Below are 57,671 nucleotides of genomic sequence, written 5' to 3'. Positions count from 1 at the left end.
CAGCCCGACGCCAGCAGGCCCGCCACGGCCACGAGGTCGCCGAGATCTCCTCCCAGTCCGCCGTACTCCTCGGGTACGAGAAGTCCCATCAGGCCGTTCGCCCGCAAGAGCCCGACAGCCTCCTCCGGGAACCGGGCGGAGTCGTCCGTCCCGGCAGCTTGAGCCCGGATATCCGGAAGTACAGCGCGGGCCTTCCGGCAGGCAGCCGCTGATGTTCTGCTTCTCATCTCATCCACCCCGTTCATTCACATCGCCGGACGCCGGTGCACTGGGTGCACCGGCGAGTCCGCGGACGGTATGGCATCGATCCAGGCCTGATATCGCACGGCCTCGGCTCGCCTTCCCGCCGACCGCGGAGAAGGCATGTCATCGATTCGAAACGACCGAATGCTCGACGCAGCCCCCCCCTGGAGCTATCTGCGTCGGCCCGCCCATGCGGCTCCGGCGGATCCCTCGTGGATGCCGGAGCTCCTGCGTCATCGGTCTGTGCCCGCCCCATACAAGGACAGTGGTCGAGGATATGTCAACCACCTTTTCAACCAGGGCTACGAGCTTCACACACCTTCCCCGAAGTGCCGGTCCGAGGCCCGGATCCGCCTTCCTCCTCCGGAATCGCCCAGGCCGAAACCCGTGGCAAGCCGCCCCACCGTCCGCCGGCCCGGATCTCGGTCCACCGAAGATCAGCAGCTCAGACGGTGGTCGCCGGGATGCCGGCAGGCCCCTCGCCGAGGTGCCCGCAGCCGCCCGCACCCCCTGGACGCCGGACGCGCCGCGAAGACACCGCCAACCTCCCGTTGCGCGAATGAACTTGTGATGGCCAGCCTGCTAAAGCGTTTAAGTTCCCATTGGTATGGACCATTTTGGTATGGACCATTTATCTCGCTCTTCCGAGCGCGTCCAGCAGGAGCTGCCCCCTGACCGACTGAACCGCCAGCTCAGGCATCCCGGCAACGGCCGTCCCCCACCGGCCGAAGCTGCTACCCGGCTGGCGGACGCCACCGCGACGGCCCGGGCCGGGGCATGACGGCCCCAGGGCCGAGCGGACGAACGGCGAGGGGTCCGTCGCCATGCCCGTGCGCCGTCCACCGCCCGACCCGGAACGGCGCACGGGCAGGCACGCCCCAGCAGCAGGTACCGAGTGGTTCTTCGTCCCGGATCCGGTGGTGACAACGACAGTGCCAGGAAAGAACGAACTCCCGACCGTCCTCCAAAGTGATCACAACACCTATCTGGCCGGCGCGTTACCGCTCTGCGTGATCCTCGCGGACGAGGCCATGAGGCCATGGTTCTACTCGCAGTACATCCAGCTCTATGCCATGGGTTCCGACTCCCAACAGAAGGCGCCACACCTGGACTTCCACAGCTCACTGACCTGTCGGGAAGTCCTGCACACCCGGACACTGGACCGCGCGGCCGCCGGGCGCATCGGCCGCATCGTTGCGTTCCTCCGAAGCTGTATCGACTCCGGCCGGCACGTCATCGTCTTCGTGGACGACTCCTTCCTGCGGGGGGAGCCGCGTCCCTTCGTCCATGAGCTTCTCGTCCACGGCTACGACGACCGGTCGGAGCAGCTCCGCGTCGTCGGCTTCGGCGGTGCGATCGGACGGCCCGGAAGCCAGCGGTTCCAGACCCTGGAGTTCGGCTACCGGGCTTTCGAGGAAGCCTTCGAACGAGCGCTGTCCCTGAGAGGGTGTTCGATACCGATTTAGGCTGCCGCGAGGGGTTTCGGGCGGAGGTATTGCCCGGTTCTGTCCGGGCTGGCTGTCAGACGGTTGGTCATGGAGTTCACCATGGCCCACTGGATCATCGAGCGTGACCGGTCCGGCAGTTCCTCATAGTCGCGGTGAAGCCGTCGATACCGGGACATGATCCCGAAGGTCTGCTCCACGCGCCAGCGGATCGGCTGCACGACGAAGCCCTTCTGCTCCTTGTCCCGAGCGACGACCTCGACATCTATGTCGAGGTCGTCGCCGTGCCTGACGACGGCGTTGTTGTAGCCGGCGTCCACCCACACCTTGGTCACGGTGGGCCACTGGGCGGCGAGGGCGTCCAGGACCTGCTTACCGCCCGCGGAGTCCTGTACGCCCGCGGCGGTGACGATAAGGACCAGGATCAGGCCAAGGGTGTCGGTGGCGATATGGCGCTTGCGGCCCTTGACCCGCTTCCCGCCGTCCCAGCCCTGGCTGTCGGCCGGGGCGTTCGGCGATGCCTTCACCGACTGGGCGTCGACGATCGCGGCGCTCGGCAGGATCCGGCGGCCCTTCTTCGCCCGCAGCTGGTCACGGAGCGTGTCGTGGATCCGCTCGGTGGTGCCGTCGCGTTCCCACTCCTTGAAGTAGCCGTAGACGGTGGTGTGGGGCGGGAAGTCGTGCGGCAAGTAGCGCCAGGCGATGCCGGTGCGTGCGACGTAGAGGATCGCGTTCACCACCTCACGCAGCGCTGTCGTGGGCTCACGCCCTTCGGCGCGGGTTCGTCGCCACTCCACCAGCACAGGCTCGATGAGCTCCCACTGATCGTCCTTCAGGTCCGAGGGATACCTGCGTCGTTCCGTCACGTTTGATGAATATCGCGGACACGGGCCCTGCCGCTACGAGATCCTGGAACCGAGTCCATGCCGCAAGAGCCAAAGCCGGACAGTTGGGGGGAATCCCCTATCGAACACCCTCTGACGGCACCGAACTCCGACTTCGCCGCGATCCGCTACCCCGTCCAGCTCCTCCAGCGTGTGCGGACGCGCCCGGCGTTCGATCCCGGGCGGCTGTGGACCGAGCTGTCGAGCTACCTGGAGGCACCCGAGCTGGACATCTTCCGCGCCGGTACCGAGTACTGGTGGTGGTCCCCACCGAAGCCCGAGGCCCAACCGCCCGACTTCACCGTCTCGTCGGGGTTCGAGGTCCATGGCAGGTTCCTACGCCATCTGAAGGCCGTCGAGGCGGGAGACCACCTCATCGACTACCGGCAGTTCCACCTCCTCTGGGAACACAAGACGGCCGTCCTGCGCCGACTGGAACACCTCGCCCGGGAGTTCGACCTCCAGGGCGGCCTGGACGACGTGATCTCCGGTTGCCGCCGCCGCGCACAGGAGTTCCTCGACCTCAGGCTCAAGGTCCTGATGGCCCTCAACGGCAGGAGCACACCCCAGGCAATGGCCCAAGGGGTATCCCTCGTCACACGTACTCTCCACGAGGAGCCGGAAGCACTGTCCCGTGCCAGGGACGTCGTGGCCGGCCTGCGCTGAGCGGCTCACGTCACCGAGTCGCGAAGCGGGCGTGCCGGGGCGCCGGTCGCGGTCCGTCAGTTGGGCATCGGGCGCGGGCGGCTGGCGGGGGGATCCGAGGGGATGTCATCCACGCTGGGCAGGTTCTTCAGGAGCCAGTGGACGCTGTTGTCACCGCCGAGTTCGGGGAAGTCGACGACGGCGGTCTCGCAGAGCCAGAGCAGGTGCTCCTTCATGGTCCGGTGCCCCTTCGCCTTCTGCTCGGCGGCGAAGTCGTAGTACTCGAAGGTGGGAGCGGCACAGGTCCCGTCCCAGGCGGGGTCGTCGCTGCCCGGGGTCGTCATGAGGAGTTCCGCGATGGGGTAGAGCACACCACTCATCGAGGCGATGAAGGTGCGCTCCAGGTGGTAGCGGGTGTTCCGCTGGTTCGGGTTGAAGTTCGACTGGACGTCGTAGAGCTTGTCGAGCATGGCCAGGGTGTAGCAGTAGGCGGCGTTGAAGAGGACGGCCAGGCCTGCGGCCGGTCCGGAGAAGCCCTTCGCCCGGGGATCGCTGGGGACGTTGCGGACCTGCCCGGTGACCTCGATGCCCTGTTCGATCCTCTTGAACTTCGCGTAGTGCGAGAGCTCGTCGAGGCCGGGGCGCGGGTTGACCGGGTCGATCGGGACGGTGGCCTTCTTCGGGTCCACGCCCTCGCCCTGCTCGACCACCATCTTCAGAGCGGTCTCGGCGGTGTGGAGGTCGGTGATGACCACGGGTTCGCCGCCGCCGTCGTGGTTCCAGTACGCGCTCTCGTACTGCCAGGGGGCGTTCGCCTTCGCGTACTTCCACACGTCGTCCGGGTCGGCCTCGGTCAGGTGCTTGAGGCCGACTTCGATCGCCTTGTAGAACTGGCCGAGCGTGTTGTACGCGTCCGGTTGCGGCTTGGCGCCCTTCTCGGCGGGCAGTTCCAGCGGCAGGAACACCCGGTTCATCAGATCCTTGCTGCACGGCTCCAGGTGGAGGGTCAGCGGCGGAGTCCGATGGAGCATCAGGCTCGGGTACCTGGTGATGAAGTCCGGGTCGTAGAAGACGATCCGGTCCGCTCCGCCGAGCGCGATGATCAGGTTGCGCACCAGGCACAGGTGCAGCATCTCCTCGATCGCGATGCTGATGATCGTGCGCTGGGCGGAGATTCCCGGGTCCCACTGGCTGTGGCCCTTGGTCCCGATGGAGTAGGCCGCGTACAGGTACATCGGGACGGTTGACAGCTCGACCTGGGCCGCCTGGTACAGGTGGTCGAGCAAGGTGTCGATGTCCTCGATCGGTCGATCGGCCTTGATCGTGCCGATCGGGGTGACCGCGAAGGGGATGTCGGGAAGGCGGCGGGTGGCGGGCTTGGTGGCGTCGGTCGTCATACCTCGGCTCCGTTCGGTTCCGGGCGCTCTGGGCGCGGTGTGGGCGGTGCGGGCGGTGTGGGCAGTGCGGGCAGTGCGGGCGGTGCGGATGGCGGACCGGCCCGGTCGGGGCGGCCTGAGTACGCGGTGTTCGAGGAGGCTAGGAGCGTGCGCCGGACGTCCTCGGTCAGCTCCGTGACGTGGACGCCGTGGTCCCGGCGGCGCAGCGCCAGGAGTACGGGGCGTGCGGCCGGCGGCTGCGGGTCCTCGCCGCGGGCCACCGCGGCCGCGTAGCGGTGCACGGGGTGCCGACAGGCCAGCACGCGGCACGCGCGGGCCGGATCGGCGTCGTACACCTCGACGAAAGCCCGTTCGTATCCTGCGAGTTCGACGATCAGCTGGACCCAGGGGTCGACGTCGCGGCCCGGTGGGTCGAGGTCGGGCCTGGTGGTCGCGAGGTGTGACGCGAAGCCGTCGGCGAAGTGCTCCAGGGTCCAGCTGCGGGGCGGGCAGGTGCTCAGGTACTCGGTGGCGAGCGCGTCGAAGGCCTCCGGCCCCAGGAGTCGGCGCAACGCGGGGAAGCAGGAGCGCAGGCAGGCCAGCAGGCGCAGCCGGTAACCGCGGCGGTAGATGTCCAGCCGCTCGCCGGCGGTGAGCCGGCCGGACGGTGTGAGCACCTGGTCGGCGGCCGCGCCGCCCTCCTGGTCCGGGCCGGTGGCGTGGAGGACGGCGGCCTGCAGCCAGTGCTGGAGTTCGGCCAGGTGCGCCGGCGCCCCTTCGACCGTCGACATGTCAGACTCCCGTCGCGACGGGGACGTTGGTCGGATCGAGGGCCCGCCGGCGCGCCTTGTCGAGTTCCGCGACCAGCTCGGGGAAGGGCGGCAGGCGGTCGTCCCACTCCAGCAGGGTGGACACGGGCCCGGTCAGCGCGATCGCCGCGTCGTACAGCTCCCACACGGCCGGTGCGACCGGTCCGTCATGGGTGTCGATCAGATGTGTGCCCGCGTCGGTGTGACCGGCCAGATGGATCTGCACGACCCGGTCGTGCGGGAGTGCTCCGAGGTATGCGCGCGGATCGGTGTCGTGGTTGACGGCCGACACGTAGACGTTGTTGACGTCGAGCAGGAGCCCGCAGTCGGCCTCGGTCGCCAGCCGTGCGACGAACTCCTCCTCCGGCATGGTCGATGCGGTGAAGCCCACGTAGGTGCTGGGGTTCTCCAGCACCAGCGGGCGCTCCAGGAAGTCCTGCACGGTCCTGACCCGTCGCACCAGATGGGTCAGCGCGGCCTCGGTGAAGGGGACCGGCAGCAGGTCGTGGGTGTTGAGCCCGGCGACCCCGGTGAAGCACACGTGGTCCGACACCCAGGCGGCGCCCACCGCGTCGGCCAGCTGCCGGAGCCTCCTCAGGTAGTCGAAGTCCAGGGGCTCCACGCTGCCGATCGACAGCGACACCCCGTGCATGACCAGGGAGTGCCGCTCGGCGACCCGGTCCAGTACGTGACGCGGGTGGCCGTGGGAGTCGAGGTGGTTCTCGGAGATGATCTCCAGCCACTCGGCGCCCAGCTCATCGCCGAGGTGGTCCAGTACGTACCGGTGGTGCGGGCTGCGCAGGCCGACACCGAACCCCAGGTTCGGCAGGTCGAAGCGGGACACCCGGTCGGCCCGCTCGCCATGGTGACGCTGCGTCACGCGTTCGCCTCGTCCGACGGCAGCGGGAGCACCTGCGGCTTGCTCCGGTCGAGCCTCTTCTTCCTCCGCTCGGCCTCGTTCACTTCGTACGGCGGGACCAGGTCGTCCGGGTAGCCCTCGCCCGGGGACGGGCCGAACGGGAGGCCGGCGGCGTACATCCGGGCCTCGAACAGCTGGCGGGCGAGCTTCCAGACGCTCTTGCCCTTCAGCGGGCCGCCCGCGAACACCCGGCTGACGTTGATCGGGCTCGCGCAGCTGCCGTTCTGCCGACAGGCCTGGTCGCCCGGCTTGGCGAGTTCCGCGTCGGGGCCGGTGTAGCCGCACCCGCCCTGCCCGCGGCACTCGTTGGCGCCGTGGCACACGTGCAGGACGGTGGCACAGGCTCCCATGCCCGCCATCGGCGCCTTCTCGTCGATGTCGTGGTTCCGGCAGGCGTTCAGGCCCATGCACACGTGGAGCTCAAGGGCCTTCTGCAGGTCGGCCGCGGACACGCGCGGCCCGCCGGCCTCGTGCGCGGCGTGCCGCAGCGCGATCCCGTCGTCGCCGCCGAGGATCACGCGCTCGATCTCCGCCAGCTCCTCGGGTCCCAGATCCGGGAAGCCGTCACCGTCGGCCCTCCTGCCACCGTTCTCCCTGCCACTCACGAGTACCTCCTCGATCGCCTTGGGTCGGGCACCCACGGCGGTGCGATTCCGCCGCGATGTGACGCGATGTGATGTGGCGCGATGTCACACGATGTGACGCGCGCCACAGTCGCCAAGGTCATCACAGTCGGAGGAGGGCTGGATAGCGCCATATGAGTAGTGTGCGAATTATTCCTTCGAAGCGAGCCCCGGGCGCTGCTCGGGGCAGGCGGTTCGGACGCGGCTCTGGTCCGGGGTGCTGCGCGGGCGGCTACGCATCGAGCGGGATGGTGCCGAGGGCGACGGTGAAGCAGGCGCCGCCCTCGGGGCCGTGGCCGTGGACGGTGATGGTGGCGCCGAGCCGGTCGGTGAGGCGACGGGTGATGGCCAGGCCGAGGCCGGTGCCGCCGGGGCGGGTGCCCGCATAGCGGGAGTGCAGGGCGCCGGGTTCGAAGGCAACCCGGATGTCTTCGTCGGTCAGGCCGGGGCCGCCGTCGCGGACCTGTAGCTCGGTGTCGCCGCTGTCCGTTCGGCGCAGGGCCAGCACCACGGGGGCGCCGGGCGGCGAGATCCGCACGGCGTTGCCGATCAGGCCGTCGAGCAGCTGGCGGACCCGGAATCCGTCGGTGACCGTGATCACGGGTTCCCCGGCCGTTTCCACCCGCAGGTGGAGTTCGCTCTGTCGGACCCTCTGGTCCCAGGCTTGCGCGGTCTCACGGACGAGGGCGGTGAGGTCGGTGGGTTCGCGGGTGATGGGGAAGTCGTCGGCGTCCAGGCGTGCGAGTTCGAGCAGGTCGGAGACGAAGCGGTCCAGGCGTTTGGTCTCGGTCAGGAGGATCTGGCCGACCTGGGCCTGCTGCCCGGGTTCGACGACCCTGTCGGTGAGGGCCTCGGCGTAGCCCTGGAGTGCGGTGAGGGGGGTACGGATCTCGTGGGAGATCGAGGTCAGGAAGTCGCGCTGGCGCTGTTCGCTGCGTTCGAGGGCGGCGCCCAGTGCGTTCAGGGCCTGGGCGACGTCACGGGCCTCGGTGGGGCCGTCGGCCTCGCAGCGCAGGCCGCGTTCACCTGCGGCGAGTCGGTGGGCGACACCGGCCGCCGCGACCAGGGGGCGGGCGATGCGGCGGGCCAGCAGGGCTCCGGCGAGGGCGGCTCCGACCAGGCCCGCGACCAGGGGGAGCGTCAGGCTGCCGCGCATCCGGCTGGCCGCCGCATCGACCTCGGTGAACGGCTGGGTCAGCACGACAGCGCCGCCGTTGCTTGCCGGGTGTCCCTGGACGAGTACGCGCTGGTCGCCGAGCGAGGCCGTGGCGGAGAGCGTCCGTCCGGCGAGCAGCGCGTCCCGGTCGGCCGGGGCGACGGCCTTCGCCGCGGGGCCGTCCACGTGTCCGTCGGGAGCGACGACGGCGACCAGGACGCCGGTGGCCCCGGTCAGCCGCTGGGTCTGGTCGAGGAGCAGCACGGACAGGTTGGGAGCGAGGCTGAGCACGGTGGCCTGCCGGGACAGGCGCTCCCGGTACTGGGACTCGGCGTTGGAGAAGGCGGTCTGCCAGGCCGCGACCCCCGCCAGTAGCACGGCGGTGGCTGCCACCACGGTGGCGAGCAGGACCAGGCTGCCGGTGAGTGAGCCCGCGCGCAGGCGCCTCACCGGTCCGGCTCCTGGGCGCTGTAGCCGATCCCCCGCACGGTGCGGATCGGGCTGGCGTCGCCGAGCTTGGCGCGCAGCTGCGAGACGTAGACGTCGACGACCCGGCTGTCGCCGTAGTCGGCCTGCCCCCAGACCTGGGCGCGGAGCTGCTCGCGGCTGAAGACCTGACCGGGCCGGGCCAGCAGGTGGGCGAGCAGGTTGAACTCGGTGGTGGTCAGCTCCAGCGGTTCACCGTCGCAGAGCACCGTGCGGCGGCCGGGGTCCAGGCGCAGTCGGCTGGTGCCCAGGACGGCCGAGACCGGTGGGCCGGCGGTGCGGCGCAGCACAGCCTTGACGCGGGCGACCAGCTCGCGGGGCGAGAACGGTTTGGTGAGGTAGTCGTCGGCGCCGATCTCCAGGCCGAGGATCCGGTCGGCCTCCTCGTCCCGGGCGGTGACCAGGATGACGGGCGTCCAGTCGTCGGCGGCGCGCAGCCGGCGGCAGAAGTCCGTGCCGTCCAGCCCGGGCAGCCCGATGTCGAGAACGATCGCCACCGGCCGCAGCCGTGCCACGGCAGCCAACCCGGCGGTGCCGTCGGCCTCGGTGTGGACGCCGAAGCCCTCGCGGGTGAGGTACAGGCGCTGGAGGTCGGCGATGTGGCGCTCGTCCTCCACCACCAGTACAAGGCCCTTGCTCTGTGTCATCTGTCCGGTGTCACCGCAGTCTCCCTGCGCCGCGGCACCCATCTCGCGGCTGCTTGGCCAGTCGCGCGTGCCACGGCTTCGAACTGCACCGATGCTAACCCGCGGACCGTCACCGTCCGGCGGACCGACGGCGATCCTTACACGGCCCGAACACAGGCCGAACCTTCGCCTTGCACAACGGCGACAGGATGCTTCCGACCTCGCCGACCCGCGGGGTCAGGACAAGGGAGAGCAGTCGTGCTCACGGGCTCCAGATCCCTCGCGCTGCTCGGCGTCTGTGTTGCGGCCCTCCTGATCGTCGCGGTCGTCGTGCTGCTCACGCACACCGGTCGCGCCCCGTCCCCAGGACAACGGCCGACCACAGGACGCCGCCGGGACCGCACCGGGCCGCCCGCCCCCCTCCGACGCCCCGACGACGACAGCAGGACAATGATGACCACCCGTCCCGAGCCGGCCCGAACCGCCACCACGCGGCTGGGCCGCCTCCGCCGCCCGACCACCCGGCGAGGCCGGATCACCCGCGCCGTCGTCCTGCCCGTGGCCGTCGTGCTGGCCCTCGCCGGGGGCGGCGAGGCCGTCACCCGGCACGTCCTGGAGAGCCGGATCGCCGACCGCATGGGAAAGGCGCTCGCCACCCGCGTGACGGTCGACACCGGCGCCGGCCCGGCGCTGCTCACGGTCCTCGACCGGCACCTGGATCACGTCACGCTCGGCGCGGACAACGCCCACCTCGGCCCACTCACGGGCGCCTCGGTCCGCATCACGCTCGACGACCTCCACTTGGCCGAGCCCGCGACGGCGTCCGACGTCCGAGCCACCGTCACGATCCCCGCCGACTCCCTGGCGGAAACGATCCGCGACTCGGGCCAGGGCGTTCCCGTCAGCAGCACCCGGACCGACCCCGCCACCGGCACCCTCCTGCTCGCCCTGGGCCCGGGTGGCATGGGCCAGTTGACGCTGAAGCCCGCCCTGGCCGGCGACCGGGTCACCATCACCGCCACCAGCCTGCAGTTCCTCGGCCGAACGATCACCGGTCCCCAGCTCGACCAGATCAACACCAAGCTCACCGCGCGGAAACAACAAGCCGACTACCCCCTGTCCCTCAAGCCCGTCTCACTCACCGTCACACCGACCGGACTCGCCCTCACCCTGGCCTCCGGCCCCACCACGCTGAAGCAGCCATGAACCAGGAACCGACCCCGGCGATGACCGACCCCACGACACCACCGTCCAGCCGCCGTACCCGCCTGCGCCGACGCATCGTCGTCGCCGTCACGGGCCTGCTCGTCCTCACTCTCACGGCGGCGTCCGGCGCGCTGTGGCTACTGACCGGCAAGTTGCTGCACCCCACCGACGACACCCCGCTGAACACCCGCGTCATCGCCGTGGGGACCGCGACGGTGACCCTTCCCGCCACCGACGAGAGCCGCTACGCCGGCACCTACGGCCTGGTCTGGCAGGACAGCGGATCCGCGCAGCGGCGCTCGGGAGAACTCGGCCGCATCCTCGCCTCGGACAGCAAGACCGTCACCCGCGAACTCCAGGCCACCACCCCACCCGCCGTCGGCGCCAAGGCGAAGATCATCGTCACCGTGTGGAACTCGGACCCGCGCCGAGCGGTGGGGCTGGACCACCAGGACGTCAGCTACCCCGGCGACCTGGGCCCGATGCCCGCCTGGTACCTCCCGGGCTCGCGCAGCACCTGGGTCATCCAGGTCCACGGGCTCGGCGCCGGCCGCAGCGCGGGCCTGCGGACGATGCCCGAACTGCACGACCTCGGCTACCCGATCCTCGACATCACCTACCGCAACGACCCCGGAGCACCCCGCGACTCCAACGGCAACCGACAACTCGGCAACACGGAATGGCGCGACCTCGACGCCGCCGTCCGCTACGCCCGCGCCCACGGAGCCTCCGGTGTGGTGCTCTACGGGTTCTCCATGGGCGGCGCAATCGTCGAGAACTACCTGCAGCGCGCCCAGGACACCAGCGCGGTCCGCTCAGTCGTCCTCGACTCACCCGCACTCGACTACCGGGCGGCCATCGACACGATCGCCACCGGCCTCGGATTCCCGTTCCCCATCGCCGACCTCACGGCCCCCTTCATCCAGATCCAAGCCGGAGTGGACCTCGACCAGGTCGACACCCTGGCGGCGAACCGGCGCAACGGCGGCCCCGGACAGCCCGTGCTGCTCTTCCACGGCACCGCCGACACACTCGTCCCGTACGCCAGCAGCGCCCGATTCGCCCGCGACTGGCCGGACAAGGTCCGACTCGTCACCGTCCCCGGGGCCGGCCACACCGGCTCCTGGAACGCCGACCCCGCCCAGTACGACAAGGAGCTCGCCGACTTCCTCGGTCAGCACTCCTGACCGCGTCCCGGGCACCGCGCCGCAACGCCGAACAGCCCCACTGACACACCAGCCGTCCCACCAAGGAGGCAACCGATGAGCCGAACCCGCCCCGCAACCCTCGCGGCCGCGCTCCTCACCCTGACGACCACCGCACTCGCCGCCACCACCGGCACCGCCCACGCCGCCACCGTCAACTACGTGGCCCTCGGCGACTCCTACTCCGCGGGCGGCGGATCATCCAGCACGTACCTCAACAGCTGCAACCAGAGCACCAACGCGTACCCGTACCTCTACGCCCAGTCCACCTCACCGGCCACCTTCGACTTCCAGGCCTGCGGCGGCGCCACCACCACCGACGTCGTGAACAACCAACTCGCCCCGCTCACTTCCGGCACCACCTTGGTCAGCATGACCATCGGCGGCAACGACGTCGGCCTGCGCGACGTACTGGCCTCCTGCTTGCTCGGCAGCGACGCCGCCTGCCTCAGCGCCGTCTCCTCCGCAGAGAACACCGCCCGCACCCAACTCCCCGACGAACTCGACACCGTCTACGGCGCCATCCGCTCCCGCGCCGCCAACGCCCACGTGGTGATCCTCGGCTACCCCCGCTTCTACGACTCCGGCGCCCCCCTCTGCCCGGGGATCAGCCCGGCCAGGCGTTCTGCCCTCAACGACGGCGCCGACGTCCTGAACAGCGTCATCCAGAGCGAGGCCGCCAAGTACCCGAACTTCGCCTACGCGGATGTGACCAGCCGGTTCGCCGGCCACCAGCTCTGCGACCCCGCTCCCTGGCTGCACGCCCTGAACTGGCCGATCGGACAGTCCTTCCACCCGACCGCCGCCGGCCAGGCCGGCGCCTACCTCCCGGCTCTGGAAGCAAACGACTGACGCAGCCCCGCCGCCGCGGCCATCGGACGGCGGCGGGCGGCGGGCGCCTGCGCCGACGGCAGGTGTCAGGACGGGAGGGTCCAGCGCTGGTTGGGGCCGCCGTGGCAGTCCCAGATCTGCAGCCTGGTCCAGTCGGCGCCGCTGCCGTCGCGGGCGTCGAGGCAGCGGCCGGAGGCCGGGTTGAGGAGGGTGCCGTCCGGGCGTGGCTGCCAGCGCTGGGCGCCGGTGCCGTTGCAGTCGTAGAGCTGGGCGGGTGTCCCGGCGGCGGTCCAGCCGTTGGTGACGTCCAGGCACTTGCCGAGGGCCCGCAGGGAGCCGTCCTGCCCGACGGTCCAGTCCTGGGCGCCGGTGGAGTTGCAGCGGTAGAGCTGGACGGCGGTGCCGTTGGCCGTGTCGGCGCGGATGAGGTCCACGCACTGCCCGGCGATGCCGGTCACCCGGCCGCTCGGGCGGGGGGTGGCCCAGCTCTGCTCGGCGCCCCCCGAGCAGGTCCGCAGCAGCAGCCGGCCGCCGGCGGCCGCGAGGCAGCGGCCGGATTCCGGGTGGAGGAGCGAGGAGTCCGGGCCCGGGCGCCACACCTGGTCGGCGCCTGCGGTGCAGTCCCGCAGCCGGACGGCGGCGCCGTCGTCCGGGCCCGCCGGGGTCAGGCAGCCGTCGAGGGCACGGACGGTGCCGTCCGAGCCGACCGCGGCGTCCTGGGCCGCCGTGCCCGCGCAGCCGGCCAGCCGTACCGCCTCGTTGCCGTCCGCGGCGGCGGCGGCCGCGTCCAGACAGGACCCGTCGGCGCCGGTGATCCGCCCGGACCAGGTGGAGACGGCCGGCGAGGCAGGGACGTCCACCGTGCCCTGCAGCTTCGGCGCGCGCGAGGAGGAGCCGACCATCAGGCCGTACCGCCCGCCGGGCACCTGCCAGCCGTGCACGCCGGGATCCCAGAGCGCGAAGGAGGAGCGGTCCAGCGGCAGTTCCACGTGCGTCGAACGGCCGGGCGCCAACGTGACCTTGTCGAAGGCCTTGAGCTGCTGCGGCGGCTCGCCGGCCGCGGACGGGAAGGAGACATACAGCTGCGGCACCTCGGTGCCGGTCCGGGCCCCCTGGTTGGCGAGGTCGAAGCCGACCCGCACCCGGCCGGCGGCGTCCGGGCCGGTCACGGTGAGGTTGCTGTAGCCGAAGGTGGTGTACGAGAGGCCGTGGCCGAAGGGGAACAGCGGGGCGGTGGCGGTCGCGTCGTACCAGCGGTACCCGACCGCGAGCTGCTCGGTGTAGTGGTAGGCACCGTCCGTGCCGGGGTACTGGGAGGCGTCCCGGATCGGCGTGGCCGCCGCCGAGGTCGGGAAGGTGACGGGCAGCCGCCCCGCCGGATCGACGTCGCCGAACAGCACGTCGGCGAGCGCGGCGCCGCTCTGCTCGCCCGGGTACCAGGCCTCGACCACCGCCGGCACCGCGTCCAGCCACGGCATGGTGACCGGCCCGCCGGTGTTGAGCACCACCACCGTCCGCGGGTTGGCCCGGGCGACGGCGCGGATCAGCGCGTCGTCCGCCGGGGCGAGGTCGAGCGAGCCCCGGTCCGCGCCCTCGGTCTCCTCGTCGCCGACCACCACCACCGCGACGTCCGCCCCGGCGGCCACCGAGGCGGCCGCGGCCGCGTCGTCGCCCGGGTGGTAGCGCACCGAGACGCCCGCACCGGCCCGGGCGGCGATGCCCTGGCGCGGCGTCACGACCTGGTCGGGGTAGGGGGCGACGTGCGAGGAGCCGTAGCCGCCGGTGTAGGCGTGGTCGGCCCACGGGCCGATCACCGCGACGGACGACAGGTGGGCGGCGTCCAGCGGCAGCACCGCCCCCTGGTTGCGCAGCAGCACCGTCCCGGCGGCAGCCGCCGCCCGGGCGTCGCGCGCGCCGGCGGCGGGGTCGGCGGCGGGCGGCTGGCCGCCGTCCAGCGCCCCGGTCCGGACCATCAGCCGGAGCACCCGCCGCACCTGGTCGTCCAGGACGGCCGGGGCGAGCCGCCCGTCGGCCACGGCGGCGGTCAGGTCGGCGAAGTACGTCGTACCGCCGAACTCCTGGTCCAGCCCGCCCGCCGCGGCGTTCACCGAGGAGTGGGTGGCCGGGTAGTCGGAGCCGACCACCCCGTCGAACCCCCAGCGGCCCTTCAGCACGTCCCGCAGCAGCGGGAAGTTCTCGCACGCCCAGATGCTGTTGACCGGGTTGTAGCCGCACATCGCCGACCAGGCCCGGCCGTCCCGGACGGCCGCCCGGAAGGCGGGCAGCTCGATCTCGGCCAGCGTCCGCTCGTCCACCTCGGAGCTGTACGACTGCCGGTTGTTCTCCTGGTTGTTCGCCGCGAAGTGCTTCACCTGCGCCGCGACCCCCTGCGCCTGTATGCCGCGGACCTCCGCCGCCGCGACCCGCCCGGCGAGGAACGGGTCCTCGCCCAGCGTCTCGAAGTTCCGCCCGCCCTGCGGCACGCGCACGAGGTTCACCATCGGCGCGTACAGCACCTGGTAGCCGCGCGCCCGGGCCTCGCGGCCCAGCACCGCGCCGTAGGTGGCGGCGAGCCCCGGGTCGAAGGCGGCGGCCAGCGACACCGGTGCCGGCATCGCCGTCGCCGGTTGCCCGTCCCGTACGCCGGCCGGGCCGTCGGACAGCAGCAGCGGCGGGATGCCCAGCCGCGGCACGCCCCGGACGTAGCCGACCGCGTACACCCCGTTCGGTGCGGCGACCCCCTGCAGCAGCGTCGCCTTCTCGTCGGTGGTCAGCTGGCCGAGGAGCGCTTCGACCCTCTGCTCCGGCGACGGCCCGCCTTGCGACGGCCCGCCTTGCGACCACCCGTCCTGAGACCGCCCGCCGTGCGGCTGCGGACCGCCCGGTCCGGCGACCGCTGGGCACATGCCGGAGCCGGAGGCGGCCGCCAGGAGGCAGCCGCTGAGCCCGAAACGGAGTATTCGCGTCCACGAGGAGATACGCCGCATGGCAGCACCTTTCGACGAAGGCGGGCCGAGCCGGGAGGGCCGGGAAATGTGACGGCCAGTCAAATTTACGGCGCATTAACACTTACCGGCAGGTAGCGCGCAAGGGCGCGTCGGAGGCACCGAGGGGCGCAGACAGTCACCGAGGGGCGCAGGTAGGGCGCGGGCGGCGTCGGCCCGGTCGTCGTTGACGCGTCGTCTATCCGCTGTCAACACGTCGCCCCCAGCTTGTCCGCGGCCTGTGATGCGGAAGAAAGTCGAGGTGCGATCAGTGAAAATACCGTTGGTGCGCCCCCAGGCGCTGGCCAGTACGGATTGCCATAGGCATGGCCGCGTTCCTGGCGTTCACATCGATGTCCGCGCTGGGCGCTCCGACCGCGTCCGCGTCGACGGAGAGCACCCTGCACGCGGCCCGGTACCTGCAGTTCATCGACCAGATGCGGCCAGAAGCGGTGTTCATCGGTTGTCTACCAGCTGCGGCCAGCCTGGTGGTCGCGGATCCCGTTGGTGGAGTCGGCCTTTTCTGTTCCCGGGTCCGGTTGTCGCCTCGGCGAGTCATGCTCCGGCTTCACGGTCATGGGACTGGGCGCTTCGCACTGTTCTGTGTCGCTGAGCAGTCGTGGAGCCTTCGTCAAGGGAAACGCATCTTATTGTGCGTTGACGAATCATCATGAATAGTTCAGGCCGATCGGCCGCTGTTTTGAGGCCGGTGCGCGTCGTGAGCAAGTAAGGATTCTCATGGGCATATCGCCCTCACTCTCCCCATTCGCCGGTCCGCCGGGGCGTTGGAGACGGTCCGTGGTGGCGGCCACACTGGCCGGCCTGCTGGGATCGCTGATCACGCTATTGACCCCTGCACCCGCCATGGCGCTGACCGACCCGCAGCTGCGCGCCGTCACCTTCAACATGCAGGGCGGCAACAAATGGGGCGAGGTCAAAGCCCTGATGCCCAACGCCGACGTCATCGTGATGCAGGAGGCGACCACCGCGCCGGACGGCGCGCAGCTACTGGGAAGCACCCGGTGAGTCGTTGACAGTCTGTTCATCGCTTGTCTACGGCCATGCAGTGGGATCGGCCGGTCAAGCAGTGGCCAGTCCGCAGGGGCGGAGGCGCGGAGGCCCAGGGAGCGGCAAGGAGCAGTGGATTGTTGATTGTTCATGGTGTGCGCGAGGTGTCCTCGCGGCGAGGTGTAGCTGCTGGACAGGGAAGGGGACGAATAGTTGCCTTTGCCGTGCTAGTGGCCTTGCTTTCCGGCCTTCTTTCGGTGGTTTCCTTCTCGCAATCGGCCGTGGCGGCGGCGAGCGACCATTCGATGGCGACGTTCAATATGAATAATTCGACGGATCGGTGGAGTCACGGGATCTATCCGATCGCGAGGAAGGTCGAGTTTCTTGCCCTGCAGGAGGTGAGGGACGAAGATCTCGCCGAGGCGGAACCTGCGGCCGGTGCAGCTGTGGGTGCTGTGACTCAGAGCAACGGGTACGCCGTGAGGCGACTCAACTGGACCAACTGTACGGACCAGGTGGGTGGGCGCCCCTGTGTCATCTACAAGGTGGAAGCGGACAACAATAACCGGGCGCTCGCTTTCGTCGTAAACCAGGCCCAGGACGAGGTTACGGAGGTGCGTGTGATCGCGCCGGTGGGGCCGGGCGACAACCCGAAGCCGACTCTGGGCCTCAAGCTCCGGGACGGCACCTGGATTTACAGCATGCACGCGACAAATCGCACGGGCAGGGGACAGGTGAACAATGTTCCCGATGTACTCGCCGAGGTTGATCGCGTGTCGGGAGGCCACTGGGCGGTGATGGGGGATTTCAACCGCACTCCCGAATCGCTTCCCGCCCTGCCTGCGGGCAGCGAGCTGGTCCGCTCCGATCTGCCGACCTATCCTGTCAAAGCGCCGGTTTCCGAGCTCGACTACATGGTGGCCAAGGGGATGCCACAGGGCCATCAGTACACCGGTTTCCGCATCACGTTCGAGAACACCTCCGACCACTACCCGGTGCAGTTCCGGAACAACGTCAACAATCAGCCTGCCCCGCGCCAGGTCTGTGATCCCGGCAACCTGCTGCGGGTGGCCCTGGCAGCCCTGACCGAGCAGTGTGGACAGACAAAGCTGCCCGCCGTCGTCTCGATGGGCGACAGCTACATCTCCGGTGAGGGCGGCCGGTGGGCGGGCAACGCCAACACCTCTTCCGGCGGCGACTCGTGGGGCACCGACCGCAAGACGGACTGCCCGGACGGCAAGGACTGCGTCTACGGCGACACGTCCTACGACGGCGGCAACCGCTGCGACCGTTCGGACATCTCACCCCTCACGAGCGCCGTGTTCGCCGGCATCCCCGGGGAACGCCATTTCAACATCGCCTGCTCAGGGGCCAGGACCGAGCACATCATCTCGGAGAAGTACCAGGGCGAGGCGCCGCAGGCCGAGCAGCTCGCACGGCTGGCGAAGGACAACGACATCAGGATGATCGTGGTGTCCATCGGCGGGAACGACCTGGGCTTCTCCGACATCGTCCAAGACTGCGTCAAGCGCTACTGGGTGGGGGTGGTCGGCAGCACCTGCAACCCCGGTTCCCCGAACTCGGCGCTGGACCAGAAACTGGAGCAGACCAGGGAGAACGTCAGCAACGCCCTGCGGAAGATCCGCTCCGTCATGACGGACGCCGGGTACACGAGCGAGGACTACGAACTCGTGCTGAGCACGTATCCGAATCCGCTGCCCCGCAGCTCGCAGATGCGGTACGACGACTCCATCCGCTACACGGCCGGGGGATGCCCCTTCCGCAACGCCGATGCGGACTGGGCCCGCGACGTACTCATACCGGGCCTCGCCACCGTACTGAGCACCGCGTCGTTCGAAACCGGGGCGTCCCTGCTGAACGTGGAGGACGCGTTCGCCGGGCACGAACTGTGCAACCAGAACGCCAAACAGGCCACGAGCAGCAACTCGCGTGCCAAGCCGCTGCCGGAGTCGGACGCCGAGTGGGTCCGCTGGGTCCCCTACCAGTTCGACGCGTCCAAGGGCTGGCTGTGGGGCTCCCAGGGGGACAAGCAGGAAGCCATTCACCCCAACGCGTACGGGCAGCGGGCCCTCGCGGTCTGCCTGACGGCCTTCGCCGCCGCGGACGTCGAGAAGCCGGGGCGTCGTAGGACGTTCACCTGTGCCGGGACTCCCGGCCGGGGGGTCGACGGCGTCGGGAAGCGGCAGACGGTCAGGATCGACCAGGTTCCGCTGAGCCCGATCGCGGGCAACACGGGCGTGCTCCAGCGGGACGGATCCGATTCCAAGTGGGTCTCCACCGGTCCGGACGACAGTCAGCTCGGCCGGTGGTACATCAACGGTGAACTGCCTGCGCCCGGTGGGAAGCTGGAGACCACCATCCAGAACGGCAGCGGGCAGTACCTGCAAGGGGACGGTGGCAGCTCGTGGCAGTGGGCCTCGGTCTCCGACACACCCCGACTGTGGACGCTCGAACGCCAGAAGAGGGACGAACTGGCCTTCCGGATCACGACCGAGGGCGGAAAGTGGTGCCTGACCCGCAAGGGGACCTGGGGTACGCTCTGGCCGTGCGTCACCGAGGGACCTGTGGCCGCCACCCAGCTGTGGCGGGTCGACACCTCGACCGTCAAGATCACCCCGCGCCCGCTGCCCATCGACCGGGCCGGCCCTCTCAGGACCGCCAAGGACGACCTAGTCGCCGACGTGGACAACGCGAACCCGGCGCCGGGAACCCGTGTGAAGGCACTCGCCGCCAAGGGCAACGCCGCGCAAAAGTGGTGGACCCGGGCCACGCCTGAGGGGTGGCAGGTCGTCAGCGCCCTGGACGGCGGGCCGGTACTGGCCCATGACACCGGTCGGCACGAGGCACGCCTGGCCAAGGACGACGGCGGCGGTGCGGACCAGGTCTGGCAGACCGAGGACGCGGGGGGCGGATGGACGCGCCTGCGCAACGGCGGCCTGTGTCTGACGGCCGGTGGCCCGGACGAGACGCTGACCCTCAAGGACTGCGCGTCCGACAATCCCGGACAGCGGTGGCGGTCCACCGGATTCACCCCGGACAAGCCGCAGGAGATCGGTGACGCCGGCTCGCCCTTCGACGACGCCGCGGACGACCGCGGCACCAAGCCCGCCACCTCCGGCGACTGCCGCCCCGAGGGCATGACGCCCACCGCGGGCGTCGCCGCCCGCTACTGCGACGTCTACGACAACGCCGGCCGGGAGTGGGTCGGCAACAACCGCACCCGTCGTACGGTCGGGTACTTCACCGGATGGCGTTCAGGAACGAAGGGAGACCCCACGTACCTGGCGTCCAACATCCCGTGGTCGAAGGTGACGCACGTCAACTACGCCTTCGCCCGCGTCGAGGACAACCGCATCAGCATCGGCGACGTGAACGACCCGAAGAACCCGGCCACCGGCATGACCTGGGACGGCGACCGGAACGCCATGGACCCGTCGCTGCCGTACAAGGGGCACTTCAACCTGCTGAACACCTACAAGAAGAAGCACCCGGCCGTGAAGACGCTGATCTCGGTCGGCGGCTGGGCGGACACCCGGAACTTCTACGCGATGGCCACCAACGCCGACGGCTCGGTGAACCAGGCGGGCATCGACGCGTTCGCCGACTCCGTGACGGACTTCCTCGACCGGTACGGGTTCAACGGCGTCGACATCGACTACGAGTACCCCACCGCCCTGCCCAGCGCGGGCAATCCGAACGACTGGGACGTCTCCAACCCGCGCCGCAAGGGCCTCCAGCAGGGCTACACCGCGCTGATGAAGACCCTGCGGACCAAGCTGGACCAGTCCGGCACGGCCAAGGGCCGCTACTACCTGCTGACCTCGGCCGGGTCCGCCTCCGGCTACCTGGTGCGCGGACTGGACGCCGGGCAGGCGCTCCAGTACCAGGACTTCGTCAACGTCATGAGCTACGACCTGCACGGCTCCTGGAACAAGTACGTCGGCCCGCAGGCCCCGCTCTACGACACCGGGCAGGACAACGAGCTGGCCGCCGCCGGGATCTACAACGACCAGGCCGCCGACACCAAGGACTACCAGAAGAACGGCTACTTCAACATCGACTGGGCCTACCACTACTACCGCGGCGCCCTCCCGCCCGGCCGCATCAACCTCGGCATCCCCTACTACTCCCGCGGCTGGCAGAACGTGCAGGGCGGCACCGACGGCCTGTGGGGCACCTCCGCCATGGCGGACCAGTCCAAGTGCCCGAAGGGCGTCGGCGGCCGGGGCCCGGCCAACGGCCAGGACTGCGGTCTCGGCGCGACCGGCATCGACAACGTGTGGCACGACACCGAGGACGGCCGCGAGGTCGGCGCCGGGTCCAACCCGCTGTGGCACACCAAGAACCTCCAGGACGGCCGCACCCCCGGCTACCTGAAGTCCTACGGAGTCGACCCGGCCACCGACGCGGGCAAGCTGACCGGCAGCTACGCCGAGAAGTACTCCGACCCGCTCCAGTCGTCGTGGCTGTGGAACGACGCCAAGAAGGTGTTCCTCTCCACGGAGAACGACAGGTCGATCGACGCCAAGGCGAAGTACATCGCGGACAAGGGCGTCGGCGGCGCCATGATCTGGGAGCTCGCCGGCGACTACACCAAGCGCTCCAACGGCGAGTGGGGCATGGGCTACGACCTGACCACCCGCCTCGACAACGCCCTCAAGGGCGCGGGGGCGTACGGCAACACCACCGGCGGCGGCAAGCCGCTGCCCTCCCAGGTGATCGACGTCAAGGCCGAGCTGGTGGACTTCCCGACCGGCGTCGGGGACATGTGGCCGATGCAGCCGAAGCTGCGGATCACCAACAACTCCAAGGTCGCCCTCGGCCAGGGGACGGAAATCTCCTTCGACCTTCCCACCTCCGCCCCGCCGGTGGTGAAGGACGGCGCCTGGAAGGAAATGAGCGGCATCGTCCCCGGCCACACCGGGCCGAACGCGGGCGGGCTGAAGGGCGACTTCCACCGGGTGACCATCAAGCTCGGCTACTGCGAGGACGTGCCCGCGGGCAGGTCGAAGGACATCGACGTCAAGTACTACCTGCCCGTCACCGGTCCGGCGAACGTCACCTTCAGGATCGGCGGCAAGGACTACGGGTCCACCGGTGACCGGCGCCGTGCGGTGACGACGGTCGATCCTCCGGCGGTGTCCGGCGCCGCCCAGTGCCAGGCCGCGCCGTGGCAGGCGCACGCCTACAACCCCAACCCCTCGTTCGCGTTCTGGCAGACCGGCGACAAGTGGATCATCGAGGACCGCAACAGCGGCAACGTCCTCGACCACCCCGGCAGCTGGACCGACGCCCACCTGTCGATGAAGCAGACCGGCAACGCCAACCAGCTGTGGACGGTGAGCGAGGACGACCAGGGCTGGTACCACATCAAGTCCGCCACCAGCGGCCACGACCAGTGCCTCGGCGCCACCACGGCCAGGGGCACGCTCACGGTGCGGGACTGCGACGGGAAGGTCGACCAGTGGTGGCGGCTGGTGCCGCTCAGCACGGACCAGGCCACCGCGGGCAAGCCGATGCTGGACCGGTGGGTCACCGGTGGCGCCAAGCACGGCAGCTCCTACGCGCTGGGCAGCTTCGCCGACGGGACCGACTGGTGGAGGACCCCGGCCTACCTCGCCGCCCCCGCCAACAGCGCCACCGCCTCCAGTACGAAGGTCATCGCCGGGGACCCCGACGGCGCCTGGGCCTCGACGGTGTCGTGGAACGGCTTCTACTGGCGCGCCAAGTGGTGGAACAAGGCGACGGACGAGCCCGGCAGGAGCGACGCCTGGCAGAAGCTCGGCCCCACGCCGTAACCAGCCCGCACCCTGACGGGAGTTGACCGCAGCGGGCCCGGCAGAGCATCGCCGCTCTGCCGGGCCCGTTGCGCATCGACGCTGCTGGCCGGCTCGTCCGAGGTGCAGGTGTCAGGGGGCGCCGGACCGGGTGGGCGTCAGGTCCGCGACCAGGAGCGCCAGGAGGTCCGTCGGCGCCTCGATGAAGCGGTAGTGGCCTCCCTCCAGGAGTTCGAAGGTCGTTTCGCCGCAGGCCGACCAGCCGGTCATCAGTGACGGCTCGATGCCCGTGTCCTCCGTCCAGCCGATGGCGGTGATCGGGGACGGCAGCCGGACCGGCTCGGCCACGTGGTAGCGCTTGTTCATGTCGACGTCCTTCCGCAGGACGCCGAGGTAGAGCGCGAGCAGGCTCGGTTCCAGGGTGCCGCCCAGTTCCGCGACGAGCTGGCGCAGTTCGCCGGCCAGCTCGTCGTCGTCCATGCCGAGGAAGCGGCCGTAAGGGCCGTCCTGCGGCGCGACCTCGGCGGAGACGAACACCCGGGTCGGGGCGGGGCAGCCCCTTTCGACCAGCCGTACGGCGGTCTCGTACGCCGCCAACGCGGAGCCGCAGTGCCCGAACAGCGCGTAGGGACGGTCCAGGTAGGGGCGCAGCGCCTCGCAGAGGTCGTCGGCCAGCGCCTCGTAGGTGGTGTGGGCGGGCTCGCGCATCCGGTTCTCCCGGCCGGGCAGTTGCACGGGGCAGACCTCGACGCCGTTGACCGATGACGGCCACTGGCGGTACATGCTCGCTCCGCAGCCGGAGTAGGGCAGGCAGAACAGCCGTGCCGGTGCCACCGGCGACGGCTCGCGCAGGAACCACTTGTTGCGGGTACGGGCCGGCGGAGCGTTCACTGATGACCTTCCGGGTGGGTTTCTTCTCGGGTGCGGCTGCGGGGGTTTGAAGACACGCCCTAGCGGGTCCGCGCGGTGATCGGCAGGTGGGTGAAGCCCGCGATGATGTTCGAGCGCATGCGGCGAGGTGCCCCGGCGAGTTCGAAGCCGGTGAACCGGCCGAGCAGTTCGGCGAACAGGATCCGCAGGGCCACCCGGGCGACGGTGTGTCCGATGCAGTAGTGCGCGCCGACGCCGAACGCGATGTGCTTGTTGGGTCGCCGCCGGATGTCGAAGGTGTCCGGGTCGGCGAACACGGTCTCGTCGCGGTTGGCCGACCCCAGCCACACGACGACCGCGTCCCCCGCGGGGATCGGCACGCCCCGGACCTCGACGTCGCGGGTGGCGTGGCGCATGAAGTGCTGGGTGGGCGAGGCCCATCGCAGTGCCTCCTCCACGCCGCTGCCGAGCAGCTCCGGGTGTGCCGCCCAGTCGTCCAGGACCGGCGTCCCGGCCAGTTCGACCATCGCCGCGACCGGTGGCTGGGCGGTGGTGACGGTCGCACCGAGCAGCAGGCTGTAGCAGTTGGACACGATCTCGCCCGGCGACAGCCGGCGTCCGTCCAGTTCCATCGTGAGCAGCACGCTGATCAGGTCGTCACCCGGTGCGCGCCGACGCGCGGTGACGATGTCCTGGAAGTAGGCGAACAGTTCGCGGTGGGCGGTCACGAGGGTGGCCTGCGGTCCGGCGGCGAGCTGGAACTCGGGGTCGTCCGCGGCGATGCAGGCGTGGGCGAGCCGGACCAGCCGCGGCCAGTCCTGTTCCGGCAGCGCCATCATGGTGCCGATCACCGCCATCGGCAGGGTCGCCATGGCGGCGGCGAAGTCGAACGGGCCGCCGTCGGCCAACGGCCGGAGCAGCTCGACGATGACCCGGCGGATGGCCTCCCGGTCGTTCTCCACCGTCTTGATCGACAGCGCCTGCTGCAGCGGGCCGCGCAGGTGCGCGTGCCGGGGCGGGTCGGTGACGGCCATCTGCCGGCCGCCGGCGGGGTCGCCCTGGCCGAGGAGGTTGAGCAGGGTGCCCTGTTCGGAGGTGAACGTGTCGTGGTCGCGGAGCACCCGGTTGGCCTCGGCGTAGCCGACGACCGACCAGTAGCCGATGTCGCCGACCGGCTGCCAGCTCACCGGGGTGTGGCGGCGCAGCCGTCGCCACACCTCGTGCGCCCCGCCCGAGTGGTAGAGGTCGGGGTCGATCAGGTCGACCGGCTGCGGGGCGAGGACCGGGCATCGCGGGGTCGGGGGAACCGCCGTCATCGGGCCTGCTCCTGCCGTGCACCGTCGGCCGGGACCGCCGTCGGGCTGTCCGGGCTCTCCGCAAGGCCGTCCGGGCCCGCCGTCCGCATCCGGGCGGTGAGGGCCGTCGCCAGCTCGGCGACGGTCGGCGACAGGTACAGGATCTGCGCGGGGAGGTCCACGTCGAACTCGCGCTGGGTGGCGACCAGGAGGTCGGTGGCCAGCAGGGAGTGCCCGCCGAGGTCGAAGAAGTCGTCGTCGACGCCGACCGGTTCGATGCCGAGGATGTCGCCCCACAACTCGGTCAGCCGTATCTGCACCTCGGTGACCGGCGGGACGAACTCGTTGGCCACGTTGCGCGGTACCCGGGTGGCGGTGGGCAGGGCGCGGCGGTCGATCTTGCCGTTGCGGTTCACCGGCAGTTCGGGACGGACGAGGATCGCCCAGGGGATCAGGTAGCCCGGCAGCCTGTCCCGCAGTTCGTGGCGCAGCCGCCGACCGAGGTCGGCGTTGCCCGCCGGATCGGGCTGCGCGGGCACGACGTAGGCCAGGAGCCGGGTGCCGCCCGCCGGATCGGCCTGCGGCAGCACGACCGCGTGCCGCACCTCGGCGAGCCGTTCCAACTCGACCTCGACGGCGCGCGGTTCGGCGCGGTAGCCCTGGACCTTGACCTGGTCGTCCGCGCGACCGACGAACTCCAGCGTGCCGTCGGGCAGCCATCGCACGAGGTCGCCGGTCCGGTACATCCGGGCCCCCGGCTCGGTCCCGAACGGGTCGGGCAGGAACCGTTCGGCCGTTGCGGCCGGGCGGCCCAGGTAGCCGCGGGCCAGGCCCGCCCCGGCCACGTACAGTTCGCCGCACTCGCCGGCGGGCACCGGCCTGAGGTCGTCGTCGAGCACGGCGACCCTGGTGCCGCTGATCGGGCGGCCGATCGGCACGCTGCGCAGCTCCGGGAGGGTGCTGCTGGTCCAGCAGGTCGTGTACGTGGTGTTCTCGGTCGGCCCGTAGCCGTTGGTGAAGAGCAGCTCCGGGTAGCGGGCCAGCAGGTGCTGGACGTGGCCCGGCGAGGCCACGTCGCCCCCGGTGAGGACGTGCCGCACGTCGGCGAACGCCTCCAGGTGGGAGCTCACCATCTGGTGGAAGAGCCCGGTGGTCAGCAGCAGGACCGTCACACGCTCGGCGCGGACGACGCGCGCCACGTGCTCCAGCGTGAGGGCGACCGGGGGGAAGAGGACCAGTCGGCAGCCGTTGACGAGGGGGGCCCAGATCTCGAACGTGGACGCGTCGAACGCGACCGGCGCGAGGTGGAAGAAGACGTCCTCGGCGCGGACGTCCACCCAGTCCGCGCCCCGGACGAGCCGGTCGATCGCCCGGTGGGGCACGCCGACACCCTTGGGCTCGCCGGTGGAGCCCGAGGTGTAGCTGACGTAGGCGAGCCGGTCCGGGTCGCCGGGGCGGGCCGCAGCCGCCGGCCCGGTGGCCGGCTCCTGCGCTGGGCCGCCTTCCGTCACCGTGACCGTCACCGTGACGACGGTGTCGGGCAGCTGCTCCCCCAGGGCCTCTCCGACGATCACCATGCCCGCGCCGGCGTCCTTGAGCAGCAGCGCGTGGCGGCCGGCCGGGTCGTCCGGTTCGAGTCCGAGGTACGCCCCGCCCGAGATGAGGACGGCGAGCAGGGCCACGATCAGCTCAGGCGATCGCGGCACCAGCACGCCCACGACGTCCTCCTGCCCCAGTCCGGCCGCTCGCAGCCGCCCGGCGAGCCGGTTGGCGCGGTCGTTGAGCTGCCGGTAGGTCAGGGTCCTTCCGTCGCAGGTGACGGCGGGCGCGTGCGGGGCCCGCTCCGCCTGTTCGGCGACCAGCTCGTGGATGGCCCGTGTGTCGAACGGTGGCCGTCCGCTGCCGACGAACGCCGGGATGTCGGAGGTGAGGACCGTCTTGGTCAACTGCTTCCCGCTTTCCTGTACTGAAGTGTCCCCGTCGGGGTTGAACGCGCGACCGCGTGGGCCGTCGCCGTCGCTGTGCCCGTCGCCGTGGCCATCGCCGTCGCGGTGGCCGACGCGCAGCACGTGGTGCGCGGTGTCACCGGGTGCGTCCACCGCCTCAGACCGCCGGCACGTGGAAGAAGGTGTCGCGCGCAGCGATGCGGCCCTGCGGCGTCATCCGGAAGAAGTCCGCGAACCGCAGCTCGACCTCACCGCCGTCGTGCAGCACGCCGCGGAACAGGCCGTGCACCGCCACCTCGTCGTCGGTCGTGACCACGGTGGCCAGGGTGTGCACGCCGGCGCGGATCACCCGCTGGTCGCGGTAGAAGCGTTCCAGTTCGGCGTGCCCGACCATGGGTTGGTAGCCGGGGCGGTGGTAGCGGGCGTCCGGGGTGAACAGGGCGACCAGCGCGGGCACGTCCCCGGCGTCGACGAGCTGGTAGTACCGGCGGACCTGGGACACTCCCAGCGCCGGGGCCGTCAGGGTTTCCGGGGCCATCGGGGTCTCCGGTGTCGCGGGTGTTGCCGGTGGTGCCGGCGTTTCGTCGGGATGGGAGAGGGTGTGGACCATGCCGAGGTGCTTCCTGTGATCGCTTGACCGCTTGATCGCGGTCAGAGTCGTGTACGTGGTGAGAGAGCCGGTACGGCCGCGGCGTCCGGGGCGTCCTTGAGCGCCTCGACCAGGCGCGCCGGCGTGGGTGCCTGGAACAGGGCGCCGAGGGTGAGTTCACGGCCGAACCTCACCCGCACCCGGTTGACCAGCCGGGTCGCGAGCAGGGAGTTGCCGCCCAGCGCGAAGAAACCGTCGTCGACGCCCACCGCGGGCCGGCCGAGCACCTCGGCGAACAGCGCGCACATCGTCTGCTCCGCCGGGGTTCGCGGCCCGGGCCCGGACGGTGCCGGTGCGAGCTCCGGGACGGGCAGCGCGGCCCGGTCGATCTTGCCCCTGGGCGTCAGGGGGAAGGCGTCGAGCGTGACGATCGCCGAGGGCACCATGTAGTCCGGCAGCGCCGCGCAGGCGTGCTCCCGCACTGCCGCCGGGTCGAGCCCCGAGTCCCCGGCCGGGACGACGTAGCCGATCAGACGCCTGCCGGGCGAGGTACCCGGGCCGGCGACCACGGTCGCCTGGGCGACGTCGGGGTGCCCGGCCAGCACCGCCTCGATCTCGCCCAGCTCGATGCGGAAGCCGTGGAGCTTGACCTGCTCGTCCGCGCGGCCGAGGAACTCGAGTTCCCCCTCGGCGTTCCAGCGGACCACGTCGCCCGTGCGGTACATCCGCTCGCCCGGGTCGCCGAACGGGCACGGCAGGAACTGGCCGGCCGTGCGGCGGGGGTCGTTCAGGTATCCGCGCGCCACGCCCGCACCGGCGACGTACAGCACGCCGGCCACCCCGGGCGGCACCGGCGACAGCGCCTCGTCCAGGACGTACACCCGCCTGTTGTCCACCGGTCGGCCGAGCGGGACGACGTCGGGCACGGGCTCGCCGGGGCGCAGCACCCTGCGCGTGGTGAACGTGGTGGCCTCGGTCGGGCCGTACCCGGCGACCACCACGGAGTCCGGACACCGTGCCAGGACGCGCCGGACGGCATCGGCCGGCACGATGTCACCGCCGGTCCACACCTGGCCGACCCCGGCCAGCGTGCTGGGGGACTCCTCGGCGAACACCCGGAACAGCCCGGCCGTCAGCCACAGCGCACCGACCCGGTGATCGACGATGAGCCGGTGGAGGTCCGAGAGCGCCAGCTCGCCGGGCGGGGCCACGACGACCCGGCCCCCGTTGAGCAGCGGCACCCACCACTCGTAGGTCGAGGCGTCGAAGGCGTGCGGGGAGTGTGCGAGGACCCGCGGGCCGCCCTCTTCGCGCCAATAGCGTTGCGCGGTCAGGCTGATGACGTTGCGGTGGGTCAGGGCCACGCCCTTCGGCGTGCCCGTGGACCCCGAGGTGTACAGGACGCACGCCAGGTGGTCCGGGCGCAGCGGCACGACGGGGTCGGTGGCCGGCTCGTCGGCGAGGCCGGGGTCGGCGTCGACGACCACGACCGCTGTGCCGTGGGACGGTGCGTCGTCCCGGGTGGCCCGGTGGGTGAGCAGCACCGCCGCCCCGGTGTCGTCCAGGACGCGGCGCAGGCGGGCCGTCGGGGCCCGGGTGTCCAGCGGCACGTAGGCGCCGCCGGCCTTGCTGACCGCCAGGACCGACACCACCACGTCGACGGAGCGTTCCATGAGCACCGCCACCGTGCTGTCGCAGCGGACGCCCAGGGCGATGAGCCGATGGGCCAGCCGGTTGGCCCGGTCGTTCAACTCCGCGTAGGACAGGGTGGTTTCCCCGCACACCACGGCGGGCGCATCGGGCGTGCGCGCGGCCTCGGCCGCGAAGGCCAGCGGCACGGTCGGGTGCGGCAGCGGCTGCGTGGTGCGGTTGACGGCCACGACGGTCCGCTGCCGTTCCTCGGGGGTGAGGAGGTCGGGCCGGCCGATCGGCCGGTCCGGGTCGGCGGCCACCGCGTCCAGGAACCGGAGGAAGCGCTGCTGGTGGGCGGCGAGTTCGGCCTCGGAGTAGAGCGCGGGATTCGCGTCGACGTCGAGCCGGGGCTCGGCGCCGTCGGAGCGGTCGTAGACGGAGAACGAGAGGTCCTCGACCGGCCCGTTGGACAGGTTGTGCACGGTGGCCCGGACGCCCGCGAAGTCCAGGTGGTAGTAGAAGGACATGATGTTGACGAGGGGCCCGAACAGGACCCGCTCCGACCTGGCCGGATCCAGCTCCCTGCGCAGGTCCTCGCTGCGGTGGCGCTGGTGCCCGCGCAGGGCGGCGACCTCCTCGGCCACCTGTCGCGCGAGCGCGGACAGGCCCTGTTCCGGGTGCACGCGCAACCGCAGCGGCACCACGTTCGCCACCATGCCGGGGACGGCCGGCCCGGAGGAGCCGGTGCGCCCGGTCACCGGCATGCTGAGCACGATGTCCCGTTCGCCGCTGAGGCGGTGGAGGTACGCGGCGACCGTTGCGGTGAAGGCGCTGGGCCAGCTCGCCCCGGCGGGTCGTGCGGCCCGCCGCAGCGCGGCCACGGTGGGCGCGTCGAGGGCGCTGGTACGGCGCAGGAAGCCGTCCGAGGCGGCCGCCGAGCGGCTGGCGAGGCTGACGGGATCAGGCCGGCCGGCCAACCGGGCCGCCCAGAACTTCCGGTCCTGTTCGGGCTGTTCCGACGCGTGGTAGGCGGCGTCGTGCGCCAGCAGGAGGCTCAACGGCCCGAAGGCCGGTCCTGCCCCCTCCCTGCCCTCGACCAGTCCGGTGTAGGTCTTGGCGACGCGGCGCGCGATGAGCGACATGCTGAAGCCGTCGACCACGATGTGGTGGACGCGCTGGTACCAGAGGAAGCGGTCCGGCCCGACGGCGAACAGGGCCTGGCGGAACAGCCGGTCCCTGGTGAGCCCGAGCGGTGTGGACAGGTCGGCGCGCATCCAGCGCTCGGCCGCCCGCAGCGGATCCGGTGCCGAGGTGAGGTCGACGTGGTCCATCGACCAGTCGGGCGCCGGGGTGACGACCTGCCGGGGGCCCTCGGCACCGTCGGTGAGGCGAACACGCAGGGACTCGGTCTCGTCCACCACGCGCCGCACGGCCGTCTCGAACAGCTCCGGGTCGATCGGCCCGGGGATGTCCACGTACTCGCCGGTGTTGTAGACGGGGCTGCCGGGGCGCAGGTGGTGGGCGAACCAGATGCCGGACTGCGCCGACGACAACGGCAGCTCGTGTCCGTCGCTCATCCGAGCTCCTCCAGGACGGCCGACAGGGCGTCGGCGAAGGGTGCGACGTGCGGCGGCGACAGCATGTCGTGGTGGTTGCCGGGCACCTCGACCACGCTCAACGCCCCCAGGGTGCGGTCGCGCCACCGGGCGGGGACCACGACCGGGGCGGCGAGCACGGGGTGCTCCTCGGCGCTCGTGAACAGGTGGATCGGTGTCCGCAGCCGTGCGGTTGAGCGGTAGCGTCGGGCGGCGTCGCCGTTGGTGGTGAAGACCCTTACCATGCGCCGCAGTTGGTCGGTGCGCACGCGCAGGGGGAGGCGCTCGCCGGCGTGCGCGTCGTGGAGCAGCAGGGACAGGGCGTCCTGCTCGTCGAGCTCGTCGAGGTCTCCGACGGCTCCGGTGGGCAGCCCGGCGGCGAGCGCGAACCGGGCCGTCCCGTGCGCGTCATGGCCGTCGGGCCCGTCGGTGGGCCCGTGGTCGGACTCGGTGGCTCCGCTGGTGGACGCGTCGGTGAGCGCGGGCGCTCCGACGTCGATGATCCCGAGGAATCCCGGGGGGTTCCCCTCCTCCTCCAGCAGGCGGGCCATCTCGAAGGCGACCAGCCCGCCGAAGGACCAGCCGGCCAGCAGGTACGGGCCGTCGGGCAGGACGGACCGCAGCTCCCGCAGGTAGCGCTGCGCCTGCTCCTCGACGGTGGCCAGTGGCGGCTCGTCGGTGTTGTAGCCGACGGCCTCCAGGCCGTAGACGGGCCGGCCGCCGGCGAGCGGTTCGGCGAGGCCCTCGGCCAGGTTCTCGGCGAGGTGCTCGGCCAGGTGGAGGAAGGAGCACACGTCGCCGCTCTGCGGGTGCACCAGGATCAGCGGCGCCCTGCGGTGGTCTCCTTCGGCCAGCGGGACCACGAGCCGGCGCAGGGCCTGCGAGGCGTTGGGCAGTTCCGCGCACAGACCCTCGACGGTGGGATGGCGGAACACCGTGTTCAGCGGCACGGTGACCCCCCACTCCCGCCGGATCGCCTCCACGAGCTCGACCGCCCTGAGCGAATGCCCGCCCAGCGCGAAGAAGTCGTCCCGGACGCCGACCCGCGGGGTGCCCAGCACGCGCTCCCAGATCCTGGTCATCAGGAGTTCCAGCAGGTCCCGCGGCGGTAGCGCACCCGCGTCGTGGCCGTGGCGGGCGGGCTCGGGCAGGGCCCCGCGGTCCACCTTGCCGTTCGTGGTCAACGGGATCCGGTCGAGTGCGGTCAGCGTCGTGGGCACCATGAACTCGGGCAGGGTCTCGCGCAGGGAGCGCCGCAGGACCGCCAGGTCACCGGGCCCGTCCTGCCACACCAGGTAGCCGGCCAGTTCGGCGTCCGTCCCGGTGCCCCGCACCGTCACCGTGGCCCTGGCGACACCGGGCTGCGCGCACAGCGCGGCCTCGATCTCACCCAGCTCGATGCGGTATCCCCGGATCTTCACCTGCTCGTCGGTGCGGCCGAGGAAGACCAGGCTGCCGTCCGGCAGGTACCGCGCCAGGTCGCCGGTCCGGTACAGCCGGCCGCCGTCGGCACCGAACGGATCGGGCACGAAGCGCTCGGCGGTCAGCCCCGGCCGGTTGGCGTACCCGCGGGTGACGCCGGCCCCGCCGATGTGGATCTCACCCGGTACGCCGACGGGCACCGGGGCGCCCGCCGGGTCCAGCAGGTAGATCCGGAGGTTGCCGAGCGGCCGGCCGATCGGCACGGACCCTCCCGGCCGGGCCAGATCCCGGTCGGCGTCCACGCGCCGGGTGACACAGCCGACGGACGCCTCGGTGGGACCGTAGCCGTTCCACAGCGTGGAGACCCGGTCGAGGAGCCGCCGGGCCAGGGCGGGCTGGAGCGGTTCGCCCACGCAGATCGCCTGGAACCGGCCGCCCTGCCAGCCGCCGTCCAGCAGCAGGAGCCAGGTGGCCGGTGTGGCCATGAGCGTGGTGACGCCGAACTCGCGCATCATCTCCGTCAGGCGCGGGCCGTCCACCGCGACCTCCGACGGGGCGATCACCACGCTCGCGCCCCAGGCCAGGGGCATGAGCACCTGGGGGACGATGACGTCGAAGGAGATCGAGGCCACCGAGGCGACGACGTCGTCCCCGCCGAGGTCCAGCTGTCGGCCGCGGACCACCAGGTAGTTGACCACGCCCTCGTGCGGGACCAGCACGGCCTTGGGGCGGCCGGTCGAACCGGAGGTGTAGATCGAGTACGCCAGGTTGGCGGGCGTCGCGAGCGGCGGCAGCCGGTCCTCGGGCAGGGCCGCGATGAGCCCGGCCTCGTCGTCCGTCCACACCGTCGCGGCGCCGTGTTGCGGCAGCCGGTCGGTCAGGGAGCGCTGGGTGAGCAGCAGCGGCACTTCGGCGTCGGCGAGCATGAACGACATGCGCTGTGCCGGGAGGTCCGGGTCCAGTGGCAGGTAGGCGGCGCCCGACTTGAGGACTGCCAGCAGGGCCACGACCAGGTCCGCCGAGCGCGGCAGGCAGACGCCGACCAGGCGTTCCGGCCGTGCTCCCCGGGCTCGCAGGTGCCGCGCCAACTGGTTGGCCCGGCGGTCGAGTTCCCGGTAGGTCAGTCGCTGGGCGCCGCAGCGGACCGCCACCGCGTCGGGGGTCCGCCGGGCCTGCTCCTCGACCAGTTCGTGAACGCAGAGGTCCGCGGGGAAGGGTTCGTCGGTGGCGTTGGCGGCCACCAGCAGCGCTTCGCGCTCGGCCTCGGTGAGCAGGTCCAGGCGCGAGACGGGACGGTCGGGGTCGCCGGCCGCGGCGTCCAGCAGCCGCAGGTAGTGGCCGACCAAGCGTTCCACGCTCGCGCGGTCGAACAGGTCGGTGTCGAAGGCCACGGTCCCGGTGGTCCCGGCTGTCCCGGTCGCGCCGGTCGTGCCCGTCGTGGTCGTCGTGCCCGTCGTGCCCGTCGGCCGGTCGGCTATCACCAGGCTGAGGTCGACCTTGGCCGTGCCGTTGTCGACCTCGATCTGTTCGACATCCGTCCCCATCAGCCGGAGGGCGGCGGCCGGGTCGGACAGGCCGGCGAACATCACCTGGAACAGCGGGTTGCGGTCGAGACCGCGGGCCGGCCGCAGCTCCTGCACCAGCCGTTCGAACGGCAGGTCCTGGTGCGCGTAGGCGTCCACGGCGGTCCGGCGGACCCGGTCGAGCAGCTCGGCGAAGCTCGGGTCGTCCGCGAGGTCGGTGCGGACGACCACGGTGTTGATGAACGAGCCCACCAGCGGGTCGAGTTCCGGACGCGTCCGGCCCGCGACGGGTGTGCCGACCGCCACGTCGGACTGCCCGCTGTAGCGGGCGAGCAGGGCCTGGAACGCGGCGAGCAGCGTCATGAACATCGTCGCGCCGTGCCGCCGGCCCAGCAGCCGCAACCGGCCCGCCAGTTCCTCGGGCACCGTGAAGGTGATCCGCTCGCCCCGGCCCGCGCGGACCGGTCCGCGCGGGCGGTCAGTGGGCAGGTCCAGCGGCGAGAGCCCGGACAACTGAGCGCTCCAGTAGTCCAGTTGGCTCCGCAGGCGTTCGCCGGAGAGCCGGGCCCGCTGCCAGTGGGCAAAGTCCGCGTACTGGATCCGCAAGGGGGGCAGCTCGTGCTCGCGGCCTTCCAGCCGGCTCCGGTACATCGCCGACAGGTCGTCCCACAGCAGCGGCATCGACCAGCCGTCGACGGCGATGTGGTGGACGACCACCACCAGGACGTGCTCGTCCTCGTCGACCCGCAGCAGTGATGCGCGCAGCAGCGGGGCGGTGGCCAGGTCGAACGGGCGCAGGATCTCGGACTGGACGAGATCGCGGGCCAGCCGCGTCCGGCGTTCCGCGGGTTCGGCCCGGAGGTCCGTGACGGGCAGGTCGAACGGCCGGGCCGGCTCGACCGAGGGGCTGGGGCGCCCGTCCCGCTCGGGGAAGGCGGTGCGCAGGACTTCGTGGCGCCGCACCAGCTCGGCGAGGCTGTGGCCGAGGGCGGCCACGTCCAGCGGGCCGTGCAGCCGGAAGACCTCGTGGACGTTGTACATCGCGGGGCCGGTGGACAGCCGCTCGATCAGCCACATGCGTTCCTGGGTGAACGACGTCACCTGCGCACCCGCCGGGCGGGGCGGGATCGCGGCCTCCGGCTCGCCCTCGGCGGCCCTGCTCCGGGCCGCGCGGACGCGCTGGTCGAGCAGGGCCCGTGTGGTGGCCGGCGTGGTGGCCGGTGTGGGGCCGGCCGACGGGGCGGCTCCGGACGTGGAACCGGTCGGCTGGCCGGGCTCGGGGCGACTGTGCTGTGCCTTCACGGGTGACGGGCCTCTCCGGCGGGAAGCGGTTCCGCTTCGGCGGCGGCGCCGAGGTCCGCCAGCAACGCCGCGTCGATGCCGTCGGCGAGTTCGGCGACGGTCGGGTGGTAGAAGAGCAGGGCGACGGGCAGTTCGAGGTCGAGTGCCCGGCCGAGTCGGGACATGACCTTCGAGGCGAGGAGCGAATGGCCGCCCAGCTCGAAGAAGTCGCTGTCCACGCCGTCCGGGGTGACACCGAGCACCTCGGCCCAGGTCTCCAGCACGAGGAGCTCGGTCTCGGTGGCGGGCCCGGACTCGGTGGCGGGCTCGGGCCCGGTCCCGCTCCCAGGTGTGGCGGGAGCGGGGCGGCTCACCCGGAGGCCGGGAGGGGTCTCCCACGCCGATATCGGCCGTTCGGGGCTGTCGACGAGCTGGTCGAGCAGGGCCCTGTAACCCTCGGAGAGTTGCCGCACCGTGTCACGGTCGAAGAGGTCGGCGGCGTAGCGGATGACGCCGGTGAAGCGATCGCCGCCGTCCGTCATGGAGACCTCGATGTCGAACTTCGCCACGTCATTCGGCATTTGATGGTCACTCACCTCAAGCCCCGGGAGGCCGGACGGGAGCGCGGGCGGATCCTCCAGCTGGAACATGACCGTGAACAGCGGGTGTTGGCCGAGGTCGCGTTCGGGCCGCAGCTCCTGGACCAGCCGTTCGAAGGGGACGTCCTGGTGGGCGTAGGCCTCCACCGCGCCCCGCCGCACCCGGGCGAGCACGTCGGTGAAGCCGGGGTCGCCGGACAGGTCGGTGCGCAGGACGAGCGTGTTGACGAAGAAGCCGACCAGCGGCTCCACCTCGATCCGGGTCCGCCCGGAGATCGGCGTCCCGACCGTCACGTCGGCCTGTCCCGTGCAGCGCGCGAGCAGGACCTGGAAGGCGGCCAGCAGCGTCATGAACGGCGTCACCTCGTGGGTGCGCCCCAGTGCGCGTATTCGCTCGGCGAGTTCCGCCGGGATCTCGATCTCGACCTGGTCGCCCCGGCCTGACCACACCGCGGGGCGGGTTCGGTCCGTCGGGAGCAGCGACGGGCTCAGGTCCGCCAAGTGCTCGCGCCAGTAGGCGAGTTGGTCCAGCATCGCCGTTCCGGCCTGGTGGCTCCGTTGCCAGTCGGCGAAATCGGCGTACTGGACGGGCAGGTCCGCCAGGGCGATCGGCCGGCCGTCGACGGCGGCTCCGTATCCGGCGGAGAACTCCTGCCACAGCACCGACAACGACCAGCCGTCACAGGCGATGTGGTGCATCACCAGGAGCAGCAGGTGGTCGTCGGGGGCGATGCGGATCAGTCGGGCCCGCAGCATCGGAGCGGTCCCGAGGTCGAACGGGGTCGCCAGGTCGGCGGCCGCCAGCTCCCGGGCCCGCTGCCAGGCCTGCTCCGCCGGGGTGTGCGTCAGATCGGTGATCGTCGGCACGAAGGTCTCGACCGGCTCCGCGACGTGGCGCGGGCCGTCCTCGGTGTCGACGATCCTGCCGCGCAACACCTCGTGGCGCCGCACGACTTCGGTCAGCGCCCGGGTGAGCGCCCCCTCGTCCAGCCGGCCGCGCAGGCGTACCGCGGTCGGGACGTTGTGGTCCGGCCGGCCCGGCCGCAGCCGGTCGAGGAACCACAGCCGTTGCTGGGCGAAGGACAACGGGGTCGGAGCGTGCGCGCGCCGATCGGGACCAGGCATGACGGATGCACCTTTCACGGCGATCGGGAACGCTTCAGCGCCCCGGAAATCCCCTCGCCGATTCGCGACTTGGCGAACAGTACGGCGGATACTAGGTCGCTCCCGTCTCACTCCGCAAGATCGAGAACAGGGTTGCAGGCATCAAGACAATATTTACGCCAGTCCGCCGGAATCCTTATGTAGATCGAACACGCTCGACGGTTAGCATCGGCGCGGCCGGCCCGGCACCCTCTCTGACGTGCGGTCATGATGCGGATCGCGCACCCCACTTCCATGGACGGGCACCACGTGATAATTCTTCTGTCTCCAAGGGGCGACCGGGTGGGCCCCTTTCCTGTCGGGCCTTCATTGTTCCGAATAAGATCGGTGAACCCGTTGCATGAACTCATCCGTTGTATATGAACCCACCCCGTTGCATGAACTCGGAGAAGTCGTGATGCAGCAGCAGAGCCTGGTGGGTTCATTCGTCTCGCACGCCACCGGCCACCCCGGTGATCCGGCGCTGATATGGCGCGGAGAAGAGACGACCTACCGTGAACTCCACCAGCGGGCGGAGCGGGAGCGCGTCCGGATCGCCCGGCTCGCCCCGGGCGGGGACGAGCCGGTCGGCATCCCGGCCGCCAAGTCGCCCTCGACGATCGCCCTGGTGCTCGCCTGCCTGCTGGAAGGGCGGCGTTTCCTGCTGCTGCCCGCGCCCACGCCGGACGGGAGGACGCCCCACGCGCTGGTCGAGCAGGCCGGGATCCGGCACGTCCTGTCGCCGGAGAGCGACCAGGCGCCCGGACCCGGGCCGGGCGCCCCGGACCAGCCGGCGGAACCGGCAGCACCGCGCCGTACGGAGCCCGGCGACGTCTCCTTCATGTTCACCACCTCCGGTTCCACCGGACGGCCGAAGATCGTGCCGCTGAGCACGGGGGCGGTGGACCGCTTCACCACCTGGGCCGGCGAGCAGTTCGGCATCCGCCGGGGAACGACGGTCCTCAACTACGCGCCGCTCACCTTCGACCTGTGCCTGCTGGACATCTGGACCACGCTCAAGTACGGCGGCCGCGTCGTCCTGGTCGATCCGGCCCGGGCCACCCAGCCGGGCCACCTGCTGGACCTCGTGTCCCGCCACGCGGTCCAACTCGTCCAGGCGGTACCGATGTTCTACCGTCTACTGGTCGACGCGGCCGCCGGGAGCGGCCGGCGCCTCGACACGGTCGAGCACGTCGTCTTCACCGGCGACAGCATGCCCGCCCGCTGCCTGGCCGAACTCCCGCAGCTGTTCACCGGCGCGCGGCTCCACAACGTCTACGGCTGCACCGAGACCAACGACAGCTTCCTGCACGAGGTCGACGGCACCGAGCCGGCGGACGGCCCGGTGCCGATCGGGCGCCCGCTGCCCGGAGTCCACGCGGTGATCGTCGGTGCCGACGGCGGGATCCTGACCGGGCCGGGAACCGGCGAGCTCCACGTCGCGACGCCCTTCCAGACCGACGGCTACCTGGACCGGGAGCAGGACGCGGACAGGTTCGCGACCCACCACCACGACGGGCAGGCCCGGCGCTACTTCCGCAGCGGCGACCTCGTACGGCGCGACCGGGACGGCCGCATCACCCTGGAAGGCCGCAACGACCACCAGGTCAAGGTCCGCGGCGTGCGGGTCAACACCCACGAGGTCGAGCAGGTGCTGCTCGACCATCCCGACGTCGTCGAGGCGGCCGTGGTGGCCGTGCCCGACCCGGTGGCCGGCCGCCTGCTGCGGGGCGTGGTCCGCCGCGCCCCGGACAGCCGGCTGAACTCGCTGGCGCTGCGCCGGCACTGCGCACAACGGCTTCCGCTCACCGCCGTCCCCTCGACCCTGCTGATCGTGGACGACCCGCTGCCCAGGACGTCCACCGGAAAGATCGACCGCACGCCCCTCCAGCTCGCCTCCTCCCCGTCCCAGCCAAACGAAGGAACGGCCACGTGAAACACGCCGCGGTAGTCACGCAGTTCATCATCGAGGAGTTCCTACCGGACGTCGGCGCGAACGAACTGGACGCCGACTACGACCTCGTGGACGGCGGGGTCATCGACAGCCTCGGCCTGCTCAAGACGATCGCCTGGCTCGAGGACTGCTTCGACCTGCGCGTCGAGGAGATCGACCTCGACCTCGACCCGGACAGCTTCCGCTCCGTCGGCTCGATCAGCAGGTTCATCGAACAGGCCCAGCAGCACCGGACGGACGCCCCCTAGTCATGCACGAGGTGCTGCGAGCGCTGATCGGCCGGGACCGCGCCGTCGTCGATCAGGAGATGTGGGGGTCCTTCTGGGACCAGCTGCGCGACGGCGCCCTCCGCTCCGGCGAGACGGTGGCGCTGCTGTCCTCGCTGTCCACCCGGATGCCCGATCGGGACACGCTGGTCGCCATGCTCCGCTCGCTGGACGAGCGACGGCCGGCCGTCGCCGCGCGGCTGGACCGCACGGCCAACATCGTCGGCACCGGAGGCGGGCCGGCCACGTTCAACATCTCCACCGCGGCGGCGTTCGTCGCCGCCGCCCTGGGCGTGCGCATCGTCAAGACGGGATCCCGCGCCTACACGAGCACCTGCGGCTCCCACGACCTGCTCGACCGCCTCGGCATCCGAACGACCACCTCGTACGAGCAGACCGACGACCTGCTGGAACGCTTCGGCATCGCCTTCCCCGGGAACTTCGTCTACCCGCGGGAGGTGGCGCTGCTGGCCCGGAGCATCGTGCCGATGGACCTGCGGATGATCGGCGGATTCATCAACTCCGTCGGCCCCTTCCTGGCCGCGGTGCCGGTCTCCGCCCAGCTCGTCGGCGTCTCGGACCATTCGCTGCTGCCGGCTCTGGGCCGGGTCGCCGCCACCGTCGCCGACCGGAGGATCTGGCTGTGCTCCAACGAGCTGGGAGTCGACGAGCTCGTCAGCTCCGTCGACAACGTCGTCCTCACCAATGACGGCACCGACGCGATCCGGCTGCGGGCCGAGGCTGCCGCAAGCAGCACCGACCCGATCGCCGAACTACGGCCGACCGGAGCGGGAGAGGACGTGGTCGACCACTTCCTCGCCGTGCTCTCCGGAGCCGGGACGGCTCTCGCAACGCGGACCGTCTGCCTGAACGCCGCCGCCCTGGCCGTCGCGAGCGGGCTGATCGACGGGTGGCCGGAGGCGATCAGGGCGGCCGACGACGCCCTCCGCAGCGGCGCCGCCCGCGACCTCGTCGACCGCTTGCGCGCGCACCCGGCGCGCCGCGCAATACCTACGGCGCGTGCGCGGTGAGCGGGTTCTTCGCGCGCCGGCCACCGGACCAGCCCGGCCTGGCGATGTTCCTCAACGCCGGAGACCCCCCGCTGCCCGTCCTGGCCGACGTCATGCGGATGCTCGACGACTGCCGCGTGGACTGCCTGGAGCTGGCGGTGCCCTTCCCCGACTCGGTCACCGACGGGCCGGTCATCCGCCGATCGGCGCAGCGGGCCCTGGCCGACGGCGTCGGACTCGACGAGGTGCTCGGACTCCTCAGCGGGATCCTGCCCCGGCTGCGCCACCTGCGGGTGGCACTGCTGGCCGACTGGAGCCACACGGTCAGAGGCCCGGCCGTGCCCGGCTTCGTCCGGCGGGTCGCCGACTCGGGCGTCGACGGGCTGCTGGTCCACGGCCTGCCACCGCGGCTACGGGCCGGCTACCTCGAAGCGGTGCAGGAGGCGGGGCTGCCCGTGGTCGCCACCTGCTACGCCGCGTCAACGGCCGAGGTCAAGGCCGCGGCCGCGGCCGCCGAGAGCGCCACCGCGTACCTGTACCTGGTGGCCCACTACGGCCGCAGCGGCGGCACGCTCACGGCCGACCGCCAGGAGCTGGCCGCCGCGCTGGCCGCACTGCGCAGGACGACCGCCGTACCGATCGCCGTCGGATTCGGCGTCCGCTCCAGGGCGGACATCGACCTGCTGCACGGCCTCGGCGCCGACGCCGCGGTCGTGGGCAGCGCCGGGGTCGCCCGGATCGAGCACGCCCTCGCCGAAGGGGCCGACGTGGTCGAGGAGCTCCACACCTTCGTACAGACCGTTTCGCCGTATTCAGCAAGCCGCTCACTCGACAAGCCACTCATTCAGCAAACCCCTGATTCAGCAAGCCACTCATTCAACAAGCCGCCAGGAGGCACACCCGATGATCGTCCGACGCCTTGACGAGGTGACCACCGTGGACTGGGGCAACGGGCTCAGCCGCAGGTTCCTTCTCGAATCCGACGGCCTGGGCTACACGATGACGGACACCACCGTCCGCGCCGGCACCAGGTCGCGGCTGGAGTACCGCCGCCACCTGGAGGCCTGCTACTGCATCGAGGGAACGGGCCAGGTGGTGAACGCCGACGGCACGTCCCACTCGATCGAACCGGGCACGCTGTACGCGCTCGACCTGCACGACGCCCACTTCCTGATCGCGGACCAGGACGCGGACCTCCGCCTGGTGTGCGTGTTCTCGCCCGCGTTGCGCGGCGACGAACGCCACAACCTGGACTCAGCCGATTTCTCCGAGTACTAACAGGACTGACAGATGATCAGGTGGAACGCCGACCAGATCGCTCTGGGCGAGGGGATCGCCCAGTGGTGCGAGGAGCTCAGCTCGGGCCATCTCGAAGGGGACGCGGAAGGCGCCTTCCCGTGGGACAAGTGGAAGCTGATCCAGAGGTCCGGAATCCTCGGCCTGCCGTTCGACGAGCAGTGGGGCGGGCTGGGCCAGGACCTGCTCACCACCATGCACGTGCTCGAACAACTCGGCACCGGGTGCCGTGACGGCGGACTGAACTTCTCGGTCGCCACCCACCTGGTCAGCGTCGGAGTCCCGCTGCAGCGGTTCGGCTCGCCGGAGCTCAAGGCGCGCCACCTGCCGGGGATCTGCTCGGGAGAGACGATCGGGGCGCACGCGATCAGCGAGACCGAGAGCGGCTCCGACGCGCTGGCGATGAGGACCACGGCCACCCGCGAGGGCGACGGCTTCGTGCTGCGGGGCGGCAAGGCCTTCATCACCAACGGCCCCGTGGCCGACGTGTTCGTGGTCTACGCGCGCACCCACCCGAAGGCCGGCCCGCTCAGCATCACCGCCTTCGTCGTGGAGCGGGACACCCCGGGGCTCGTCGTCGGGCCGCCCGTCGCCACCATGGGGCTGCGGACGGCACCACTGAGCGAACTGCACTTCGACGACTGCCGGATCCCCGCATCCGCCGTGATCGGCCGGGTCGGATCCGGGTTCCTGGTCCTGGACCACGTGATGAAGTGGGAGATCCTCTGCTCCTTCGTCATCAACACCGGGCAGATGCGGTACCGGCTCGACCGCTGCGTCGAATACGCCAAGGAGCGCGTCCAGTTCGGCAATCCGATCGGCTCGTACCAGTCGGTCTCCCACAAGCTCGTGGACATGAGCATCGGCCTGGACACCGCGCGGAAGTGGCTCTACGACACGGCCGTCCGGCTGACGGAGGGCGAGAACGTCACGCGGGACATCGCCGTCAGCAAGGTCCTCACCAGCGAGAGCAACCTCTCCTCCGCACTGGCCGCCGTGCAGATCTTCGGCGGCAGCGGGTACCTGGCCGAGTACGGGCTGGAGAAGGACGTGCGCGACGCGGTCGCCGGCCCGATCTACTCGGGCACGTCGGAGATCCAACGCAACCGCATCGCCGCCATGTTGGGGTTGTGACACCTGATGCTGGTCAAGATCTGCGGAGCCACCTCGGCCGAGGACGTGGCATCGCTCGACAGTGCCGGAGCCGACTTCGTCGGCCTGTGGCACGGCGTCCCAGGAGGCCGTGCAGACCTGACGCTCAGTCAACTGACGTCCCTCGCTGACGCCGTGCACCGAACGGAGCGAATGCATCCGGTCCTCGTGACCTTCCTCAAAGACGCCGGGACGCTGCGCGCGGCGACGGCCGCGGCCCGGGTCCGGTGGGTCCAACTGCACGGCTACCAGCCGCCGGGCCTGGTCCGCGCCCTGAAGGGCACCACGGACCTCACCGTGGTCAAGGTGCTGCACCTCGGTGCGGACACCCGCGCGGAGCGGTCCCTGATCGCGGCGTACGAGCGGGCCGGAACGGACCTCTTCCTGCTGGACGCGGTGGCCGGGGACGGCCGGATCGGCAGTACCGGGCAACCGGCGGACTGCGGGGCCGTCATCGAGTTCGCGGACCGCCTCTCGCGGCCCTTCCTGCTGGCCGGCGGCATCTCGGCCGACAACCGGGAGGACTACCGGGCCGTGCTGGACCACCCCCTGTTCCTGGGCATCGACGTGGACACGGCGGCCAGGGACGTCGACGGACGGCTGAGCGCCGACCGGGTCACGGCCGTACGGCGCGGCTGGCACGATCCGAAAGCGAGGGTCTAGATGACGGCCGCGTTCATCGAGGCGCTGCTGGACGCCCGCCGACCGGTGATCATGGAGCTCAAGCGGCAGGACGCCGCCGGACACGACCTGTTCGGTGGCAGGTCGGCCGCCCGTCTGGTCGCCGACTACCAGGACGTCGGCGCACCCTGCCTGTCCGTGGTGACCGGCCGGTGGTTCGGCGGCACCCCGGACCTGCTGCACGAGGTCGTGGCAGCGACGGACCTGCCCGTGCTCCAGAAGGACTTCATCACCCGCCGGAGCCAACTGCACCAGGCCCGCGAGAGCGGCGCGTCCGCGGTCCTGCTCACCGCCGCGCTGCTGCCGCGCGCCACCCTGGGCCACCTGGTCGAGCTCGGCCTGAGCCTGGGCCTGACGCCCTTCGTCGAGGTCACCACCGAGGCGGAGATCGGCCGCGTGCCGCGCGCCGAGGAGTGCGTGGTCGCGGTGAACAACAAGGACATCGCCACCCGCGAACGCGGCGCGGGCGACCTCGGGCGCAGCTCTTCACTCCTGCCCGCGGTGCTGCGCAGCGGCACCCGGTGCCCGGTGAGTGCCGGGGCGATCCGCGGCCCCGACGACGCCGCCCGCCTGCTCGATGAGGGCTTCGCCGGCGTGCTCATCGGAACGGGCCTCCTGCGCGCCGCCAGCCTGCCGGCATGGCTGGACGACCTCGACGCCCACCTCGACGCCCGTCCTGGCACCCGCCTCGACCCCCGTCTCGACACCTGTCCCGATGCCGGCCGCGAACCGGCTCCCCCCGTCCGCCGCCCGGCGGACCCCCCGACCACCGACATCTGGAGGTAACAGCATGGCCAGCGAAGCATCCGAGCAGTGGAAGGTCGTCGTCAACGACGAGGAGCAGTACTCGCTCTGGTCCGCCGACCGCGAGTCGCCGGCGGGCTGGCGCGAGGTCGGTGTGCGGGGCGCGAAGGACGAGTGCCTCGCGCACATCGAACACGTGTGGACCGACATGCGCCCCCGGAGCCTGCGCCTGCGGTCCGTCCCGGAGGACGGTGCGCAGTGAACCGGACGCTCGCACCGCACGGCGCGCGCCCGGTGGCCGAGCCCCTGCTCACCACCACCCTGAACCTCCCGGAGTGCCAGGCCCGGGGCTGGGTCGTCGTCGACTCCATGGTCGACGGCCTGGCCCTGGGCGGCACCAGGATGACCCCGACGGTGACCGAGCAGGAGCTGGCCGGGCTCGCCAGGGCGATGACCCACAAGCTGGCACTGGTCGGCCTGCCCATCGGTGGCGCCAAGGCCGGCATCGCACCCGATCCGGGCGCCACCGTCGAGCGGCGGGCGGTGATGCGGGGGTTCGGCCGCGCCGCGGCCCCGCTGCTGAACGGCGGGGTGTACCTGGGGTGCGACCAGGGCACCACCTACGCCGACCGGCAGGTCGCCTTCGAGGCCGCCGGGTACGACGTCACCCGCCGCCCCGGCACCACCCGTCTCACCGTCGACTGGGCCGAACTGTGGGACCACATGGCCGACATCACCGGGTTCGGCGTGGCCGTCGCGGTGCTCGGCGCCCTACGGGCCTCCGGTGCGCGGACGCCGCAGCGCATCGCGATCCAGGGCTTCGGCACCGTCGGGCGCGCGGTGGCCGGCCACCTGGCCGCCCACGGCCACTCGGTGGTGGCCGTGGCCGACGTCCGGGGCACCATCGAGGACCAGCGCGGACTGCCCGTCGCCGAACTCGCCACGCTCACCAGCAGCGACGGCACGATCGACCGGAACCGGCTGCCCGCCCGGGTCACCGTCCACGGGCCCGGCCAGGCGTGGCTGCACGTCGACGCCGACGTGCTGGTGCTGGCGGCGTCCGCCTCCGCGGTCGACGAGGAGGCGGTGCCGGCGGTCCGGGCCGGCCTGGTGGTCGAGGGCGGAAATCTCAGCTGCACCCCACCCGCCCGCCGGTTGCTGCGCGAGGCCGGCCACACCGTCCTGCCGGACGTGGTCGTCAACGTCGGCGGAGCGGCGGCGACCGGGTGCGTGCTCGCCGGGCTGGCCCCGTCCGACCTGCCGCTCCCGCAGTTGTCCGCGTGGCTGCGCGAGTGGGTCTCCAGCAGGATCGCCCGGAACTGCGAGCTGGTGCAGGAGCTGAGCACCTCGGGCAGCGCCGATCCGGTCGCCCAGCTCCTCGGTTCGCGCGGAGCCCCGGCCGGCGCCTCCGAACCGGAGGTACCGGCCGAGCGGTGACCCGCCGGGAGGACGCGCCCTCGCGGCTTCACTCGAACGTCGCTCCACTCGAACGTGGCTTCACTCGAAGCGGACCGCGCCCCCTTCGTGGTTGCTAGCCTCCCGGGATGACCGCGACATTCGACGAAGCCGTCCGCGCCCGGCTGCGGGCACCCAACATCTGGTACGTCGGCACCGTGTTCGCCGACGGAGCACCGCAGGTCAGCCCGATGTGGGTGGATCTGGAGGGCGAGGGGGAACTGACGTTCAACACCTCGGTGGGGCGGGTGAAGGAGGAGAACCTCCGTCGCGACCCGCGCGTCTACCTCTCGCACGCGGACGCCACCGATCCCTTCGACCGCGTGCAGATCAGTGGCGTGGTGGCCCGCTTCGTCGAGGGCGAGGAGGCACGCGACCGGATGGACCGGCTGGCCCGCAAGTACCTGGGCGTCGAGCGCTACGAGTGGACCATGCCGGGTGAGCAGCGGGTCGCGGTGATCGTGCGCGCGCTCAAGGTGCGGCACATCGTCGGGGTGGAGCGCTTCCGTCCCGGCGGGCCCGTCCCTGCCCCTGCCCCTGCCCCTGAGTAGTGCTCCTGCCCTCGCCGCCTTCGCCTCATCAGCGACTCATCAGCGACCGAAGCGACCGAAGCGACTCAAGGTTGGCGGTCAGTGCGCGCATGCGCGGCCGGCCGCGCATGAACCCGGCTCCACTCATCAGGCCTCATCAGGCCCCTCGGGATCGATCATCTAGGCTGGCGCGGTGACTGATGAGCAGGAGCGGGTGCAGCCGTCGGGAGTGTGGGCCACGGCGGTGGGGGTGGCCAGGGTGCGGGCGCTGGAGACCGAGCGGGTGGACGCGTTGTTCCGCGACCCACTGGCCCAGGCCTTCGCCACCGCCGGCGGCCTGTGGCCCTCCTCGCCGCCACCCGGTGACGAGGCCGCGCGCCGCCGCCGACTGGCCGTGTCGTACTCCATCGTCATCAGGACGAAGTTCCTCGACGACCTGTTGCAGCGGGCCTCCGCGTCCGGGGTCCGGCAGGTCGTGCTGCTCGGCGCCGGCATGGACAGCCGCGCCTTCCGGATGGACTGGCCCGAGGGCACCCGGCTGTTCGAGGTCGACACCGCCGCGCCACTGGACTTCAAGGCCTCGGTGCTGCGCCAGGAGCGGGCCGTCGCACGCTGCGAGCGGATCACCGTCGCGGCGGACCTGCGGGAGGACTGGCCGGCCGCGCTGGCCGCGGCAGGGCACGATCCGGCCGCACCGACCGTGTGGATCGCCGAAGGACTGCTGATCTATCTGCCCGAGGACGCGGTGGAGCTGCTGCTGGCCCGGATCAGCGCGCAGTCGGCGGCAGGCAGCCGGATGGGGCTGACCTTGGGCTCGCGCGGCGTGATCGAGCGCTTCGGCGCGGACTCCGTACCGGGCTCGGCGGCGTCCATGTGGGTCTCGGAGATGCCCGACGACCCGGTGGACTGGCTGGCCGGGCACGGCTGGGAGGCCGACACTCACACCCTGCGCGAGCGCGCTGCCGCCTACGGCCGCCCGGTCAACACCCCGCCGCAGCGCGAGGAGCAGCCCGGCGGACTGGTCTCGGCGGTCCGCCGGTAGAGCGCCTCCCGGTTCCCCGGATCATCGATTCCAAGGGGGCCCGATCCACCCAGCAGCCGCCCGAACGCTGCCACTTCACGTATGTGCGGGCCCGTGGCCGCCACGTCCAGCGCGTTCCGGCAAAGGGTTCGTCAACGGTCATTCCTTCGCTGCCGAATCCCGCAGGTGGCATGCCCACCGGGTCCGGCCGGACCGGCATTCGCCGTGGTCGGGAGGTGGAGGGGAGTTGGCGAAATCGTGTCCATGGCCGGTCCGGCCCCGTTGACCGCCGGTACGGCCGGGCGGTTGGCTCGCCCCGAGCCGGCCGACGGGGGCGGGAGGCGGCACGGCCCGAGGCAAGGGGAGGACGGTTCAGGTGGAACGGACGAACGCGAGGACCCGCGGCCGGTGGGCGGTACGGGCCGGCAGCGTGCTGGCGGCCGCACTCCTGGCCGCCACCACGGCCCAGGTCCGGGCCCAGGCCGCGCCGCTCCCGGGGGGCACCGTCACGGTGAACGTCGCCCCTGACGGCACCCCGGCCGACGACTGGTCGGAGCCGCTCGGCCTGAGCGCCGACGGCCGCTACGCCCTCTTCACCTCGCTGGCCGCCAACCTGGTGCCCGGCGACACCAACCGCCTGTACGACGTGTTCGTCCGCGACCTGTGGACCGGGCGCACCGAGCGGGTGAGCCTGGCCGACGACGGCAGCCAGCTCGACGGCTCGACCAACCAGGCGGCGATCAGCGCCGACGGCCGGTACGTGGCCTTCAGCACGAACGCCACCGACGTCATCCCGGGGCGGCACGGCGACGGCCGGTTCGACGTCTACGTCCGCGACCGCTGGACCGGCCGCACCGAACCGCTCACCGCGGGCACCGGCGCCGGCAACTCGCTCGACCCGGCGATCAGCGCCGACGGCCGGTACGTCGCGTACACCTCGGACCGCGCCGACCTCGCCCCCGGCACCCGGCCCGGCGTCCAGAACATCCACCTGACCGACCGCCGCACCGGCACCACCCGCCTGGTCAGCACCGGCCGCGACGGCACCGCCGCCGACGGCGGCTCGGTCGAGCCCTCACTCAGCGCCGACGGCCAGACCGTCGCCTTCCGCTCCAAGGCGACCAACCTGCTGCCGACCACGCCCACGACGGCCGCAACAGCCACGGCCACGGCCACGACCGCCACCAAGCCCCCACCCGCACGGCAGCTCTTCCCGCTCTACACCTACGACGCGCGCACCGGCCGGATCCAGGGCGCCAGCATCGACGCCACCGGCACCCTGCGCGACGCCGCCAAGGCCGGACGCCTCAGCCCCGACGGCCGCTACGCCCTCTTCCGCGTCTTCGAGCGCGAGCAGGACACCGTCCAAGTCCGCCTCTACGCCCGCGACCTGCGGACGGGCACGGTGACCACGGTCTCCGCCGTCGACTCCCAGCCCGCCGTCATGACCGCCGACGACCGCTGGGTCTACTTCGCCTCCGACTCCGCCGCTCTCGTCCCCGACGACACCAACGGCGTCGCGGACGTCTTCCGCCGCGACCTGTGGACCGGCCGGATCGAACGCGTCAGCACGGCGGCCGACGGCAGCCAACGGCCCGGCGCCTCCACCACCCCCAGCGTGGACGCCCTCGGCACGACGGTCCTGTTCAGCACCCTGAACGGCACCGGCGTGGAGCTCCTGGCCCGCCGCCTGCCGCCACTCTGACTTCGATCGAACTCCGCTCTCCGGCACTTCCGATGACGGCGACGGTGCAACGCGCCGGAGAGGGTCCAATTCGGTTGAGCGGCCGACACGGCTCTGGTAGCAATGTGACATGATACAAGGACTCAAGGTCGCCCTTCGCGCGCGCCACGAGAGCGACGTCGCCGTTCTGCAGACCGAGCTGTACGACGACGTCGCCACCCGCTCCCGGGCCGACACCCGCCCCTGGCGGCCCATCTCGCCGGGCGCGGCAGACTCCCCCTACGCGCCGACCCCGCCCTCGGACGACGCGGCCTGCTTCTCCGTACTGGAGCTGGCCTCAGGGGAGTTGGCCGGGGAGGCCGTGCTCTGGGGCATCGACACCCACAACCGCACCGCCCACCTCGGGATCGCCCTGCGCCCCGGCCTGCGCGGCCGGGGCCTGGGCACGGATGTGGTCAGGGTGCTCTGCCAGTACGGCTTTGCGATACGCGGCCTGCACCGGCTTCAACTGGAGACCCTCGCCGACAACACCCCGATGATCGCGGCCGCCCGCAGGGCCGGCTTCACCCTGGAGGGAACCCTCCGCCGATCCGCCTGGGTGTGCGGCGAGTTCGCGGACGAGGCCGTCCTCGGGCTCCTCGCCGACGAGTGGAGGCCATGAGGCTCGCCGCAGCACCGCCCTACCAGTCGCGGACGGATTCGCAGCCCTCGATCAGGCCCTCACCGGCCCAGGCCAGATCGGCTCCCGACTCGGCCTCAGCCTCGGCGATGATGGCGCCGAGCGCGTCGTAGAGCTCTTCGCGCTCAACAGTCTCGATGAATCCGGCGCGCGCGTCGAGCTCGTTGAAGGCTTCGCCGAACTGCTCCCCGAGCTCGACGAGCCTCGGCGTCAGAACGTCCGCAGACTCCCCCGACGCCAGCGCAGCCAGCACCGCGCGCCGCGTCGCCCTGTACTGCGCCAGCGCCTTCTTGTAGACCGCGGCGCTGATCTGATCGCGGCCGTCCCAGTTCCGGAGCGGATTGTTGAGGTTCTCGGCGAGCCACTGGGGCTTGCGGGGCTTGGCGACCCTGAGGTAGACGCCCTGGCGCTCCTCGGGCCGCCAGAGCTTCCTCATCGCCGTCGCATACTCCGCGGGGACACTGACCAGTTCCAACTCCTCCAGCGCCGGAACACGCCCCGGCAGGAGGCAGTCCGCCTCGACCATCCCGAAGACGTCGGAGAGCCTGAGGTGCTTCAGCGAAGTCAACTCGTTGAGGCTCGATGCCGATGACAAGGTCACCGGCCCGCTGAGCGTCAGGCCGGTCAGCGCGGGATACCGCTCGACGAGCCGCGCACAGTCCAGCGATTCCACAGCCCGAACGTTCAGCCGACGCGTCTCCTCGTCAGGATCTGCGGGCCCCGCGGGAGAGTCGTTCAACTCAGCGCCGGTGATGCTCTTCGCCCACGGGTCACGCCACTGCGACTCGTCGCCCTGCCGTCGGCGCCGCGCCAGGGCCAGATCGAGCCCCATGCCCCACCCGAACGCGTAACTGTTCGGCGGCTGGCCGTGCAGCAGCGGCAGCGTCCCGATGACCTTGCAGCTCCGAGGGAGCACCCACTCGTAGGAGCAATGCGCCGGACCGAAAGGACCCCAAAGCGGCACGACTTCGCCGAGCTCCGCCACGGACATCGGCTCCGGGCCGGACCAGTCGAGGTGCAGGACGCCCGCGCGCTGGTGGTCCGGGTCCAGATCGGTGATCTGTGCCGCTGTCCACTCGCCGAGGTACTCGGAGAACGCCGCGACGACATCGCCCGGGACGATGGGCCTGGGAGGTGCTGGTTCCTTGACAGTAGCCATGCCCCGCACACTATTCGGCACCACCCACAACGACGTCCGCATCGTTTCGCGGGGGCCTTGCCAGACACTACGGTCACCGTACTATGGTGTGGGACGTGAAGAACAAACGCTCCATGCAGGAGCCGACCTTCCTGCTCCTCACCGCTCTGGCCGACCGGCCCCGGCACGGCTACGCGCTCGGGGACGAGGTCGCCGCGATCTCCGAAGGCCGGGTACGGCTCGGCGCCGGCAGCCTGTACGGCACCCTCGACCGGCTCCTGGCCGAGGGACTGATCCGCGTCGAGCGCGAGGAGACGGTGGACGGGCGCCCCCGGCGCGTGTTCGCCCTCACCCCGGACGGTGAACAGTCGCTCAGGAACGAGGCCGAACGCCTGCGCTCCGCACTGCGCGAGGCCGACCGGCGCCTGACCCAGACCTGGACCCGTCCCGCAGGAGGCACGGCATGACCTCGAAGCACCCCTTGAACACGCGCCTGCTGCAACGGGCCCTCCGGCTGTACCCGGCCTCCTACGGCGCCGGTGCACTCGCGGAGGTCGCCGACCTCGCCCAGCACCGGATCGCCGGCTCCGGCCCCGCGACGGGACTGCGCGAGGTGGCCGACGTCGCCGGGCACGGGGCCCGGCTCCGACTGGGCATGGTCTCCCACCGGCCGCCGGGCCGGGCGTTCGCCACCGCGGCGCCGCTCGCCGCGATGCTGGCCGGAACGTACGCGGCGACCTACCTGTGGCGGAACCTGCGGCTCGCCATCAGCCCCGAGTCCCCTGGCTTCCCCGCCGGAGCCCCGGCGGGAGGCGCGATCCTGGCGGCGACGTCGCTGCTCGTCCCCGCTGTGCTGACGGCGTGCGCGGTCGTGGCCGGCCGCTGGTCGGCCGCACGGGCCCTGGCCCTGGTGTCGCTGGTACTGGCACCGCTGTTCTACGCCATGTGCCGCCTCGGGCTGCTCGACCTGGACTTCCGCACCGCGGCCGAACTCGGCCTCGGCCCCCGGGGGTTCGGGCTGATCGCGCTCAACACCCTCGTCCTCCTGGTCGCCCCGCCGGACCGGACCCGCAGGACCGGTGCCGGGCTCTGGCTGGTCGCCGCCATGGTCACGGCCCTGGGCATCGGCGCCACGATCACCGGCGAGTCCGCCGAGCGGCTCCTCACCTCCGGCTTCGGCACCTGGGCCCCGCTCGCCACCGGCGCCGCCCTGGCCTTCACCGCCCGGACGGCCGGGAACGCGGCCCTGGCCGCGACCGTCCTGGCGGCACCGCCCGTACTCACCCCCGTACTCCTCGGCGGCCACGCGTCGGTCGCGGCGATGCTGCCTCAGCTCCTCATCCCCTCCGCCTTCGGCTACCTGACGGCCCGAAGCGCGATCCTCCTCATCGGCCGCCTCCCCCGACGGGGCCGCCTCTCCCGCCCCTGACCGGCTCCGCGCCCCTCTCCCCCGGGGTGAGCCCAGCCGGCCGGAACTCGGCGAAGGCCCGCGAGCCGAGGTGCTGCAACGATGCCGGTAGGTCCGGACATCGGCCTGTCGGAACAGCCGTTGTGATGTCGAGGCGCTCGCCCTGGAACTGACGGCCCACCGAGGTACCACCACCCGACTCCATCCGCGACCGGGGCGACCGGACGTGACGGCGAGTTCCGCGGGCGGCCACTGCGTGACCGACCACCGGCACCACCCGGGTCGAACCGAGCGTCGCCCGCGTGGTCAGTTCCTCGACACTGGTCACCGTGTACCTCCGACCACGACGGGCGGCGAGGCGGCGATGTCAGCCCGGGCGCATACGCTGTCGCGACGGAACGGGGATCGTGGCACTGGAGGCGGCATGTCCTTGACCTGGCTGGAGACGGAGGGCGGCCCGTTCATCGTGGTTCCACGCGACGCCCTGTCGCACTGGTCGGGAACGGAGGGCGACTACGACCGAGCCTGCGAAGTGGTGGAGCTCGTCGGTGTCCTCGACCTTCCGGAGGGAGCCGAGGCGCTCGTCCTCGGGGACGAACCGATGTCCACCGCCTACCTCCCCGAGCACCGAGTCCTCGTCCGCTGGTGCTATGCGGAGAGCGAGGAAGGTGTCGCCGACCTCGTTCTGGCCGGGCTTCCCACCGCCGAGTGGGAGAAGGGACCCGTGCTGAGGACCACGGGCGAGCTCGTCATGTTCGACGCCGCCTACTTCGGCACCGAGGTCGGGACGCTCGCGGACAGCACCGTTCTCGATCTCGGCGCCGGCCGCCACCGGGTGGACTCGGCGAGCATCGAGCCCGACCACCTCACGTGCTTTCGCGTCCACCGATTCGTCGAGCTGACCTGACCAGTCGTTTGCTCCACTGCTCCGCTGCTCCTGGATGAGGCGGGCCGGCCGCGGATGGACACGGCCGCAGCGCCCGGGCCCGGCCGGGTGTCAGGGGTGGTAGTCGGTGAGGGTGTGGGTGGGGGTCCAGCCCTGGGTGCGGGCGCGGGTGAGGTCGAGGACGACGCTGCGGGTGAGGAGGTCGACGGTGTAGGGGGTGAGGCCGGGGATGCGGGTGGTGCGGGCGGCGAGGCGGGCGAGGGGTGCGGGGAGGTGGGCGATGCGGGCGGGGAGGCGGTGGGCGGTGAGGACGTGGCGCAGCGCGTCGTCGCGGCGGTAGGGGGTCGCGTCGGCGATGTTGTAGGCGCCGGGCGGCCAGGGCGGGGCGCCGGTGAGGCCGAGGGCGGACAGGCAGGCGTCGGTGAGGTTGGCGACGGCGGTGAGGCTGAGCGGGATGTCGCGGCCGGGCAGCGGGAGCAGGCCGTGCCGGGCGCGGGCGAGCAGTTGGGGGACGAGGTGGGGGTCGCCGGGGCCGTAGACGGCGCGGGGGCGCAGGACGACGGCGCCGGCCGCGAGGGCGAGGCGTTCGGCGGCGGCCTTGGTGCGGCCGTAGGCGTTGAGGTGGCCGGCGACGGTGGGGTGGTCCTCGGTGACGGCGGGGGCGGTGCGAGCGGCGGGGGCGGTGGTGCGCGGGTCGTAGACGCTGGCGCTGCTGACGTGGACGAGGGGGCGGCCGGCGGCCGCGCGCAGGACGCGTTCGGTGCCGGTGACGTTGACGGCGTGCTGGTGGGCTTCGGCGGGATCGCCCGGGGGCAGGTCGGCGACGGCGGCGGCGCAGTGGACGACGAGGTCGGCGCCGGTGAAGTCGGGCGCGCCCTCGGTGGCGTCCCAGGGGCGGTGGTGGCCGACCGGGCCGGGGCGGCGGCCGTGACAGGAGACTTCGAGGCCCAGGGCGGCGGCGGTGCGGGCGAGGTGGGCGCCGCAGAAGCCGGTGGCGCCGGTGATGGCGAGGTGCATCAGGATCTTCCCCGTCGGACGGTGAGTTCGGCGTAGCCGGGCAGGGCGCTGCGGCGGTCGACCCGGGCGCGGGTGACGACCGGGTGGTGGGGGGCGAGCGCCAGGAGGAGGTCGGCGAGCAGGGCGCGGGCCAGGCCGGCTCCGGGGCAGGCGTGCGGGCCGGCGCCGAAGACGGCCTGGGTGGCGGCGGGATCGTCGGCCGGGCCGCGGCGGTGGGCCCGGGCGGCGTGCCGGGCGACCAGGACCAGCCGGTCGCCGGCCCGTACGGGGTGCCCGGCGAGGGTGGTGTCGGCGGCGGCGACCCGGGGCAGCAGCGGGGACGGGGCGGTCAGGCGCAGGAGTTCGGCGGCGAGGCGGGGTGCGGTCGTCGCGCTCACGGTCGGCCAGAGCCCGGCGTCGGCGCACCAGGCGACGGCCCGGGGCAGGGCGGCGACGGTGGTGTTCACGGCGGCGACGGCCACCATGGCGTCGCGTGCGCCGCGTGCGTCGGGCGCGTCGGGCGCGTCGGGTAGCAGGGCGGCGAGCCGGGCGGCGGCGTCGACCGTGGCGGCGGCCGCGTCCGGGCCGCGGCGGCGGGGGCCGGGGAGGTGGTCGCGGGCGGCGTGGGCGGCGACTTCGGCCGCGGCGTGGGCGAGGTGGTGCGGGCAGGACTGCGCGCCGGTCAGGGCGGCGGCCGTGACACCGGCCAACTCACGTGCCAGTGCCACGAGTTCGATCTCGCCCGCGGCCAGGCCCGGGATCCGCTTCGCGAGCACGGCCTGCCAGTGCGGGCGGATCCGTTGCTGTGCGGCGGTGTCGAGGCCGCCGGCCAGGGCGCGGCGCGCGTTGCGGTGTTCGGCGCCGTCCTGGTCGAACAGCAGTCCGCCGTCGGTGAGTTCGGCCGCCGCGCCGCCGGTGGTGCCGGGTGCGGTGCGGTCCAGCGGGACCTTGGTGAGCGCTTCGCGGTAGGCCTCGGTGCCGTGCACCAGCACGGTGCGGCCGAGCCGGACCACCGGGCGGCGGCGGGTGGCGGCGAGCAGGGCGAAGAGCAGGGGGTGGCTGCGCAGGTAGACCCGGCGGTCCCGGCGGCGCGCCCGGCGGGCGGCGGCGGGTGGGGTCGTCGGTGCGGGCGGCGGCGGGGGTGTCCGTGCGCTCACCGGTGCGGTCATGGGGTCGGTCACCGGGCCAGCTCCCGTGCGCAGTGCGCGGCGGCCGCCGCCCGGTCGGGCTTGCGGGAGCGGCCCGCGAGCGGGACCTCGCCGAACAGGACGGCGTCCGGCCGGGCCGCTGCCATCCGGTCGAGCGGCCCGCGCAGGGCCTCGCGCAGGCGCCGCGGGTCGGTGCCCGGCGCCGGCTGGACGAGGGCGACCAGCCGCTCGTCGCCGTCCCCGGCCGGAACGCCGACCAGGACGGCGAGTTCGACGCCCGGCAGGTGCAGCGCCGGTTCGTACAGGCCGGGGTAGATGTTCTCGGCGCGGCGCAGCACCATGTCCTTGAGGCGGCCGGCGAGGACGATCCGTCCGTCGGGGGTGAGGGCGGCGCGGTCGCCGGTGCGCACCCAGGGGTCGGGGTCCTCGCCGAGGTAGCGGTGGCGGGCGCCCGGGCCGGTGAGCAGCAGTTCACCGCCGGTGGCGATCCGGGCGCGGACGCCGGGCAGGGGGGCTCCGACCAGGTCGCCGTCCCCGTCGTGGGCGCTCTTGTCCGCCTCCTCGACGGCGGCGGCCGGGAACAGTTCGGTGAGCGCGTAGACGCTCCAGGCCTGGTGGGCGCCGGACTGTTTGACCCGGCGCAGCAGGGCGGCGTCGGCGGGGGCGGAGCCCGTCCAGACCCGGCCGGTGAAGCGGGCCCCGGCGGCGAGGGCGGCGCGCAGTTGCGGTGGGGTGAGGTAGGTGTGGGCGGGGTCGAGCCGGGCGAGTTGGCGGCCGAGCGCGGCGGGGCGGCGGGCGGGCAGCACGACGGCGGCGCCCGCGGCGAGGGCCGGGACGAGGACGAAGAACGTCCCGCCGAGGACGACCGTCCCGGGACGCGGGTCGACCAGGTCGGCGACGGTGCGCAGCCCGGCGGCCAGCCCGTCCCGGGTGTGGACGACGGCGCGCGGGCGGGCGGTGGTGCCCGAGGTGAAGACGATCACCGCGTCCGTTTCCGGGCCGCCGTCAGGCCGGGCGGGCGGGGTCGCGCCGGCAGGGCGCAGGTGCGGCGCGCAGCCGGGCAGGCGGCGGCCCAGGGTGGCGACCGGCCCGAGCGCGGTGAGGCGGGGCAGGGCGAGGTCGGCGCGGCGGGCGAGCGGCCCGGCCCAGCCGGCCACCGCCTGGGCGGCGGCGTCGGCGAGGACGAGATCGGGGCGGGCCAGGGTGAGCCGGGCGGCGAGCACGTCGGGCCCTGCGGTCGGGTCGAGGACGGCGATGCGCAGGCCCAGCCGGTGCGCGGCGAGCATGACGGCCAGTGCGCGCGGCCCGGGCCGGACGGCGACGCCGACGGTGGCGCCGGGGCCGAGGCCGTGGGCGTGCAGCGCGGCGGCGTAGCCGTCGGCCAGGTCGGCGAGTTCGCCGCGGCGGATCACCGGGCGGACGGTGCCCAGGCGGGTGTGGCGCAGGACGGCGGGCCGGTCGGGGTGGTCGGTGCGCAGGGCGTGGGTGAGCCGGTCGAGCATGGCGGGGTCCTTCGGCGGGCTGCGGAGCGGAACGGAGCGGGTCCGGTCGGGAAAGGGTCGGCAAGGAGCGAGGCGCGCGCGGCGCCGGGCGCACGGGGCGCGCGCGGGCTGTCAGCGCACGTCGACGGCGCGCGGCCCCGCGCCGCGCTCCAGGTACCAGCGCGCGGTGCCCACCACGCCGTACGCGCGGATGCGCCGGGTGGAGTTCTGCACCACCATGTCGCGGCGGCGCACCACCGCCGTGGTGTGCCGGCGGACCCTGTTGAGGAACGCCCGGTCGGTGGGTGAGGGCCGCCGGGGCATGCCGCCGACGGCGAGGTAGAGCTCGGCGGTGATCGCCATGTTGTTGCCCGCGTGCATCCGGTACGAGGTCAGGTAGCCGTGTCGGCGGCGGTGGGCGGGCCGGATCCGGCCGAAGAAGGCGCCGAGCGCGACCAGCACCAGGAACACCGCGCGCCCGGCCGGGCCGTGCTCGTCGTGGCGGGCGGTGACCCGGCCGCAGACCAGCCCGCCGGAGGCGACCAGCCCGGCGCGGGCCGCGGCCGTCCAACCGGGTTCGGGCAGGCAGTCGGCGTCGGTGCGGGCGAGCAGGGTGGCGCCGTGGGCGACGGCGTGCCGGAAGGCGGTGTCCACTGCGGAGCCGACGCCCTTCTCCGGCTCGACCACCACCTCGACCGGGAACGGCGCGTGGGCGGCGAAGGCGCGCGCCAGGGCGACGGTGCCGTCGGTGGAGCCGTTGTCGGCGACGAGCAGGGTGAAGTCGCGGTCGCGCTGGGCGGCGAGGGCGCGCAGCACGCCCTCGATCCGGGCCTCCTCCTGGTAGGCGGGGACCACCACCCACAGGTCGGTCCTCACGATGCCTCCCAGACCATGGTCATGAGGCTGACGCCGCCGCCGAGCCCGATCAGCAGCACCTTGTCGCCGGGCGCCAACGTGTCGCGTATTCGGTCGAGTTGCACGCCCAGCGTGGCACTGGCGACGTTGCCGAGTTCCGGCACCGTCAGGACCAGCTTCCCGGCCGGCACCCCGGTCAGCTCGACGAAGCGTTCCAGGTAGGGGATCGTCACCTGGTGCACCAGCACCCGGGCGTAGTCGTCCCAGCCGAGGCCGGTGCGGGCGGCGAGCCGGGCCAGGGCCGCGGGGCCGATCTCCTCGAAGATGCCGCGCAGTTCCTTGCCGCCGCCCCGGAAGTAGCTGTACTCGTCGCCGCGCGGGTGGCGGGAGCCGCCGCCGGGGATGCCGCCGGCCGGCCAGTGCTCGGAGGCCGTCTCCGTCCCGACGTCGAGGATGCCGCCCCGCTCCACGGCCTCGACGACGACGGCCGCCCCGGCGTCGCCGAAGGTGTAGCCGGCGAAGCCGTCCCGGAACTCCGCCGGGGAGGACGGCGTGCGGAGCATGGCCCGGCTGGGCGTCTCGCCGGTGACGACCAGGGCACGCCGGGCCCGGCCGGCCAGGATCATCGCGCGGGCCAGGTCGATCCCGTTGAGGAAGCTGTTGCAGGCGTTGCTGACATCCAACGCATGCGCACGGGTGCCGAGTTCGGCCTGCACGATGTGGGCGGTGGCGGGCTCGCACACGTCCCGGGTCGCGGAGGCGAACAGCAGCAGGTCCACGTTCTGCGGGCGAAGCCCGCGGGCGGCGAGGGCGCGCCGGGCGGCGCCGACCGCGAGGGTGGAGGCGTACTCGCCGTCGGCGGCGAAGTGCCGGGTGCGGATGCCGGTCGCCTTCTCGAACATCCGCTCCGGCAGGGCGAGTCGGCCACCGGCGGTGACCTCGTCCTGGAGCTGCTGGGAGGTGAGCCGCCGGGCCGGCAGGTGGGAGCCGACGGCGGTGATGCCGATCCTCGGTGTTGCTGCTGGGTGCATGCCCCCATGCTCCGGCGGCACGGCCGGGGGGGGATTAAGCACGGGGACCCGGCCAGGCCCCCACGCCCCCCCCCCCCCTCCCCTCCCGCCCCCCACCACGGTGCCCGGGCACCGGCT

General features: G+C 72.2%; 46 protein-coding genes (1 of these 46 cut by a window edge). 24 read left to right on the top strand and 22 right to left on the bottom strand.

From position 1 onward, the window contains the following. Nucleotides 1–227: the beginning of an acyl-CoA dehydrogenase family protein gene (locus ACFVX9_RS14035; protein ID WP_387981791.1), read on the bottom strand. 505 nt of this gene lie to the left of the window's left edge; only the first 227 of its 732 coding nucleotides appear in the window; the start codon lies at nt 225–227; its stop codon lies off the left edge, out of view. Nucleotides 228–1,067: 840 nt separating this feature from the next. Between ACFVX9_RS14035 and ACFVX9_RS14030 the strand changes: the two genes are divergently transcribed. Beyond that, complete coding sequence (locus ACFVX9_RS14030) at nt 1,068–1,709, top strand: hypothetical protein (protein ID WP_387981790.1); 642 nt, start codon at nt 1,068–1,070, stop codon at nt 1,707–1,709. On the opposite strand, the gene ACFVX9_RS14025 is transcribed toward ACFVX9_RS14030, so the two are convergent. Beyond that, complete coding sequence (locus ACFVX9_RS14025; protein WP_387981788.1) at nt 1,706–2,554, bottom strand: IS5 family transposase; 849 nt, start codon at nt 2,552–2,554, stop codon at nt 1,706–1,708. The two genes, ACFVX9_RS14030 and ACFVX9_RS14025, sit on opposite strands and share 4 nt — an antisense overlap. A gap of 171 nt (nt 2,555–2,725) precedes the next feature. Here ACFVX9_RS14025 and ACFVX9_RS14020 point away from each other — a divergent pair, with 171 nt between their 5' ends. Continuing rightward, nucleotides 2,726–3,238: a hypothetical protein gene (locus ACFVX9_RS14020; RefSeq protein WP_387981787.1), complete on the top strand. Its 513-nt coding sequence runs from the start codon at nt 2,726–2,728 to the stop codon at nt 3,236–3,238. 56 nt (nt 3,239–3,294) lie between these two features. On the opposite strand, the gene ACFVX9_RS14015 is transcribed toward ACFVX9_RS14020, so the two are convergent. The 6 genes from ACFVX9_RS14015 to ACFVX9_RS13990 form a co-directional block, all read right to left on the bottom strand. After that, complete coding sequence (locus tag ACFVX9_RS14015; protein WP_380481272.1) at nt 3,295–4,614, bottom strand: ferritin-like protein; 1,320 nt, start codon at nt 4,612–4,614, stop codon at nt 3,295–3,297. Beyond that, nucleotides 4,611–5,384 (bottom strand): putative DNA-binding domain-containing protein, encoded by a 774-nt coding sequence (locus ACFVX9_RS14010; RefSeq protein WP_387981784.1) that lies wholly within the window; start codon nt 5,382–5,384, stop codon nt 4,611–4,613. The genes ACFVX9_RS14015 and ACFVX9_RS14010 overlap by 4 nt, the downstream gene beginning before the upstream one ends. Before the next feature lies 1 nt (nt 5,385). Continuing rightward, complete coding sequence (locus ACFVX9_RS14005) at nt 5,386–6,282, bottom strand: DUF692 domain-containing protein (RefSeq protein ID WP_387981783.1); 897 nt, start codon at nt 6,280–6,282, stop codon at nt 5,386–5,388. Then, the gene (locus tag ACFVX9_RS14000) at nt 6,279–6,926 is read right to left on the bottom strand and encodes a hypothetical protein (protein WP_387981781.1); all 648 of its coding nucleotides are present in this window, start codon (nt 6,924–6,926) and stop codon (nt 6,279–6,281) included. Before ACFVX9_RS14000 ends, ACFVX9_RS14005 begins: the two co-directional genes overlap by 4 nt. A 250-nt stretch (nt 6,927–7,176) precedes the next feature. Beyond that, entirely contained in the window at nt 7,177–8,550 is a 1,374-nt protein-coding gene (locus tag ACFVX9_RS13995) for a histidine kinase dimerization/phospho-acceptor domain-containing protein (RefSeq protein ID WP_380368522.1), read from the bottom strand. Then, nucleotides 8,547–9,233 carry a response regulator transcription factor gene (locus ACFVX9_RS13990; RefSeq protein ID WP_380368524.1) on the bottom strand — a complete coding sequence of 229 codons (687 nt, stop codon included), beginning with the start codon at nt 9,231–9,233 and terminating at the stop codon, nt 8,547–8,549. The genes ACFVX9_RS13995 and ACFVX9_RS13990 overlap by 4 nt, the downstream gene beginning before the upstream one ends. Nucleotides 9,234–9,662: 429 nt before the next feature. On the opposite strand from ACFVX9_RS13990, the gene ACFVX9_RS13985 reads away from it, so the two are divergent. The 3 genes from ACFVX9_RS13985 (at nt 9,663) to ACFVX9_RS13975 (ending at nt 12,475) form a co-directional block, all read left to right on the top strand. Continuing rightward, the gene (locus ACFVX9_RS13985; protein WP_380423540.1) at nt 9,663–10,418 is read left to right on the top strand and encodes a DUF2993 domain-containing protein; all 756 of its coding nucleotides are present in this window, start codon (nt 9,663–9,665) and stop codon (nt 10,416–10,418) included. Then, nucleotides 10,415–11,605: an alpha/beta hydrolase gene (locus ACFVX9_RS13980; RefSeq protein ID WP_380560922.1), complete on the top strand. Its 1,191-nt coding sequence runs from the start codon at nt 10,415–10,417 to the stop codon at nt 11,603–11,605. Before ACFVX9_RS13985 ends, ACFVX9_RS13980 begins: the two co-directional genes overlap by 4 nt. 75 nt (nt 11,606–11,680) lie before the next feature. Then, a complete protein-coding gene (locus ACFVX9_RS13975; RefSeq protein ID WP_387981778.1) occupies nt 11,681–12,475 on the top strand; it encodes an SGNH/GDSL hydrolase family protein in 795 nt (264 codons plus the stop codon). 65 nt (nt 12,476–12,540) lie between these two features. Here the strand turns inward: ACFVX9_RS13975 and ACFVX9_RS13970 are convergent, their stop codons facing one another. Then, complete coding sequence (locus ACFVX9_RS13970; RefSeq protein ID WP_387981776.1) at nt 12,541–15,441, bottom strand: glycoside hydrolase family 3 C-terminal domain-containing protein; 2,901 nt, start codon at nt 15,439–15,441, stop codon at nt 12,541–12,543. 798 nt (nt 15,442–16,239) lie between these two features. Here ACFVX9_RS13970 and ACFVX9_RS13965 point away from each other — a divergent pair. Both ACFVX9_RS13965 and ACFVX9_RS13960 read left to right on the top strand, forming a co-directional pair. Beyond that, entirely contained in the window at nt 16,240–16,464 is a 225-nt protein-coding gene (locus ACFVX9_RS13965) for a hypothetical protein (RefSeq protein WP_387981775.1), read from the top strand. Nucleotides 16,465–17,375: 911 nt separating this feature from the next. Beyond that, on the top strand, nt 17,376–22,265 hold the full coding sequence (locus ACFVX9_RS13960; protein ID WP_387981774.1) for a glycosyl hydrolase family 18 protein: 4,890 nt from the start codon (nt 17,376–17,378) through the stop codon (nt 22,263–22,265). Between the two features lie 111 nt (nt 22,266–22,376). Here the strand turns inward: ACFVX9_RS13960 and ACFVX9_RS13955 are convergent, their stop codons facing one another. The 7 genes from ACFVX9_RS13955 to ACFVX9_RS13925 all read right to left on the bottom strand — a co-directional run bounded on the left by ACFVX9_RS13955 (nt 22,377) and on the right by ACFVX9_RS13925 (nt 36,121). Beyond that, on the bottom strand, nt 22,377–23,135 hold the full coding sequence (locus ACFVX9_RS13955; RefSeq protein ID WP_387981773.1) for a thioesterase II family protein: 759 nt from the start codon (nt 23,133–23,135) through the stop codon (nt 22,377–22,379). Between the two features lie 59 nt (nt 23,136–23,194). Further along, entirely contained in the window at nt 23,195–24,430 is a 1,236-nt protein-coding gene (locus ACFVX9_RS13950) for a cytochrome P450 (protein WP_387981771.1), read from the bottom strand. Continuing rightward, the gene (locus ACFVX9_RS13945) at nt 24,427–26,508 is read right to left on the bottom strand and encodes an amino acid adenylation domain-containing protein (RefSeq protein ID WP_387981769.1); all 2,082 of its coding nucleotides are present in this window, start codon (nt 26,506–26,508) and stop codon (nt 24,427–24,429) included. The genes ACFVX9_RS13950 and ACFVX9_RS13945 overlap by 4 nt, the downstream gene beginning before the upstream one ends. 4 nt (nt 26,509–26,512) lie before the next feature. Further along, complete coding sequence (locus tag ACFVX9_RS13940) at nt 26,513–26,893, bottom strand: nuclear transport factor 2 family protein (protein ID WP_063352271.1); 381 nt, start codon at nt 26,891–26,893, stop codon at nt 26,513–26,515. A 113-nt stretch (nt 26,894–27,006) separates the two neighbouring features. Then, a complete protein-coding gene (locus ACFVX9_RS13935; protein WP_387981766.1) occupies nt 27,007–30,153 on the bottom strand; it encodes an amino acid adenylation domain-containing protein in 3,147 nt (1,048 codons plus the stop codon). Further along, nucleotides 30,150–34,418, bottom strand: coding sequence for an amino acid adenylation domain-containing protein (locus ACFVX9_RS13930; protein WP_387981765.1), 4,269 nt, complete (start codon nt 34,416–34,418; stop codon nt 30,150–30,152). The genes ACFVX9_RS13935 and ACFVX9_RS13930 overlap by 4 nt, the downstream gene beginning before the upstream one ends. After that, nucleotides 34,415–36,121 (bottom strand): condensation domain-containing protein, encoded by a 1,707-nt coding sequence (locus ACFVX9_RS13925; RefSeq protein WP_387981763.1) that lies wholly within the window; start codon nt 36,119–36,121, stop codon nt 34,415–34,417. Before ACFVX9_RS13925 ends, ACFVX9_RS13930 begins: the two co-directional genes overlap by 4 nt. Before the next feature lie 436 nt (nt 36,122–36,557). Between ACFVX9_RS13925 and ACFVX9_RS13920 the strand changes: the two genes are divergently transcribed. From ACFVX9_RS13920 to ACFVX9_RS13855, 14 genes are all read left to right on the top strand, one after another. Continuing rightward, nucleotides 36,558–38,075: an AMP-binding protein gene (locus tag ACFVX9_RS13920; RefSeq protein WP_387981761.1), complete on the top strand. Its 1,518-nt coding sequence runs from the start codon at nt 36,558–36,560 to the stop codon at nt 38,073–38,075. Then, nucleotides 38,072–38,341, top strand: a complete 270-nt coding sequence (locus ACFVX9_RS13915; protein WP_331744340.1) for an acyl carrier protein — start codon at nt 38,072–38,074, stop codon at nt 38,339–38,341. The genes ACFVX9_RS13920 and ACFVX9_RS13915 overlap by 4 nt, the downstream gene beginning before the upstream one ends. A 2-nt stretch (nt 38,342–38,343) precedes the next feature. Beyond that, complete coding sequence (locus ACFVX9_RS13910) at nt 38,344–39,390, top strand: anthranilate phosphoribosyltransferase (protein ID WP_387981759.1); 1,047 nt, start codon at nt 38,344–38,346, stop codon at nt 39,388–39,390. After that, a complete protein-coding gene (trpA, locus tag ACFVX9_RS13905) occupies nt 39,387–40,292 on the top strand; it encodes a tryptophan synthase subunit alpha (RefSeq protein WP_387981757.1) in 906 nt (301 codons plus the stop codon). Before ACFVX9_RS13910 ends, trpA begins: the two co-directional genes overlap by 4 nt. After that, on the top strand, nt 40,273–40,647 hold the full coding sequence (locus ACFVX9_RS13900; protein ID WP_063352279.1) for an ectoine synthase: 375 nt from the start codon (nt 40,273–40,275) through the stop codon (nt 40,645–40,647). Before trpA ends, ACFVX9_RS13900 begins: the two co-directional genes overlap by 20 nt. Before the next feature lie 12 nt (nt 40,648–40,659). Next, complete coding sequence (locus ACFVX9_RS13895; RefSeq protein ID WP_380340068.1) at nt 40,660–41,799, top strand: acyl-CoA dehydrogenase family protein; 1,140 nt, start codon at nt 40,660–40,662, stop codon at nt 41,797–41,799. Between the two features lie 6 nt (nt 41,800–41,805). Next, a complete protein-coding gene (locus ACFVX9_RS13890; RefSeq protein ID WP_380423881.1) occupies nt 41,806–42,480 on the top strand; it encodes an N-(5'-phosphoribosyl)anthranilate isomerase in 675 nt (224 codons plus the stop codon). Beyond that, complete coding sequence (locus ACFVX9_RS13885) at nt 42,481–43,284, top strand: indole-3-glycerol-phosphate synthase (protein ID WP_387981755.1); 804 nt, start codon at nt 42,481–42,483, stop codon at nt 43,282–43,284. A 4-nt stretch (nt 43,285–43,288) separates the two neighbouring features. After that, on the top strand, nt 43,289–43,504 hold the full coding sequence (locus ACFVX9_RS13880; protein WP_380340059.1) for an MbtH family protein: 216 nt from the start codon (nt 43,289–43,291) through the stop codon (nt 43,502–43,504). After that, nucleotides 43,501–44,679 (top strand): Glu/Leu/Phe/Val dehydrogenase dimerization domain-containing protein, encoded by a 1,179-nt coding sequence (locus ACFVX9_RS13875; protein ID WP_387981753.1) that lies wholly within the window; start codon nt 43,501–43,503, stop codon nt 44,677–44,679. Before ACFVX9_RS13880 ends, ACFVX9_RS13875 begins: the two co-directional genes overlap by 4 nt. A gap of 107 nt (nt 44,680–44,786) precedes the next feature. Further along, nucleotides 44,787–45,248 (top strand): TIGR03618 family F420-dependent PPOX class oxidoreductase, encoded by a 462-nt coding sequence (locus tag ACFVX9_RS13870; protein WP_387981752.1) that lies wholly within the window; start codon nt 44,787–44,789, stop codon nt 45,246–45,248. Nucleotides 45,249–45,420: 172 nt separating this feature from the next. Further along, nucleotides 45,421–46,269 carry a class I SAM-dependent methyltransferase gene (locus ACFVX9_RS13865; protein WP_387981750.1) on the top strand — a complete coding sequence of 283 codons (849 nt, stop codon included), beginning with the start codon at nt 45,421–45,423 and terminating at the stop codon, nt 46,267–46,269. A gap of 355 nt (nt 46,270–46,624) precedes the next feature. Further along, entirely contained in the window at nt 46,625–47,953 is a 1,329-nt protein-coding gene (locus ACFVX9_RS13860) for a hypothetical protein (protein ID WP_387981749.1), read from the top strand. A 109-nt stretch (nt 47,954–48,062) separates the two neighbouring features. Next, a complete protein-coding gene (locus ACFVX9_RS13855; RefSeq protein WP_387981748.1) occupies nt 48,063–48,593 on the top strand; it encodes a GNAT family N-acetyltransferase in 531 nt (176 codons plus the stop codon). 19 nt (nt 48,594–48,612) lie between these two features. Here the strand turns inward: ACFVX9_RS13855 and ACFVX9_RS13850 are convergent, their stop codons facing one another. Beyond that, nucleotides 48,613–49,770 carry a hypothetical protein gene (locus tag ACFVX9_RS13850; protein ID WP_387981746.1) on the bottom strand — a complete coding sequence of 386 codons (1,158 nt, stop codon included), beginning with the start codon at nt 49,768–49,770 and terminating at the stop codon, nt 48,613–48,615. A gap of 113 nt (nt 49,771–49,883) precedes the next feature. Between ACFVX9_RS13850 and ACFVX9_RS13845 the strand changes: the two genes are divergently transcribed. From ACFVX9_RS13845 to ACFVX9_RS13835, 3 genes are all read left to right on the top strand, one after another. After that, complete coding sequence (locus tag ACFVX9_RS13845) at nt 49,884–50,216, top strand: PadR family transcriptional regulator (RefSeq protein ID WP_079136622.1); 333 nt, start codon at nt 49,884–49,886, stop codon at nt 50,214–50,216. Continuing rightward, complete coding sequence (locus tag ACFVX9_RS13840) at nt 50,213–51,178, top strand: hypothetical protein (RefSeq protein ID WP_387981744.1); 966 nt, start codon at nt 50,213–50,215, stop codon at nt 51,176–51,178. The genes ACFVX9_RS13845 and ACFVX9_RS13840 overlap by 4 nt, the downstream gene beginning before the upstream one ends. Before the next feature lie 403 nt (nt 51,179–51,581). Further along, nucleotides 51,582–52,064 carry an Imm21 family immunity protein gene (locus tag ACFVX9_RS13835; protein ID WP_380423890.1) on the top strand — a complete coding sequence of 161 codons (483 nt, stop codon included), beginning with the start codon at nt 51,582–51,584 and terminating at the stop codon, nt 52,062–52,064. Between the two features lie 90 nt (nt 52,065–52,154). On the opposite strand, the gene ACFVX9_RS13830 is transcribed toward ACFVX9_RS13835, so the two are convergent. The 5 genes from ACFVX9_RS13830 to ACFVX9_RS13810 form a co-directional block, all read right to left on the bottom strand. Further along, on the bottom strand, nt 52,155–53,060 hold the full coding sequence (locus tag ACFVX9_RS13830; RefSeq protein ID WP_387981742.1) for an NAD-dependent epimerase/dehydratase family protein: 906 nt from the start codon (nt 53,058–53,060) through the stop codon (nt 52,155–52,157). Further along, nucleotides 53,060–54,220 carry a cytochrome P450 gene (locus tag ACFVX9_RS13825; protein ID WP_387981740.1) on the bottom strand — a complete coding sequence of 387 codons (1,161 nt, stop codon included), beginning with the start codon at nt 54,218–54,220 and terminating at the stop codon, nt 53,060–53,062. Before ACFVX9_RS13825 ends, ACFVX9_RS13830 begins: the two co-directional genes overlap by 1 nt. Next, a complete protein-coding gene (locus ACFVX9_RS13820) occupies nt 54,217–55,689 on the bottom strand; it encodes a class I adenylate-forming enzyme family protein (protein ID WP_387981739.1) in 1,473 nt (490 codons plus the stop codon). Before ACFVX9_RS13820 ends, ACFVX9_RS13825 begins: the two co-directional genes overlap by 4 nt. 111 nt (nt 55,690–55,800) lie before the next feature. Next, a complete protein-coding gene (locus ACFVX9_RS13815; protein WP_380340022.1) occupies nt 55,801–56,544 on the bottom strand; it encodes a glycosyltransferase in 744 nt (247 codons plus the stop codon). Next, nucleotides 56,541–57,554: a 3-oxoacyl-ACP synthase III family protein gene (locus ACFVX9_RS13810; protein WP_387981738.1), complete on the bottom strand. Its 1,014-nt coding sequence runs from the start codon at nt 57,552–57,554 to the stop codon at nt 56,541–56,543. The genes ACFVX9_RS13815 and ACFVX9_RS13810 overlap by 4 nt, the downstream gene beginning before the upstream one ends. Nucleotides 57,555–57,671 lie beyond the last annotated feature (117 nt).

This window comes from Kitasatospora sp. NPDC058243 (genome assembly GCF_042882025.1).
In the GTDB taxonomy this organism is placed as follows: Bacteria; Actinomycetota; Actinomycetes; order Streptomycetales; family Streptomycetaceae; genus Kitasatospora.
The sequence above is the reverse complement of the archived record's forward strand: the minus strand, read 5'-3'. Positions and strand labels throughout refer to the sequence as shown.

What these genes read in the sequence shown, in the direction of transcription:
- ACFVX9_RS13935 (WP_387981766.1), bottom strand. Translation starts at nt 30,153, where the DNA reads ATGAGCGACGGACACGAGCTGCCGTTGTCGTCGGCGCAGTCCGGCATC.
- ACFVX9_RS13925 (WP_387981763.1), bottom strand. Translation starts at nt 36,121, where the DNA reads ATGCCTGGTCCCGATCGGCGCGCGCACGCTCCGACCCCGTTGTCCTTC.
- ACFVX9_RS13855 (WP_387981748.1), top strand. Translation starts at nt 48,063, where the DNA reads ATGATACAAGGACTCAAGGTCGCCCTTCGCGCGCGCCACGAGAGCGAC.
- ACFVX9_RS14015 (WP_380481272.1), bottom strand. Translation starts at nt 4,614, where the DNA reads ATGACGACCGACGCCACCAAGCCCGCCACCCGCCGCCTTCCCGACATC.
- ACFVX9_RS14030 (WP_387981790.1), top strand. Translation starts at nt 1,068, where the DNA reads ATGCCCGTGCGCCGTCCACCGCCCGACCCGGAACGGCGCACGGGCAGG.
- ACFVX9_RS13990 (WP_380368524.1), bottom strand. Translation starts at nt 9,233, where the DNA reads ATGACACAGAGCAAGGGCCTTGTACTGGTGGTGGAGGACGAGCGCCAC.
- ACFVX9_RS13810 (WP_387981738.1), bottom strand. Translation starts at nt 57,554, where the DNA reads ATGCACCCAGCAGCAACACCGAGGATCGGCATCACCGCCGTCGGCTCC.
- ACFVX9_RS13920 (WP_387981761.1), top strand. Translation starts at nt 36,558, where the DNA reads ATGCAGCAGCAGAGCCTGGTGGGTTCATTCGTCTCGCACGCCACCGGC.
- ACFVX9_RS13960 (WP_387981774.1), top strand. Translation starts at nt 17,376, where the DNA reads ATGCCACAGGGCCATCAGTACACCGGTTTCCGCATCACGTTCGAGAAC.
- ACFVX9_RS13845 (WP_079136622.1), top strand. Translation starts at nt 49,884, where the DNA reads ATGCAGGAGCCGACCTTCCTGCTCCTCACCGCTCTGGCCGACCGGCCC.
- ACFVX9_RS13850 (WP_387981746.1), bottom strand. Translation starts at nt 49,770, where the DNA reads ATGGCTACTGTCAAGGAACCAGCACCTCCCAGGCCCATCGTCCCGGGC.
- ACFVX9_RS13870 (WP_387981752.1), top strand. Translation starts at nt 44,787, where the DNA reads ATGACCGCGACATTCGACGAAGCCGTCCGCGCCCGGCTGCGGGCACCC.
- ACFVX9_RS13890 (WP_380423881.1), top strand. Translation starts at nt 41,806, where the DNA reads ATGCTGGTCAAGATCTGCGGAGCCACCTCGGCCGAGGACGTGGCATCG.
- ACFVX9_RS13975 (WP_387981778.1), top strand. Translation starts at nt 11,681, where the DNA reads ATGAGCCGAACCCGCCCCGCAACCCTCGCGGCCGCGCTCCTCACCCTG.
- ACFVX9_RS13970 (WP_387981776.1), bottom strand. Translation starts at nt 15,441, where the DNA reads ATGCGGCGTATCTCCTCGTGGACGCGAATACTCCGTTTCGGGCTCAGC.
- ACFVX9_RS13895 (WP_380340068.1), top strand. Translation starts at nt 40,660, where the DNA reads ATGATCAGGTGGAACGCCGACCAGATCGCTCTGGGCGAGGGGATCGCC.
- ACFVX9_RS13885 (WP_387981755.1), top strand. Translation starts at nt 42,481, where the DNA reads ATGACGGCCGCGTTCATCGAGGCGCTGCTGGACGCCCGCCGACCGGTG.
- ACFVX9_RS13950 (WP_387981771.1), bottom strand. Translation starts at nt 24,430, where the DNA reads ATGACGGCGGTTCCCCCGACCCCGCGATGCCCGGTCCTCGCCCCGCAG.
- ACFVX9_RS13900 (WP_063352279.1), top strand. Translation starts at nt 40,273, where the DNA reads ATGATCGTCCGACGCCTTGACGAGGTGACCACCGTGGACTGGGGCAAC.
- ACFVX9_RS13940 (WP_063352271.1), bottom strand. Translation starts at nt 26,893, where the DNA reads ATGGCCCCGGAAACCCTGACGGCCCCGGCGCTGGGAGTGTCCCAGGTC.
- ACFVX9_RS14010 (WP_387981784.1), bottom strand. Translation starts at nt 5,384, where the DNA reads ATGTCGACGGTCGAAGGGGCGCCGGCGCACCTGGCCGAACTCCAGCAC.
- ACFVX9_RS13820 (WP_387981739.1), bottom strand. Translation starts at nt 55,689, where the DNA reads ATGCTCGACCGGCTCACCCACGCCCTGCGCACCGACCACCCCGACCGG.
- ACFVX9_RS13835 (WP_380423890.1), top strand. Translation starts at nt 51,582, where the DNA reads ATGTCCTTGACCTGGCTGGAGACGGAGGGCGGCCCGTTCATCGTGGTT.
- ACFVX9_RS13985 (WP_380423540.1), top strand. Translation starts at nt 9,663, where the DNA reads ATGATGACCACCCGTCCCGAGCCGGCCCGAACCGCCACCACGCGGCTG.
- ACFVX9_RS13910 (WP_387981759.1), top strand. Translation starts at nt 38,344, where the DNA reads ATGCACGAGGTGCTGCGAGCGCTGATCGGCCGGGACCGCGCCGTCGTC.
- ACFVX9_RS13840 (WP_387981744.1), top strand. Translation starts at nt 50,213, where the DNA reads ATGACCTCGAAGCACCCCTTGAACACGCGCCTGCTGCAACGGGCCCTC.
- ACFVX9_RS13980 (WP_380560922.1), top strand. Translation starts at nt 10,415, where the DNA reads ATGAACCAGGAACCGACCCCGGCGATGACCGACCCCACGACACCACCG.
- ACFVX9_RS13880 (WP_380340059.1), top strand. Translation starts at nt 43,289, where the DNA reads ATGGCCAGCGAAGCATCCGAGCAGTGGAAGGTCGTCGTCAACGACGAG.
- ACFVX9_RS13830 (WP_387981742.1), bottom strand. Translation starts at nt 53,060, where the DNA reads ATGCACCTCGCCATCACCGGCGCCACCGGCTTCTGCGGCGCCCACCTC.